The organism is Microbulbifer sp. ABF4_148 (assembly GCF_056158985.1).
Genome location: NZ_JBSWUI010000001.1, coordinates 3,375,001 through 3,432,671, shown reverse-complemented (window position 1 = coordinate 3,432,671; position 57,671 = coordinate 3,375,001). Strand labels below are relative to the sequence as shown.

The 57,671-nt window shown below is 56.6% G+C and carries 52 protein-coding genes and 1 tRNA gene (1 of these 53 running past the window's edge); 31 read left to right on the top strand and 22 right to left on the bottom strand.

What is annotated here, in order from left to right:
- Window positions 1–32: the 5' portion of an NADPH-dependent 2,4-dienoyl-CoA reductase gene (locus ACXAD0_RS15220; protein ID WP_475089431.1), read on the bottom strand. It extends 2,008 nt beyond the left edge of the window; the window shows 32 of its 2,040 coding nt (coding positions 1–32); the start codon lies at window positions 30–32; its stop codon lies beyond the left edge, outside the window.
- Window positions 33–173: 141 nt separating this feature from the next.
- Window positions 174–1,073 carry a LysR family transcriptional regulator gene (locus ACXAD0_RS15215; RefSeq protein ID WP_475089430.1) on the bottom strand — a complete coding sequence of 300 codons (900 nt, stop codon included), beginning with the start codon at window positions 1,071–1,073 and terminating at the stop codon, window positions 174–176.
- Between the two features lie 105 nt (window positions 1,074–1,178).
- On the opposite strand from ACXAD0_RS15215, the gene ACXAD0_RS15210 reads away from it, so the two are divergent.
- The 5 genes from ACXAD0_RS15210 to ACXAD0_RS15190 all read left to right on the top strand — a co-directional run bounded on the left by ACXAD0_RS15210 (window position 1,179) and on the right by ACXAD0_RS15190 (window position 5,943).
- Entirely contained in the window at window positions 1,179–1,856 is a 678-nt protein-coding gene (locus ACXAD0_RS15210) for a histidine phosphatase family protein (RefSeq protein WP_475089428.1), read from the top strand.
- Window positions 1,857–2,029: 173 nt separating this feature from the next.
- Window positions 2,030–3,244, top strand: a complete 1,215-nt coding sequence (locus tag ACXAD0_RS15205) for an acyl-CoA dehydrogenase family protein (RefSeq protein WP_475089426.1) — start codon at window positions 2,030–2,032, stop codon at window positions 3,242–3,244.
- 59 nt (window positions 3,245–3,303) lie between these two features.
- Window positions 3,304–4,359 (top strand): phosphotransferase, encoded by a 1,056-nt coding sequence (locus ACXAD0_RS15200; RefSeq protein ID WP_475089424.1) that lies wholly within the window; start codon window positions 3,304–3,306, stop codon window positions 4,357–4,359.
- Window positions 4,360–4,361: 2 nt separating this feature from the next.
- The gene (locus ACXAD0_RS15195) at window positions 4,362–5,126 is read left to right on the top strand and encodes an SDR family oxidoreductase (protein ID WP_475089422.1); all 765 of its coding nucleotides are present in this window, start codon (window positions 4,362–4,364) and stop codon (window positions 5,124–5,126) included.
- 31 nt (window positions 5,127–5,157) lie between these two features.
- A complete protein-coding gene (locus tag ACXAD0_RS15190) occupies window positions 5,158–5,943 on the top strand; it encodes an SDR family NAD(P)-dependent oxidoreductase (RefSeq protein WP_475089420.1) in 786 nt (261 codons plus the stop codon).
- A 20-nt stretch (window positions 5,944–5,963) separates the two neighbouring features.
- On the opposite strand, the gene ACXAD0_RS15185 is transcribed toward ACXAD0_RS15190, so the two are convergent.
- From ACXAD0_RS15185 to dinB, 4 genes are all read right to left on the bottom strand, one after another.
- On the bottom strand, window positions 5,964–6,407 hold the full coding sequence (locus ACXAD0_RS15185; RefSeq protein ID WP_475089418.1) for a hypothetical protein: 444 nt from the start codon (window positions 6,405–6,407) through the stop codon (window positions 5,964–5,966).
- A complete protein-coding gene (locus tag ACXAD0_RS15180; RefSeq protein WP_475089416.1) occupies window positions 6,404–6,952 on the bottom strand; it encodes an RNA polymerase sigma factor in 549 nt (182 codons plus the stop codon). Before ACXAD0_RS15180 ends, ACXAD0_RS15185 begins: the two co-directional genes overlap by 4 nt.
- Before the next feature lie 69 nt (window positions 6,953–7,021).
- Complete coding sequence (locus ACXAD0_RS15175) at window positions 7,022–7,252, bottom strand: DUF6116 family protein (protein ID WP_475089415.1); 231 nt, start codon at window positions 7,250–7,252, stop codon at window positions 7,022–7,024.
- A gap of 195 nt (window positions 7,253–7,447) precedes the next feature.
- On the bottom strand, window positions 7,448–8,530 hold the full coding sequence (gene dinB, locus ACXAD0_RS15170) for a DNA polymerase IV (protein ID WP_475089413.1): 1,083 nt from the start codon (window positions 8,528–8,530) through the stop codon (window positions 7,448–7,450).
- Between the two features lie 82 nt (window positions 8,531–8,612).
- On the opposite strand from dinB, the gene ACXAD0_RS15165 reads away from it, so the two are divergent.
- On the top strand, window positions 8,613–9,137 hold the full coding sequence (locus ACXAD0_RS15165) for a peroxidase-related enzyme (RefSeq protein ID WP_475089411.1): 525 nt from the start codon (window positions 8,613–8,615) through the stop codon (window positions 9,135–9,137).
- Window positions 9,138–9,218: 81 nt separating this feature from the next.
- Here ACXAD0_RS15165 and ACXAD0_RS15160 read toward each other — a convergent pair whose 3' ends face one another.
- The 8 genes from ACXAD0_RS15160 to ACXAD0_RS15125 form a co-directional block, all read right to left on the bottom strand.
- Window positions 9,219–9,386, bottom strand: a complete 168-nt coding sequence (locus ACXAD0_RS15160; protein ID WP_475089409.1) for a DUF1328 domain-containing protein — start codon at window positions 9,384–9,386, stop codon at window positions 9,219–9,221.
- Between the two features lie 164 nt (window positions 9,387–9,550).
- Entirely contained in the window at window positions 9,551–9,874 is a 324-nt protein-coding gene (gene fdxA / locus ACXAD0_RS15155; RefSeq protein WP_475089408.1) for a ferredoxin FdxA, read from the bottom strand.
- Window positions 9,875–10,004: 130 nt separating this feature from the next.
- A complete protein-coding gene (mutS, locus tag ACXAD0_RS15150) occupies window positions 10,005–12,647 on the bottom strand; it encodes a DNA mismatch repair protein MutS (RefSeq protein ID WP_475090398.1) in 2,643 nt (880 codons plus the stop codon).
- Window positions 12,648–12,915: 268 nt separating this feature from the next.
- Complete coding sequence (locus ACXAD0_RS15145; protein WP_475089407.1) at window positions 12,916–13,578, bottom strand: TetR/AcrR family transcriptional regulator; 663 nt, start codon at window positions 13,576–13,578, stop codon at window positions 12,916–12,918.
- A gap of 160 nt (window positions 13,579–13,738) precedes the next feature.
- On the bottom strand, window positions 13,739–16,048 hold the full coding sequence (locus ACXAD0_RS15140; protein ID WP_475089406.1) for a TonB-dependent receptor: 2,310 nt from the start codon (window positions 16,046–16,048) through the stop codon (window positions 13,739–13,741).
- Between the two features lie 32 nt (window positions 16,049–16,080).
- Entirely contained in the window at window positions 16,081–17,775 is a 1,695-nt protein-coding gene (locus ACXAD0_RS15135) for a class I adenylate-forming enzyme family protein (protein WP_475089404.1), read from the bottom strand.
- Window positions 17,776–17,786: 11 nt separating this feature from the next.
- On the bottom strand, window positions 17,787–18,521 hold the full coding sequence (locus ACXAD0_RS15130) for an enoyl-CoA hydratase/isomerase family protein (protein WP_475089403.1): 735 nt from the start codon (window positions 18,519–18,521) through the stop codon (window positions 17,787–17,789).
- Between the two features lie 134 nt (window positions 18,522–18,655).
- A complete protein-coding gene (locus ACXAD0_RS15125) occupies window positions 18,656–20,089 on the bottom strand; it encodes a sodium:solute symporter family protein (protein ID WP_475089402.1) in 1,434 nt (477 codons plus the stop codon).
- A gap of 246 nt (window positions 20,090–20,335) precedes the next feature.
- On the opposite strand from ACXAD0_RS15125, the gene ACXAD0_RS15120 reads away from it, so the two are divergent.
- Window positions 20,336–21,100: a L,D-transpeptidase family protein gene (locus ACXAD0_RS15120; protein WP_475089400.1), complete on the top strand. Its 765-nt coding sequence runs from the start codon at window positions 20,336–20,338 to the stop codon at window positions 21,098–21,100.
- On the opposite strand, the gene ACXAD0_RS15115 is transcribed toward ACXAD0_RS15120, so the two are convergent.
- Window positions 21,097–22,005 carry a LysR family transcriptional regulator gene (locus tag ACXAD0_RS15115; protein ID WP_475089398.1) on the bottom strand — a complete coding sequence of 303 codons (909 nt, stop codon included), beginning with the start codon at window positions 22,003–22,005 and terminating at the stop codon, window positions 21,097–21,099. The genes ACXAD0_RS15120 and ACXAD0_RS15115 overlap by 4 nt on opposite strands.
- Window positions 22,006–22,394: 389 nt before the next feature.
- On the opposite strand from ACXAD0_RS15115, the gene ACXAD0_RS15110 reads away from it, so the two are divergent.
- The 5 genes from ACXAD0_RS15110 to ACXAD0_RS15090 all read left to right on the top strand — a co-directional run bounded on the left by ACXAD0_RS15110 (window position 22,395) and on the right by ACXAD0_RS15090 (window position 30,362).
- A complete protein-coding gene (locus ACXAD0_RS15110; RefSeq protein WP_475089397.1) occupies window positions 22,395–24,713 on the top strand; it encodes a TonB-dependent receptor in 2,319 nt (772 codons plus the stop codon).
- A gap of 191 nt (window positions 24,714–24,904) precedes the next feature.
- Window positions 24,905–26,878 carry a glycoside hydrolase family 3 N-terminal domain-containing protein gene (locus ACXAD0_RS15105; protein ID WP_475089395.1) on the top strand — a complete coding sequence of 658 codons (1,974 nt, stop codon included), beginning with the start codon at window positions 24,905–24,907 and terminating at the stop codon, window positions 26,876–26,878.
- Window positions 26,879–27,017: 139 nt separating this feature from the next.
- The gene (locus ACXAD0_RS15100) at window positions 27,018–28,454 is read left to right on the top strand and encodes an amidase (protein WP_475089393.1); all 1,437 of its coding nucleotides are present in this window, start codon (window positions 27,018–27,020) and stop codon (window positions 28,452–28,454) included.
- A 24-nt stretch (window positions 28,455–28,478) separates the two neighbouring features.
- Window positions 28,479–29,315 (top strand): putative hydro-lyase, encoded by an 837-nt coding sequence (locus ACXAD0_RS15095; RefSeq protein ID WP_475089391.1) that lies wholly within the window; start codon window positions 28,479–28,481, stop codon window positions 29,313–29,315.
- 90 nt (window positions 29,316–29,405) lie between these two features.
- Window positions 29,406–30,362 (top strand): glutamate cyclase domain-containing protein, encoded by a 957-nt coding sequence (locus ACXAD0_RS15090; RefSeq protein ID WP_475089389.1) that lies wholly within the window; start codon window positions 29,406–29,408, stop codon window positions 30,360–30,362.
- 82 nt (window positions 30,363–30,444) lie between these two features.
- Here the strand turns inward: ACXAD0_RS15090 and ACXAD0_RS15085 are convergent, their stop codons facing one another.
- From ACXAD0_RS15085 to ACXAD0_RS15070, 4 genes are read right to left on the bottom strand one after another with little or no spacing between them, the layout of a single operon-like run.
- A complete protein-coding gene (locus ACXAD0_RS15085) occupies window positions 30,445–31,398 on the bottom strand; it encodes an N-acetylmuramoyl-L-alanine amidase (RefSeq protein WP_475089388.1) in 954 nt (317 codons plus the stop codon).
- A gap of 5 nt (window positions 31,399–31,403) precedes the next feature.
- Window positions 31,404–31,961, bottom strand: coding sequence for an NlpC/P60 family protein (locus ACXAD0_RS15080; protein ID WP_475089386.1), 558 nt, complete (start codon window positions 31,959–31,961; stop codon window positions 31,404–31,406).
- Window positions 31,958–34,150: a M1 family metallopeptidase gene (locus ACXAD0_RS15075; RefSeq protein ID WP_475089384.1), complete on the bottom strand. Its 2,193-nt coding sequence runs from the start codon at window positions 34,148–34,150 to the stop codon at window positions 31,958–31,960. The genes ACXAD0_RS15080 and ACXAD0_RS15075 overlap by 4 nt, the downstream gene beginning before the upstream one ends.
- Window positions 34,147–35,331: an MFS transporter gene (locus ACXAD0_RS15070; RefSeq protein ID WP_475089383.1), complete on the bottom strand. Its 1,185-nt coding sequence runs from the start codon at window positions 35,329–35,331 to the stop codon at window positions 34,147–34,149. The genes ACXAD0_RS15075 and ACXAD0_RS15070 overlap by 4 nt, the downstream gene beginning before the upstream one ends.
- Before the next feature lie 349 nt (window positions 35,332–35,680).
- On the opposite strand from ACXAD0_RS15070, the gene ACXAD0_RS15065 reads away from it, so the two are divergent.
- From ACXAD0_RS15065 to ACXAD0_RS15040, 6 genes are all read left to right on the top strand, one after another.
- The gene (locus tag ACXAD0_RS15065) at window positions 35,681–35,863 is read left to right on the top strand and encodes a hypothetical protein (protein WP_475089381.1); all 183 of its coding nucleotides are present in this window, start codon (window positions 35,681–35,683) and stop codon (window positions 35,861–35,863) included.
- Between the two features lie 187 nt (window positions 35,864–36,050).
- Entirely contained in the window at window positions 36,051–36,674 is a 624-nt protein-coding gene (locus ACXAD0_RS15060) for a M15 family metallopeptidase (RefSeq protein WP_475090396.1), read from the top strand.
- Between the two features lie 23 nt (window positions 36,675–36,697).
- Window positions 36,698–37,876 (top strand): exo-beta-N-acetylmuramidase NamZ family protein, encoded by a 1,179-nt coding sequence (locus ACXAD0_RS15055; protein ID WP_475089379.1) that lies wholly within the window; start codon window positions 36,698–36,700, stop codon window positions 37,874–37,876.
- Window positions 37,877–37,881: 5 nt separating this feature from the next.
- Window positions 37,882–39,069: an acyltransferase family protein gene (locus ACXAD0_RS15050; RefSeq protein WP_475089378.1), complete on the top strand. Its 1,188-nt coding sequence runs from the start codon at window positions 37,882–37,884 to the stop codon at window positions 39,067–39,069.
- 10 nt (window positions 39,070–39,079) lie between these two features.
- The gene (locus ACXAD0_RS15045; RefSeq protein WP_475089377.1) at window positions 39,080–39,718 is read left to right on the top strand and encodes a C39 family peptidase; all 639 of its coding nucleotides are present in this window, start codon (window positions 39,080–39,082) and stop codon (window positions 39,716–39,718) included.
- Between the two features lie 474 nt (window positions 39,719–40,192).
- Window positions 40,193–41,788, top strand: a complete 1,596-nt coding sequence (locus ACXAD0_RS15040; RefSeq protein WP_475089376.1) for an isocitrate lyase — start codon at window positions 40,193–40,195, stop codon at window positions 41,786–41,788.
- 255 nt (window positions 41,789–42,043) lie between these two features.
- Here the strand turns inward: ACXAD0_RS15040 and murQ are convergent, their stop codons facing one another.
- From murQ to ACXAD0_RS15025, 3 genes are read right to left on the bottom strand one after another with little or no spacing between them, the layout of a single operon-like run.
- Window positions 42,044–43,003, bottom strand: coding sequence for an N-acetylmuramic acid 6-phosphate etherase (gene murQ / locus ACXAD0_RS15035; protein WP_475089375.1), 960 nt, complete (start codon window positions 43,001–43,003; stop codon window positions 42,044–42,046).
- A gap of 52 nt (window positions 43,004–43,055) precedes the next feature.
- Complete coding sequence (locus tag ACXAD0_RS15030) at window positions 43,056–43,964, bottom strand: glucosamine kinase nucleotide-binding domain-containing protein (RefSeq protein ID WP_475089374.1); 909 nt, start codon at window positions 43,962–43,964, stop codon at window positions 43,056–43,058.
- A complete protein-coding gene (locus tag ACXAD0_RS15025; RefSeq protein ID WP_475089373.1) occupies window positions 43,961–45,535 on the bottom strand; it encodes a sodium:solute symporter in 1,575 nt (524 codons plus the stop codon). The genes ACXAD0_RS15030 and ACXAD0_RS15025 overlap by 4 nt, the downstream gene beginning before the upstream one ends.
- A 578-nt stretch (window positions 45,536–46,113) precedes the next feature.
- On the opposite strand from ACXAD0_RS15025, the gene ACXAD0_RS15020 reads away from it, so the two are divergent.
- From ACXAD0_RS15020 to ACXAD0_RS14960, 13 genes are all read left to right on the top strand, one after another.
- Window positions 46,114–46,620 carry a CinA family protein gene (locus ACXAD0_RS15020; protein WP_475089371.1) on the top strand — a complete coding sequence of 169 codons (507 nt, stop codon included), beginning with the start codon at window positions 46,114–46,116 and terminating at the stop codon, window positions 46,618–46,620.
- Between the two features lie 126 nt (window positions 46,621–46,746).
- Window positions 46,747–47,778: a recombinase RecA gene (gene recA / locus ACXAD0_RS15015; protein WP_475089370.1), complete on the top strand. Its 1,032-nt coding sequence runs from the start codon at window positions 46,747–46,749 to the stop codon at window positions 47,776–47,778.
- Window positions 47,779–47,806: 28 nt separating this feature from the next.
- Window positions 47,807–48,286, top strand: a complete 480-nt coding sequence (locus tag ACXAD0_RS15010) for a regulatory protein RecX (protein ID WP_475089368.1) — start codon at window positions 47,807–47,809, stop codon at window positions 48,284–48,286.
- A 40-nt stretch (window positions 48,287–48,326) separates the two neighbouring features.
- Entirely contained in the window at window positions 48,327–49,805 is a 1,479-nt protein-coding gene (glpK, locus tag ACXAD0_RS15005; protein WP_475089367.1) for a glycerol kinase GlpK, read from the top strand.
- A gap of 69 nt (window positions 49,806–49,874) precedes the next feature.
- Complete coding sequence (locus tag ACXAD0_RS15000) at window positions 49,875–50,891, top strand: class I fructose-bisphosphate aldolase (protein ID WP_475089366.1); 1,017 nt, start codon at window positions 49,875–49,877, stop codon at window positions 50,889–50,891.
- A 72-nt stretch (window positions 50,892–50,963) separates the two neighbouring features.
- Entirely contained in the window at window positions 50,964–51,821 is an 858-nt protein-coding gene (locus ACXAD0_RS14995; RefSeq protein WP_475089365.1) for a lysophospholipase, read from the top strand.
- Between the two features lie 91 nt (window positions 51,822–51,912).
- A complete protein-coding gene (locus ACXAD0_RS14990; RefSeq protein ID WP_475089364.1) occupies window positions 51,913–52,101 on the top strand; it encodes a Trm112 family protein in 189 nt (62 codons plus the stop codon).
- 2 nt (window positions 52,102–52,103) lie between these two features.
- Complete coding sequence (locus ACXAD0_RS14985) at window positions 52,104–52,463, top strand: histidine triad nucleotide-binding protein (RefSeq protein ID WP_475089363.1); 360 nt, start codon at window positions 52,104–52,106, stop codon at window positions 52,461–52,463.
- A 36-nt stretch (window positions 52,464–52,499) separates the two neighbouring features.
- Window positions 52,500–55,112: an alanine--tRNA ligase gene (alaS, locus tag ACXAD0_RS14980; RefSeq protein WP_475089362.1), complete on the top strand. Its 2,613-nt coding sequence runs from the start codon at window positions 52,500–52,502 to the stop codon at window positions 55,110–55,112.
- Between the two features lie 129 nt (window positions 55,113–55,241).
- Window positions 55,242–56,477 carry an aspartate kinase gene (locus tag ACXAD0_RS14975; protein ID WP_475089361.1) on the top strand — a complete coding sequence of 412 codons (1,236 nt, stop codon included), beginning with the start codon at window positions 55,242–55,244 and terminating at the stop codon, window positions 56,475–56,477.
- A 211-nt stretch (window positions 56,478–56,688) separates the two neighbouring features.
- Window positions 56,689–56,883: a carbon storage regulator CsrA gene (gene csrA, locus ACXAD0_RS14970; RefSeq protein ID WP_475089360.1), complete on the top strand. Its 195-nt coding sequence runs from the start codon at window positions 56,689–56,691 to the stop codon at window positions 56,881–56,883.
- 15 nt (window positions 56,884–56,898) lie between these two features.
- Window positions 56,899–57,054 (top strand): hypothetical protein, encoded by a 156-nt coding sequence (locus tag ACXAD0_RS14965; RefSeq protein ID WP_475089359.1) that lies wholly within the window; start codon window positions 56,899–56,901, stop codon window positions 57,052–57,054.
- 129 nt (window positions 57,055–57,183) lie between these two features.
- Window positions 57,184–57,273: transfer RNA gene (locus ACXAD0_RS14960), tRNA-Ser, on the top strand.
- Window positions 57,274–57,671: the final 398 nt, after the last annotated feature.

Genomic DNA, 57,671 nt, shown 5'->3' with positions numbered 1-57,671 from the left:
GGCGCCAGTAAGTGCGGGAACGTGTGGGACATCGATAGCCTCTCAGCGGTGATGCCCCGCAGCGTTATCCTGACAGGGCAAGGTACTGGAGGCAGCATAGCAGTCGCAGAGTGGGGCTCCCCGCGACAGGGCGGGGCATGATGGCCCCCGAATGGAACTCTGCGTCTTTTTAGTTATTTCCCGAACAGATCTGAAACCTGTGTGCGTAGCCAGACGTTGGCCGCTTCGTCATGCAGATTGCGGTGCCAGAATAAATACCAGTCAATTTGCGGAATATCGAATGGCGCTTTGAACAGCTTGCCGGGATATTGCCGCGCGATAACTTCCGGGACGGTGAGTGCCAGATTGGTCTGTTGCACGACCGCGGGAGCGGCGTGGAAATGGCGTACGCGAAGCTGGATATTGCGCTGCACACCAGCCCTGGCCAGGGCCATGTCGACGATCCCGGCTCCGCTGCGGCGGGTAGATACGTGCACGTGCCCTAAAGACAAATAGTGTTCCAGACTCAGGCTCTTTTGCTTCGCAAGCGGGTGCTCGGGACGCACCATCACCACGTGGGGGTCTTTATTGAGTCGTTGCTGGTGGAGCAGCGGCACTTCAGCCATGGGGACGTCGATCCCCAGATCCAGGGTGTTGGCGGCGAGTTCCCGCGTCAAGTCGTCTCTGGGGACGTAGTAAGACTCGATACCGATGCCGGGTGCGATCCGGCCCATGCGCTCCATCAGGCGCGGGAGCAAGACACCTTCGGCCATGTCGTTCATCGAGATCCGAAATGTCCGGTTCGCCGTAGCAGGATCAAAGGCGTTGCGCTTACTGACGCTATTACCCAATAGCGCCAGGGCCTGCTGTACCTGCGGCATGATGTTTTCTGTGACCGAGGTGGGTGTCATGCCCTCCGGGGAGCGCGTGAATAGGTGATCATCCAGTTGCTGGCGCAGGCGGGCGAGTGCATTGCTCACGGCCGGTTGGGTAATGTGCAGCTGCTCGGCGGCCCGGGTGAGATTGCGGTGGCTGTAGACCGCGTCCAGAACCAGAAACAGGTTCAGGTCCATTTTTCTGAAGTTGATGGCCACAATAAGTATCACTGATATGAATGAATGCGTATCAAGATAATAAACTTCAATGATTAGGGTGCCAAGGCTATTCTACGCGGGCTCGAAGTTATAGGAGGTTGCCAAGTGGCTGAGTTGATCACTGTTCGTCATGCCCAGGCGTCATTCGGCGCAGACGACTACGACCAGCTCTCTCCCTTGGGTTGGCGTCAAGCACGCTGGCTTGGGGAGCACTGGCGACAGCAGGGAATTCGTTTTGAGCGGATCATGTGTGGGGACATGCGGCGCCACAAGGAAACCGTGAAAGCCATCTGTGAGGGGCTTGCGCTAACTTCTCTAACTGTTGAGGAGTATCCGCAGCTAAACGAATTCGACTTTGAGGCAGTACTGACAGGGTATCTCGAGCTTTACCCGCAAGAGGCGCCCCGGCCCGACGCCGGACGTGCTGATTTCTTCCGGTTGTTGAAGCGTGCCATGGGGGCATGGGCGCGGGAAGAGTTTTATGCGGAGGAGAGTTGGAGCGCATTCGGACAACGGATTGCCGAAGCGCTTGCCCTGTTAGGCGATGCACCGAGGGGCAGCCGGACGCTGGTAGTCAGCTCCGGCGGCGCCATCGCCATGATGGTGGGGCAGGTGATGTCAGCGCCTGTCGACACTGTGATTGGGCTCAATCTGCAGATCAGCAACACCGCAGTAACACGCTTTTTCGCGAGTAGTCGCGACGCAGGCATCGGTCTGCACAGTTTCAATCACGTGCCGCACCTGGACAGGGAAGAGCGGCGCGACTTCATCACATATAGCTAGGGGTTCCCCCCCCTGGGTAGTCCAGAACACTTTCGCCATCGCAGGGAATTGCGGACGAAGCGCGAGTAACCAGGTGGCGGTGCCTTACTTGGGACCTCCTCTGTACACAATAAATACCGGTATCAGAACAATAAACCGGTAACCTTTAATAGCGATGCACTCGAGGATACACCGTGGATTTTGAACACTCCGATAAGGTCAAGCGACTGCTTGAGCAATTGCGTACTTTCATGCAGGCGCATGTCTATCCGGCTGAGAAAGATATGGCCCAGCAAGTCAAACAGGACCCCTGGGGCGAGCCGGACGTGTTGCGTGATCTCAAGGCGCGGGCAAAAGCGGACGGGCTTTGGAACCTGTTTTTGCCTGATTCCGAGCTCGGTGCCGGTCTGACCAACCTCGAATATGCACCTCTGGCGGAGGAAATGGGGCGAGTGCTTTTTGCCCCTGAAGTGTTCAATTGCAACGCGCCTGATACCGGCAACATGGAGGTTCTGGCCCGCTACGGGTCCGAGCAGCAACAGGCCAACTGGTTGAAGCCCCTCCTTTCTGGCGAGATTCGTTCGGCTTTTGCCATGACCGAGCCGGGTGTCGCTTCCTCCGATGCCACAAACATAGAAACGTCCATTACCCGGGATGGGGACGACTATGTGGTAAACGGCCACAAATTTTATATCAGCGGGCTGATGAATCGCCGCTGCAAAATCATCATCGTGATGGGGAAAACCGACCCGGACAACACCGATCGCTATCGCCAGCAATCCATGGTGCTGGTACCCGTTGATGCCGACGGAGTAAAGATTGTGCGTCCGATGGAGGTTTTTGGGTTCGAAGATGCGCCGGAGGGACATGCTGAGGTTATTTTTGACAATGTTCGCGTGCCGGCGGAAAACCTGATTCTTGGGGAAGGTAGAGGGTTTGAAATTGCCCAGGGAAGATTGGGGCCTGGTCGAATCCATCACTGCATGCGCCTGGTCGGTCAGGCTCAGCGTGCGTTGGAAATGATGGCGGCGAGGGCCGAGGAGCGTGTAGTATTTGGGAGACCCATGAGCAAACACGGGTCTGTGCGTGAAGACATCGCTCGCTCCGCCTGTGAAGTGGAGCAAGCCCGCCTGCTGACCCTGAAGGCGGCGCAACAAATGGACCGTTACGGAAACAAAGTGGCCAAGGATTTGATCGCGATGATCAAGATTGTTGCACCACAAATGGCCTGTAATGTGATTGACCGGGCAATACAGATTCATGGGGCTGCCGGTGTAGGGCAAGATTTACCGCTGGCCCATGCCTACACCTACGCCAGAGCGATCCGGCTTGCCGATGGTCCAGACCAGGTGCACATGATGCAGTTAGGCAGAAATCTGGCGGCGCAATACGGGGCGGCCGGACAGTAAGCAGATCACAGGTGGTGGCTCGGGCGCTCGCAGTCAACCGCTGTGCTGAGATAGACAAAATGACAGAGACTAACCTTGCCGCCGAGCAATCGGTAGATCATCTCCCGTTGGAGACGCTGGAAGCGTATTTAAAGTCAGAGCTGGTGGGCTTCCGTGGACCGCTGCAAGCTGAAAAATTTGCCGGTGGCGAGTCAAACCCGACCTTTAAATTACAGGCGGGATCGGGCGTTTACGTTTTGCGGCGTCAGCCGCCGGGTAAATTATTGAAGTCAGCACACGCTGTTGATAGGGAATACCGCGTGATGGCCGCGCTGGCACAAAGTGAAGTACCCGTGCCAAGAGTCCTGCACCTTTGCGAGGATCCCGCGGTCATCGGATCTATGTTCTACATCATGGAATACTGCGAAGGGCGCGTATTCTGGGATGCAGCATTGCCAGAGTTTGAAAAGTCGGATCGGCACGGTGTCTACAGCGAGATGAATCGTATTCTCGCTGCCCTGCATTCTGTGGATATCAATGCGGTCGGTCTCTCTGACTATGGCAGGCCCGGTAATTATTTTGAGCGGCAGTTTGAGCGCTGGAGCGGGCAATATCGGGCGTCAGAGATTCAGCCAATAGATTCGATGAATACGCTCGTAGACTGGCTGGGCGAGCATCTTCCGGAGGATGATGGTCGCGCTTCTCTGGTACATGGGGATTTTCGGCTCGATAACCTGATGTTTGCTCCTGACGAGTCCCGTGTGATTGCCGTATTGGATTGGGAATTATCCACACTTGGACACCCATTTGCCGACCTCGCGTACCAGTGCATGCAGTTGCGACTGCCGGCAACCGGTGGCCGGGTGTCCGGGCTGATGGGGATGAATCGGGAAGATCTCGGTATTCCGTCTGAAGAGGCGTATGTTGCGGAGTATTGCGCGCGCATGGGTCTTCAGCGGATCGATAACTGGGCATTTTATCTGGCATTCAGCTTTTTCCGATTGGCCGCCATTCTTCAGGGGGTGGCAAAGCGGGCGCAGCAGGGAAATGCATCCAGCCGAAATGCCGTTCGCCTTGCGGGCCTGGTCGATCCAGTGGCCCGTTTTGCATTAGATGTAATTGAAAAAGAATACTGAACATGACGACAAAACTGTTTGATCTTAGCGGAAGGGTGGCTCTGGTAACCGGCGCGAGTCGGGGGATTGGTGCGGCAGTTGCACGCTTGCTGGCTGAGCAGGGTGCGCATGTCCTGGTTTCCAGTCGACGCGAAGAAACCTGTGTGGAAGTTGCCAAGGAAATCGTTGAAGCCGGTGGCAGTGCGCAAGCCTTGCCTTGCCATATCGGTGACATCGAAGATATTCATCGGACCTTTGGTGTCATTCGTAGTAAGTACGGACGCCTGGATATTCTGGTGAATAATGCAGCGACGAATCCTTACTTCGGACATATTCTCGATACCGACCTTGGTGCTTTCCAAAAAACCGTTGACGTCAATATCCGCGGTTACTTCTTTATGTCGGTTGAGGCTGGCAAACTCATGCGGGAGCAAGGGGGTGGCTGCATCGTGAATACCGCGTCGATCAATGCTCTCCAGCCGGGGATTGCACAGGGTATTTACTCCATTACAAAAGCCGCGGTCGTTAACATGACCAAGGCCTTTGCCAAAGAGTGCGCTCAATACAATATTCGGGTAAACGCATTATTGCCGGGTCTCACAAAGACGAAGTTTGCCGGCGCTCTATTTGAGCACGATGAAATTTACAAAGCGGCGATATCCCAGATTCCGATGCAGCGTCATGCGGAGCCTGAGGAAATGGCCGGTACGGTGCTTTATCTGGTTTCCGATGCTTCCAGTTATACCACTGGAGAATGTATTGTCGTCGACGGTGGTCTGACCAACTGAAGCCTTGTCTGAATTTTTAAGGAAACATCCCATGCCGCATGATCCATTACTCGATTTTTCAGACCAGGTTGCGCTGGTAACCGGCGCTGCGAGTGGGCTTGGCGCTGAGTTAGCGAAGGCACTCGGTGCGCGCGGGGCGCATTTGGTCCTTGGCGATATTAATGCGGAGGCATTGGCAGCGCTGGCAGATGAGTTGGGGCAGTCGGGTATCCAGGTGGTGGCGCGTCCTACTGATGTTTCCCGTGAAGAGGATTGCGCTCGATTGGTGGCCTGCGCTCAGGAAACGTTTGGGCGTCTCGATATGGCGGTGAATAACGCCGGCGTGGCCGCACCACTGCAGTTCCTTGATCAGACGTCTGAAGAGGAAATGGACCGCCAGTACCGCATCAATCAAAAGGGCGTAATGTTCGGGCTGAAATATCAGTTGCCCCTGATGCGACAGCAGGGGGCGGGTGCGATCTTGAATGTCTCTTCCCTCGCCGGCATTGGTGGTGCTCCCAAAATTGCCGCTTATTCTGCAGCGAAGCATGCGGTAGTGGGATTGACGAAGACAGCGGCAATCGAAAATGCGGGGAAAGGTGTGCGTGTTAATGCGATCTGCCCCTTTTTCACGCTAACACCGATGGTGACCGATATCGATACGCCTGACGGGGTGACGCCGGAAATGTTCCAGTCTGCGCTTGCGGAGCGATGCCCCATGAGACGCCTGGCTCTTCCGGAAGAAGTGGTGGCCGCTATGTTATTGCTGCTCTCGCCGAAAATGACCTACGTTACCGGGCAGGCCCTCGCGGTGGACGGGGGTGTCACCGCATTTTGACAGGCCAAATCACCGCACGCTTAGCGTGCGGTAGCCAGGGCTCTGCAGTGGCGTCTGGCTTTATCTCTCAGATCTTTAGGGGGATCGTCCAGCGCCGAAGCACCGAGTTGAAACTCTCGCCAAAAACGACACAAGCTGTGGTATTCCCCCGAAGCTGCCTGATCGCGTAAGTCAGACCACTCATCCCGCACCTCGGGCTTGCTGGGCGCTGGAGGCTCCCAGTAAATCACTTCGCCCTCAGGATTCTCCTTGTCTGCGGTTAGCGCGCCAAGGTATTGGGCCGGATGTGCCAGCAAAATGAGAATCGCTGTTGTTGCCAGGCCGCTGGCCGCCCCGGATAGTATTCGCCGGTTTCCGCGCGGCGCCTTGTACTTGCGCGCACTCTGCACAATCTGCTGATCTAATTCCTCCGGAGAGGAATAGTCGGTAACGGCATCGTGATATTGATGGTGCCAGGATTTCATTCGCTAACCTCTGCGATACGCCATGCCTGCCTTTCGGGGCCATGTAACCAGTGCTGCAGTCGTGCTTGTGCTTGCTGTAAATGTGCTCGACAGGTTCTCAGCGAGATTTTCTCAATATCCGCGATCGCGGCGAGCGACAGCTGGCACTCGGTATGTAGCAGCAGGATGTTCTTTTCAATGCGCGGCAGCCCGGCGATCGCATTAAGTAGCGCGTTGTCCGGAATATTTGCGTCAGGGCTTCCTGTGTCACTCGCTACTTGCTGATCTTCATTGAGCGGTTTGCCATTGGCAAGCAGGGCGCTGGCCGCAGAGAAAAGCCAGTTGCGGAAACAGCGATTGCCTAAATCCAGAGCGCCTTCCAAGACCTCTTGCCAGAGCCCGTGAATGACGGCAGTCGCACGCCGAGGATTGACCTGCGTCGTATAGCGGTACAGGGTGTCGTTAAAGCGTGCGTATAGCAGCCGGAACACGCGCGGGTTTCGCGTGGAGTAATACAATTCCAGCAACGCTTCATCGTCGAGTTTTTCCAGCTTCTTCGCGGACAATTTGGTGCGCCTCCATGCGCAAAGCCTCTCAGGTCCAGGTTGGTCCTGATGGCTGTCGATCCCGTTCCCTCAAGAATGCGACTTTTCGTTGGTTGTGATTGCTTCTGTTTGCTTCTTTCTTCTCGCCAGAAAGATCGTCAGCAATCCCAGCAGGAGCTCATCGATGAATGGCACCGGGTCGGGAATAAACAGGTTCACCAGAAAGATCGTACAGACCCACTTGAAAAGCTGCGGGTGCTTGAGGGTGCTGGCGTAACTGAGGAACCAGCTGACCAAGGTGCTTGATCGCACTCTCTTCACACTGATTTCCTCTTCAGGGCCTTTTTCAGGCGAGCCTGGCGCACTCGAAAAGGCAATCCGGAGAGCACATCCTGTGCCCTATCAGGTGACAGACGAAGTATAGTTCGCGGCTCTGATGTGGCTCGTTCCAGGGGTTAAGCCCTGCGCCAGATTTGGTGACCGGGAGGTAGGGGGGCGGAATCGAAGAAGGTGGGGTCAGGCGACGGTGATGCCGCGCATACGAAGAGGCAACGGGAGCTGCTCGGGACCTGCGTCGGCGCGCGTGTCCTTCAGGCGCAGGCCAACGCCCAGTAGGCGAATCGGCTCTGCTCTTCGCTCCCAGACCTGTTGCAGCAAGAGTTTGAACTCTGAAATACGCCCCGCCTGACTGACACGCTCCTGGGTCATGGTCGAGAAGTCGGTGTACTTGACCTTCACCGATGCACCACTCACATCATAACGGTCATCTAGCCGGTCGACCCGTTCGAGCAGGCGCATGTACAGCGTGGTGAGCTGAGATTCCCACTCTTCAAAGTCTGACAGATCACTGGAAAACGTATTCTCCACGCTGATACTTTTCCGTGAGCTACTGCTGTCGACAGAGCGTTCGTCGACACCGCGGCAGAGGTCGTACAGTCGCGCGCCAAACTTGCCAAATAACTGGCTTAACTCCACTTTGCTGAAGCGGCGCAAGTCGGCGCACGTTCGAATACCCTGACGGTGCATTTTTTCCGCGGTTACGCGTCCGACGCCATGAATCTTGGCCACCGGCAGGCGAATGACGAAGTCGTCAACTTCGTCTGGAGTAATAACGGTGAGCCCATCGGGTTTTTGCCAGTCACTGGCAATTTTTGCGAGAAACTTATTCGGTGCGACACCGGCAGAAATCGTAATGCCCAGATTCTCGCGGACTTGCCGTCGAATATCCTGGGCGATCAGGGTTGCGCTGCCCTTGAACTGGCTGCAGCTCGAGACGTCGAGATAGGCCTCATCCAGCGACAATGGTTCTATATGATCGCTAAACTGGAGGAATATTTCGCGAATTTGCTGGCTGACTTCCCGATATTTGGCCATATTCCCGGGTACTACAATGAGGTCCGGGCATAGCTGCTTGGCGCGCGATGTTGGCATGGCAGAGCGTACGCCGAACTGGCGCGCTTCGTAGTTACACGTGGAGATGACTCCGCGTCGATCACTGGCACCGCCCACAGCAACAGGTCGACCACGTAGATTGGGGTCGTCCCGCATTTCAACTGAGGCGTAAAAGCAGTCGCAGTCGCAGTGGATGATTTTGCGCATGCTGGAAGTATATCCAGTGTTTGGCGCGAGAGGCAATGTTATCTGCCGGTGGTCGAAGCCGGACAAATGGAGAACCGCAAGGATGAGCCGAATCCCCCTGGTAGACGAACCTGTCGAAACGCACGGAGAACAGATCTTTGCAGAAATAGAAGATCAGCTCGGTACTGTGCCAAACATGTTGCGTGTTTACGCCCACAATCCGCCATTGCTGGCGGCCATCTGGGGGATGTTCAGGACCTTGATGGTTGAGGGCAAGCTGTCGCGCAAGCTAAGGGAAGCCATTGCGCTGGTGGTCTCGGCAGGCAATCGCAGTGACTATGGCATAGCCCGGTACTGCGAAACCATGGAGGAGCATGGCGGAGACCCGGAGCTCATACTCAAGTTACGACTCGATCCCGACCATGCGGCATTGAATCCCAAGGAGCATGCGCTGCTGGAACTGGCGCACCACGGTAATATCGCCCCGCATGACCACGGTGAGCGATTGCTCGACGCGGCCAGGCAAGCGGGCGCAACCGACGAGGAAATCCTGGAAGCCCTGGGGCTGATGCAGTTGTTTACCGGTCTCAACCGGGTCACCGACGTGCTTGCGATCCCGAATGATTAGGGTGATGGATCGGCGAGCGCCCTGGTCCGTCATCGGACGCAGTTGGCAGCGCCGGATGTGACGCTGCCATCGTACGAAAGGTCATTGCGGCGGTTTTTTACGTCCAAAAATAAGCGCAATCACGAATAGCACCAGGAACACAAAGAACAGTATTTTTGCGACATCGCCAAAGGCCGTCGCGACACCGCCGAAGCCGAAAAAGCCTGCAACCAGTGCTACGAGAAAGAAGATAATTGCCCACTTGAGCATGTCGTTCTCTCCTCTGGGAAATGGAGGTGGCGACAGTTATAGAGTGGCAGGATAGTGATACAAAGTTCTTTTCCGCGGACCTTCTGGAGTCTGATGGCATAAAAAAAGGGCCGAGTTGAGTCGGCCCTTTTTTGTCCGGCCGGTTTCCGGCCAGGCAGTGGAACTTAGCGCTCGAGCAGTTCCAGTTTGCCCTTTTTGCCATCCCACTCTGCAGCGTCGGGCAGCGGGTCCTTCTGCTCCGTGATATTTGGCCAAACTTCCGCCAGTTCGGCGTTCAGCTCGACGAACTCCAGTTGATCCTCCGGTACTTCGTCTTCCGAGAAGATCGCATTGGCGGGACATTCCGGCTCGCACAGAGCACAGTCAATACACTCGTCGGGATGGATCACGAGGAAATTGGGGCCCTCGTAGAAGCAGTCGACAGGACATACCTCAACGCAGTCTGTGTACTTGCACTTGATGCAATTTTCCCCGATTACGAATGTCATGCTTTTCCCTCGATGATCTCTTTCACTGTTGTGGAGCCCGGTTTATTTGAGGTCGGCGCGCCGCAAGTTGCGGATTTTAGCAACATATGGCGCGAAATAAACCGAATTTTATCGTTGTAAGGCGTTTTGGTTATAACAAATTGCGCAGCAGGTATAACTGCTCCAGTGCTTGTCTCGGTGTTAAATCATCCGGATCCAGATCGCCCAGGGCCTCGACTGCTGGATGCGTGGGGGCACCAAACAGTTCTACCTGCATCGGGTTTTCAACAGGGGCGGCGGCTTCCCGCGGGGCAGGGGCCGGCACCGTCGAAGTGTCCTGGTCCAGGCTATCCGTGGCTTCAGGGGTTCGCTTATCCCCGGCTTCGAGCGCGGCGAGCCGGGCACTGGCTTCGGCCAGTACTTCTGCCGGGATGCCGGCCAGTTTGGCGACCTGCAGGCCATAGCTGCGGGAGGCCGGACCCTCCTGAATGCGATGCAGGAACACGATGTCGTCGCCATGTTCCGTGGCATCCAGGTGGATATTGGCGGCTTCCGGACATTGCTGGGGCAGGTCGGTCAGCTCGAAATAGTGGGTCGCAAACAGGGTGAATGCCCGCACATCGCTGGCCAAAAAGTGAGCACAGGCCCAGGCCAGGGACAAACCGTCATACGTGCTGGTGCCGCGTCCGATTTCATCCATCAATACCAGGCTGTTTTCGCTGGCGTTGCGCAGGATATTGGCGGTCTCGGTCATCTCCACCATAAACGTCGAGCGACCACCGGCCAGGTCATCTGCGCTGCCAATACGGGTAAAGATACGGTCCAACAGGCCGATACGGGCAGAATCGGCCGGAACATAACTGCCGCAATGTGCCAACAGGGCAATCAGGGCCGTCTGGCGCATATAGGTCGATTTACCGCCCATGTTGGGGCCGGTGATGACCAGCATACGGCGGCTGTCATGCAGGTTGATATCGTTGGCAACAAAAGGTTCGTCCAGTACCTGTTCGACAACCGGGTGACGGCCACCCTGAATGTCGAGCCCCGGCTTGCTGCCCAGCTCTGGCCGACACAGTCGCAGGTTGTCGGCGCGCTCGGCCAGGCAGGCCAGCACGTCGAGTTCGGAGATACCGGCGGCCGCCGCCTGCAACGCCGCCAGGGATTCGTTGAGCTTGTTGATCAGCTCCTCGTACAAGGCCTTTTCTCGGGCCAGTGCGCGGCTCTTGGCCGAGAGTGCCTTGTCTTCGAACTCTTTCAGTTCCGGGGTGATAAAGCGCTCGGCATTCTTGAGGGTCTGGCGACGAATATAATCCGCCGGTGCCTTGTCGGACTGGCCACGGCTGATTTCAATAAAGTAACCGTGAACCCGGTTGTAGCCCACCTTGAGGGTTGGGATACCGGTGCGCTCTTTCTCGCGCTGCTCCAGGTCCACCAGGTATTGTCCGGCGTTCTCGCTGATGCCCCGCAGTTCATCCAGCTCGCTGTCGAAGCCCTCCGCGATCACCCCGCCATCCCGGATCACGACCGGCGGGTTTTCCACAACGGCCCGTTCCAGCAGTGCCACGGTCTCCGGCCATTCGCCGGTTTGCTGGCACAAGGCCTTGAGTAGATTGGCATCACAGGCTGCCAGCTGCGCCTGCACTTCCGGGAACTGCGCGAGGGACATCCCCAGCCGGGACAGGTCCCGTGGGCGCGCCGAGCGCAACGCCAGCCGACCCAGAATACGCTCCATATCGCCGATGGGCTTCAACGCCTCTCGCAGCGGCTCGAAGCGGTAATCTTCGATCAGCGCGGCGATCGCATCCTGACGTTCCAGCAGGGTGGTCAGCTGGCGCAGCGGATTATTCAACCAGCGGCGCAGCAAGCGGCTGCCCATGGCGGTTTTACATGTGTCGAGTACGGACAACAGGGTGTTGTCGTCACCGCCGTTCAAATTCAGGTCGATTTCCAGATTGCGACGACTGGCACCATCGAGGGCCACGGTTTCGTCGCTGCTTTCCGCCTGCAGGCCGCGAATATGGGGCAGATCTGTCCGCTGGGTGTCGCGGGCATACTGCAGCAGGCAGCCGGCGGCGACCAGCGCGGCATGCATATGAGCGCAGCCGAACGCCTCCAGGTCGTGGGTACCGAACTGGCGATTCAGCAGGCGCAGTGCGGTCTCAAGTTCAAATTCCCAGGGTGCCCGACGACGCACGCCTGCGCGACGCTCTATTTCCTGGGGCACGCTCAGGTCTTCCGACAGGAGCAGTTCCGCGGGATTGTAGCGTTGGACCTGTTCCGCCAGCGTCTCCAGCGAGTCGACTTCCTGGACGACAAAGCGGCCGGTCGCCAGGTCGAGCAGGGCCAGTCCGAACAGGTCTCCCAGTGGGGCCGCCGCAGCCAGCAAATTGTCCTGACGTTCGTTTAGCAGCGCTTCATCGGTGACAGTGCCGGGGGTCACAATGCGCACTACCTGGCGTTCTACTGGTCCCTTGCTGGTGGCCGGGTCGCCAATTTGCTCGCAGATGGCCACCGACACACCCGCCTTGATGAGCCGTGCCAGATAGCCCTCGGCGGCGTGGTAAGGGATGCCGGCCATCGGAATCGGCTCACCACCTGACTTGCCCCGTGCGGTCAGGGTGACATCGAGCAGCTCTGACGCCCGCTTGGCATCGTCGTAAAACAGCTCGTAGAAATCGCCCATACGGTAGAACACCAGCTCCTGAGGGTGCTGGGCCTTGATGCGCAGGTACTGCTGCATCATCGGGGTGTGTTCGGATTTGGCGGCCTTGGGCTTAGTGGCGGTCTTGGGCATTGCTTGGGTGTAGTTCTTGGTAAATCGATATTGTTCTATGGCGGCACCCATCCTGGGGCTGCCGTTATCTTTGCTTAAAAAGTGTTCGCTCGGAGTCAGTCTCGAGTGAATCGGCCGTTCGGGGGCTGAACAGTTGCGCAGGGGGGCAGAATACCAAAGCGGAGCCCGCACGACTATCTGACCAGAAGGTCGAGAGCGGTGTTCCGGGCTACTCTTTTGACGGGTATTCAGGTTTGTTGAGAGACGCGTGTTGGCAGGGATGACCGTTTCAGCTATTCCGGTAGTCCGGGAGAGGATTGTTCACAGCATTTACCATGAGATAGCGCTGAAGGTCATTGACGAAATAGTGCGTGAACTGGCTTTGCTCACCTTGTTGCTTTGTCCGCAGTTCAAAACCAAAGTGATTGAGATTGTATAAAAGCTCGGCATATTGCAGCAGTTCTTTATCCGGCCAGGTGCAGCCATAATGGCGCAGCAGGCGCGCGAGGAAGGCGTAAAGCTTGCTGAGTGTACCGGCCACCGCAACTTTGAGCTCGCTATTTTCCCCGACGGCTCGATTTAGAGCCACGTCCTCGGGCTTGCCCCACTCGAGATCGATGAGCAGTGTTTTGTTGAGCTCGTTGAAAAACTCCTCCAGCGGCAGTTGGAGCATATTTGCAGTGAACAGGCGCTCTAAGGTCGCTACCGTTTCCTCCATTCGTTCCGCATAAAGCGCGTATAGAATGGAGTTCCGGTTGGGAAAATACTGGTAAATCGAGCCAGTGCGCACACCGGATACGTCGGCGATGTTGCGCGTGGTCATCGCATCTTCACCTTGTTCCCGGAGGATCTGGCGCGCGCCGCTGAGTATACGTTTAACGGTTTCTTGGGCGCGGGCCTGAGTAGGCATTTTCCTGGGGCTTAGAGCTGCCCGGGTCTTTGCGGCATTCATGGTTTACTAGAAATCTGGTCTCACCATCAGATCATACTGACTCTCTGTGCCGCTTGGCTAGCGCTCATCGGGCAGTAGGGTTTGACGAGTGGGTCTGAGGCAAAAAAAAGCGGCCCCATAAGGGGCCGCAAAGGTACGTGGTAAGGCGCGAGGAGCCTATTTACCAACTGTAATTTGCAGAGAGACTCCAGGTGCGTGGTGCACCGTAGATTTCGTAGACGCCGTAGAGGCCATCGCCGCGCGATTCTGCACGGTATTCCTCGTCCAGCAGGTTCTCGATGTTCGCAGAGAGGCCCCAACCGCCTTCTGCATCACCAAGGCCCAAGCGCAGGTTCAGCAGGCTGTAGCCAGGCTCTTGGAATACGGCTTCTTCAATCTCCGGGGTGGTGATCAGGTCCAGATCGCGCTCGGAGCGATAGCTGTATTCCAGCTGTACGTGACCCAGCAAATTCGCGCCGATCTCGTGTTCGTAGCGACCACTCAGGTTTGAGCTGTACTTGGAGTAGTTTGGAATGTTGGCACCTTCCAGGTTGCCCACAATTTCCAGAGAAGAGCGGTTTACGTAATCACTATCTGCGATTTCCGCATCGGTGTAACCGAAAGCCGCGTTAAGAGTGAGGTTTTCGGTTGGCAGCCAGGTGAAATCCACCTCGGCACCGTGGGTTTCCACATCACCAATGTTGACCAGACGTTTCGGGCTAACAACGCCTTCGCCGAGATCTTCACGGGCACCCATCTGTACGTCTTCACGGTCGTAGATGAACAGGGCCGCGTTGGCACGCAGTCGGCCATCCAGCCAGTCGCTCTTGATACCTGCCTCGTAGGCGAGAATGGTTTCTTCGTCGTAGGCCGCGAGCTGAGATGGATCGGTAGCGAAACCACCGAAGAATCCACCTACCTTAAAGCCGTTAGATACGCTACCGAACAGCAGAACGTTGTCGTTGGCTGCGAAGTTCACGCCCAGTTTACCGCTGACATTGCTGAAGTCGGCGGCATCATCCACGGTGATGGCCAGCAGTTGGCTGTCATCTGGCAGCATGAATTGCTGAATACCAGAGAAAGAGCGAGTCTCGTTGCTGTAGCGCAGTTCGCCAGTGGTGCTCCAGCGGTCATTCAGCGCGTATTCGGCGTGGCCGTAGATCGCGTAAGACTCGGCTTTCTGGTCGTAATACTGGTTGCTGTAAGAGGCACCACCAAATGCTGCCGGCAGGATGCCTTCACCACCGCGCAGTACACTCGCTTCGCTCAGTTCATCTTCGCTGTAGTTCGCACCCGCAATCCAGGTCAGATCGCCGCCGTTGTCGTAAGCCAGGCGGAATTCCTGCGACCACCAGTCAATTTCAGTGCCGTAGGCAATGTTCTGAAATTCGATCGGAATTGCGTCTGCGTTGACGTTACGTGCATAGTCCAGACTATCGTGAGCGGTCACACTGGTCAGGGTGTAGGCTTCAGACAGCTGGAAGTTCACTACGGCACTGGCGCCCATCCAATTTGAATCCATAGCCGGCAAAACCTGGCTACCGTTTGCCGCAGCATAGATATTGCCGTCCTGGCCCAATTCAGAAGTGGTCTGCCCGGACAGGGTGACGCAGTCGGCACTGGTGCCGTTACCCGCGAGAATTGAAGCACACAGTCCGCTAAATGGTGTGAAAGGACCGAGGTTGCCAGCATAAATGCCAACCGCACGTTGCAGTGCCAGTTCGGATTGGTCCGCACCGCCATGGATCTTGAAAGTAGCGTCGATGGTGTCGGTAGGTTCCCAGGCAAGAATTGCGCGAGTTGCCCAACGGTCTTCTTCACCGTGCTTTTTACCGGTTACGGTGTCGGTCCAGTATTTGTCATCGCTCTGTTCGATACGGCCGGAAACACGCACCGCCATGGTGTCGCTCACTGGTAGGCTGGCACCGAATTCGCCATTGGTCTGACCATATTCGCCGAAGGACAGTGAGGTAAAGCCATTTGCTTCTTCGCCCACGACAGGCTTGGCAGAAATTACCTGTACGGCGCCACCAATAGTGTTGCGTCCGTACAGGCCACCCTGTGGTCCTTTCAGTACTTCTACACGCTCCATATCGAACATGGAGAACTCAACGGCGGCAATAGAGGTTTGATATACCTCATCCACATAAAAAGAGGTAGTGGGCGAGTCGTTTACCCGGAAGTTCTGCAGGCCGATGCCGCGAACGATTACCACGGGCAAACCGCCACCGCCGATGTTCAGCATGCTGACATTGGGGATTACAGACGCGAGATCGGTGCCGTCTTCAATGCCTTGTTCACGCATTTGCTCGCCACCGAGAGCGGTAATGGCAAGACCCAGGTCCTGCGTGCTCTGTGCACGTTTCTGTGCAGTAACGGTAACTTCTTCAATAGCATACGACTGTTCCGCTGGCTGGGACTGCGCGTGAACCACTTGCGCAATGCTCAGGGAAAGAATGCCAGCAGCAGACAATTTGGTTTTTATATTCATGTCTTTCGGTCTCTTCTGGTTTTAGTTCGCAATTAGATTGCGGCCTGGGGTTGCCCGAGTTCATCCAGCCAGGAGTCCTGCTCGGAGTCCCAACTGTTTGCTCTCAGATTCTTGGTTTTTGCCACCAGCTTGTGCTTGGCGACTTTTTCCGACGGTGTATACGGAAATTCGGTAACGTAAGAGATAAAGCGCGGGACCTTGAACGGTGCCAGGCGCTCCTTGCAGTAATCCAGGATGGCGGTCGGATCAATGGGGTTGTCTGCGTCACGCGGGAGCAGATAGACCTTAACCTCTTCACCGCGATAGTCGTCTGCGACAGGTACCGCTGCCGCCTGCACGATGCCGGGGTGGGAGGAAAATACCTGTTCGACTTCCAGTGCAGAGATGTTCTCACTGGAGCGGCGAATCATGTCTTTCTTGCGGCCGACGATACGGTAGTAACCGTATTGATCACGAATGAACAAATCGCCGGTCTTAAACCAACCGTCATGGAAGGATTCCGCATTGGCTTCTGGTTTGTTGTAGTAACCTTTAAGAATGCTGTCGCCGCGGATCCACAGTTCGCCCACTTCCTCAACGTCTGCTTCAGTACCGTTTTCATCCAGAGCCACCTTGGCTTCGCGGAACGGGGTAGGTACACCACAGGTGCCGAGAATGTTCGGATCTTTTACCAATTCTTCTGGCACCATCAGGCCCGGGCCAATTTCGGTCATGCCGAAACCTTCGTAAACATCGAGGCCAAAGCGCTTCGACAGGTTGCGCTGTGCGTCGGCACCCATTCCCAGCGCAAACAGTTTTTTCAGTGGGGTGTCGCGGTCGGAGTCCTGCGCGGGCTGACTAATCAGCGGGCGCGGGAAAAACGCCAGTTCAACGTTGTTGTTGCGGATGCGCTCAAGGAAGCGGCTGGAGGAAAGCTTGCTCGGTGCGTTGACGGTGGCACCCACAGACAGGCCCATAATCAGCTGCCACTGGGGATCCATGTAGAAGAATGGATGGTCAGACAAAATGGACTTGATGTCGCCGAGGAACTCACCACACATGCAGCCGAGCAAAATCCAGTAACGTTGCGCCTGCATACAGCCTTTCGGGAAACCCGTGGTGCCCGAGGTGTACTGGATGTTCATCAGGTCATCGCCGTCTACCTTCCAGTCCGGGATAAAGTCGGCACTGCCGCCACTTTGCACCGCACTGAAGTCTAGATAATCGCGATCGGTGGGACACTCCATTACCAGAATATTCTGGTTGGTGATGTGTGCGGGGCGCTCATGCATTGCTTCTACTGTACCGAGCAATCCACTTTCGGTAATGATGAATTCAGCATCGCCATCGTTGCACAGGTAATCCATCTCTGCGCCAGTGTAGCGGGTGTTCACTGGCAGCATTACTGCACCGAGAACACCAAGCGCCAGCCAGGTCAGCGGGTATTCAATACGGTTGCTCAGCAGTACCGCAACGTGGCTGTCTTTCTTGATGCCGATTTGCTGCAGGCCGTCGGCGATCTGGTAAACCTGTTGATATACCTCAACAAAAGTCAGAGAGCGACCCTGGTCAAAGTAGTTGAGCGCAGTCGCATCCCCGTAGCAGGTCATCGCTTTCTGGAGCAGGTCCGCGAAGTTTTCCGGGAAAGAGTTGTTCTTTTCGATTTCTTTTTTACGCTGCAGATAAACCTGGTAAGCACCGTTCTGTGCTTCTGGGGAACTGTCAGTGGTTGCAGAAGGTTCGTACATGATTCGTCCCCTTATTTATTTTTCTTCAAATCAGAAATTGCGGTTGCGCCGCTGGCGAGGTGCAGCTGCCTTTGTACTTTGTACTGCGCCATTGTGTGGCGAAGGCTGTCCGCGCGCGTTGTTTCGGCACTGCGCTGCAGGCAATCCAGCTCGGTGCGAATTGCGATCAGTGGGTGCGCGGCGATGGTGGCTGCCACCTCTAAGGCGCGCGCTTCCAGCGCTTCAGGGGAAACAACTTCATTAACCAGGTTTAACGCCTGCGCTTTCTCTGCCCCGAACTTTTCACCGGTGAGAGAAATCCAAGCTGCATGGATATAGGGCAGTTGCGTGGCCATGTGCGTGCCGCCGGACATACCGCCCATGCCGTAAGCAATTTCAGGAGCGCCCATTACCAGGTTGTCGGCGGCGATGCGGATGTCGGTCAGGTTCAGCAAGTAAGCCAAGCCCTGGCCGAAGCAATAGCCTTTAACCGCGCCGATCATCGGCTTGGAACGAGGATGCATCAGGGTCATTTCGTCCCAGCGCGGCTTGTCGCGACCTTTAATGGGGGTGTCGGATTCTTTCAGATCGTCGCCGGCACAAAAGTTTTCGCCGGTACCGGTCAGAACACCAACCTTTACGGAATCGTCATTGAGAAACTGCAGGTAGGCCCGGTGGAGCTCTTCATGCATTTTCATGGTCAACAGATTCAGGCGGCCGTTTTCGAACGTGAAGCGCCCAATGCCTTCGTGGGCTTCGTAATGCACGGTTGTCATTATGTACCTCTTACGCGATCACTTGTCCGCATTTGGCGGCGAGCGACTTTGTTATTTAGAAACGGTTATTTAGAAACGCTTATCTAGAAATTCTTAGCTACGTACTTATCGTTAAATCAATTTGATTAGATCAGCTGCGGAGTCGGCTGCCTGCCGGCAATACGCAGGTTAACGAGACTAACAGTCCACATAGTGACTGCGCTGACGGTAACGGCCAGCAGGATCGGTTCAAAGCCGATATCGAAGATGCCGCGACTTCGCAGGGTGTAAAACAGGATTTCTGAGCCGAAGCCGGCCAGAGCGGAGGCGATGGCTGCGGAGCGGCTCGCCTTTTCCCAAAACAGCGCCGCCATGACCGGAACAAACAATCCGGATACAAAGATGGCGAGAGAAAGCATCATCACGTCGAAGATTGGTGCTTGCTCCAGGGCAAAAACACAGCCAGCAATACCGACTACTACGATGGTTAGTCGGCTTACCTTAAGTAGCGTTTTGTCGCTGAATTTATAGGAAAGGTGCTTGACCAGATCGTTACTCACCGTGGTCCCCGAGATTAACAGGACAGTGTCGGCGGTCGACATCATGATCGCCATGACGGCCGCCAGGCAGAGGCCCTTGGCAATGGGCGGTAGATGGTTCATTAATAGCGTTGGCAGGGCCTGGTCACTGGCGCTGAGCGTAGGGTAGAGGTTGAAGGCAACGACCCCCAGTGTAATGACCAGCACGCTCCAGATTCCGTATACCACTGCGGTGCATAGCATGGCAGGTTTCAGGTCGCTCGTATTTCGGGCCCCTGCGGCGCGTTGCCAAACGCCTGGATCGATAAGGACGAAGGCGAGGTATGTAGGGATAAAGGCGAGCAGGTAAGTCCAGTCAAGGGTGCCCCAGAAATCAGCTTGCGGGGGGGTTATCACTTGCTGGACAGTCATGCCCGCGGGCAGGTCCATGGTCAGGCAGAAGGGTAACAAAATCCCTATACCCGCGACCATGATGATGACCTGAATCAGATCCGTATAGGCGACGGCCAACAAGCCTCCGAATAGTGTGTACAGCACAATGACAACCGCTGCAGTGATGACGACTTGTTGGTAGGACAGTTGGAGATCGCCCAGTAAGGTAGTGGCCATCAGGCCGAAGGCAATGAGCTGTGCTCCAAACGCAGAGATTACCGCGGTAAGAAGTACCACCGCCGCGATTTTTCGCATGGTTGCACCAAAGCGCAGCTCCAGGCACTCCGGGATACTGTCGATCTTTGCTTCGCGTAACTTCGGAGCCAGCCAGGCGAAGATCAGGTAGCCAAGCATGTAGGCGACAGAAGAAAGCAATATGACAAAGCCTGCTTCATAGGCTTTGCCAGCTTTGCCAAATGTCGCTGAGGCGCCGATGGCCGAAGCGATTAATGTACCCGAGAGGAGTGGCAGGTTGAGCCGTCGACCTGCGACCGCGAAGTCCACGGAGCTGCGGACCTTGCGGCTGGCAATAATACCGATCGCGACCATGGCGATGAAATAGGTCACGATGATCATCAAGTCAATGCTACTGACAGGGGATACTGACATCTGCCACTCCAATGTGAACAACTGTTCGTTTTATCTTTCGGGCATCCTAGCATGGAGGTTGCTCAATGCAAACAATTGTCCGTATATAACAAGTTGCCCGAATCGGCGATAAGTTGTAATGCTGTTAGGCGGTTTTCGGTTGACTTGCTGGTCGACAGATTGAGTCTTGGTGGTGTATTTGGGCGAACTGAAGTTCGGGTCGCTGATCAGGCGAATCGGTGAATCTTTAGCGAATTGGGATGCGGCATGTATCAGTACTGGTGGTGGGTAGTTTCTGTCGGGTTGCTGATCTCTTTGCTGCCAGTAGGGTTGCAGGCGCAAATACCGGAGCAGAGTTCCCAGTTGTTGCTGAGCGTTACCGAGGACTGGTCCGCAACGACTGGCGAGCTTTGGGTTTTTCACAGGAGCGAGGATGGCTGGAGTTCTCAGTTGGGCCCGTTTCCTGTCAATGTTGGTAGGGAGGGGTTGGCCTGGGGTTTGGGGTTACACCGTGTGCAACCCGGCCCCAGAAAGCGGGAGGGTGATGGGAAGGCCCCTGCCGGGATCTTCACGCTTGGCCCGGCGTTCGGTTATCCAGACGTGGTCAAAACCGGACTTGAATACCTGCCGATGCGGGATTCGCATTACTGTATCGACGTGCCGGACTCCCCGCTCTATAACCGCACGGTGGATGCTCTTGAGGTGGGTGAAGAGGCGGTTAAGGGCTCGTCTGAAGCCATGCGACGGGATACGCATTTTGGCGACCAGCAGTACAAGAAAGGAATTTTCGTCGCCCACAACCCTGAAAATATTTCTTATGCAGGCAGTTGTATATTCATACATCTCTGGGACAGGCCGGGCGGTCAGACAGCCGGCTGTACGGCGATGGATGAGCGTCGTTTGGACGCTCTTCTACTATGGCTGGAGGATTCGGCTAACCCTGTATATGTCTCTCTCCCGCGCATAGAGTACGACCGGCTGCGGGATGCCTGGGGGCTGCCGGTTGTGGATGTGGGGAGCTTACGCGATTAGGTCCGGCTGCGGGCGGCGAGTGCAGTGGAAATAAAGTCGATCAGGGTCTGGCCTGCTGGCCCAAGCGTGCGCCTGCGCGACCAGATGAGGTCGGTGCAGTACGGGTAGGGTGTTAGTTGAAAATCTGTGGGCAGCACCCGCACACTGCCACTCTCCAGATAGGGGCGCGCGATATGCATAGGGGCAAAACCCCAGCCCAGTCCGGCAGACAGCATGCTCATAAAGAGGCTGTAGTTCTCCAGATACCAGATGCGGTCGCTCAGGTCATTTTCCGGCAGGGCATCCTGTTCGCTCGAATGAATACGCAGATGCAGGTGGTCGTGCAGGTCATCACTGCTGACGGCTTCCAGGCGGGAAAGCGGGTGCTGGCTCCCGCAGACGAGTACGAAGCTGGTTTGTCCCGTGCCGCGGAAATCAAAATCTTCCGGATAATCTCCCTGGCTTAACACAATGCCGATATCGGCCGAACCGTCGCGTACTCGGGTTGAAGCGCTATTGGCAGACGCGTGCAGCAGTTTCAAACTCACCGTGGGAAAGCGTTCATAAAACGGCTGCAGGGATTCACTCAGGCAGTGCATATCAATGGCCGACTCGTCGATGGCGACGGTGATGGATTCTTCCACACCTTCGTTCAAACTTTTGCTTTTGGCCTCGAATCGTGAATAAGACTTTAGCAGTGACCGCACATCCTGTAGCAGGGAGCGACCCTCTGCGGTGAGTTTGGGCTCGCGACCGGATCGGTCAAACAAGGATAATCCGGTATCAATTTCCAGGTTGCTGATGAGTCCCGAGATCGTCGATTGGGCCTTGCCCAGGGATCGTGCGGCGGCGGAGAAGGAGCCTGTACGGGCGGCGGCTTCGAAAGCTTCCAGCTGTTCCGGGGCAATGAAAAAACGTGATTCCATGGGCGCCTCTCACTTGTTGTTATCTTGCGGGCTGACATCGGGCTTTTTGCCAGATCTTCCCGGTCATACCGATAGGTCGTATCTCGAATTCAGTCTTTCAATCTACACCGACCGATGCGGTAAGTGAAGGTTTTGCGAGAATATACCGGATTTTGGGGGCTGTTTTTGCAAAGCTGGGGCTGTGTGGGTTTCCGCCATCGAGAGGGTCTGGCTCTGATCACTGCCAATCCATAGCTCTACCCGATGGATCATATTTTCGTTTTCCGGGCGGAGGGGGGGATGCTTAAGGTCAGGGTGAAAGAAGTGCAATCCCAGAAGACTCTAAAAAAGCAAAGGACCAGGGTATGTTGCCGTTCCAGAAAAAACCACTTTCCTATTTGATCCCAGCCATGGCTTTGACGCTGTCACCATTGGTGTTTGCACAGGCTGAGACTGAAGTTGAAGACAAGGCAGACAATGACGAGGGTGCAATCGAGCAGGTTGTCGTGACGGCAACCCGTCGCGCTGAATCTACGCAGGACATTCCATTCAATATCTCCGCCATTGGCGAAGAGGAAATGCGAAAGCGCAATATCACAGATCTGAAATCCCTGATTAAGGATTCTGTTGATATCAATGCGCCCGACAACTCTGCCCGCTTTGCGGATTCGGTGACAGTGCGAGGCTTGAATGTATCCCCGGTTAACCAGAACAATCTGGAACGTTTCGTGCGTTCTACGCTGGCTTACTACCTGGATGAGACCCCACTGCCGCATATTGGCTACCGTATTAAGGATGTTGCCCGGGTAGAGAAGCTGATGGGCCCGCAGGGCACCCTCTATGGTTCCGGCAGCCTTGGCGGTACCGTGCGCTTTATTACCAACAAGCCTGATTTTGAAGAGCAGTCAGTGTCGGTTAATACCGGTGTTTACCAAACTCGCGGTGGCGACCTGAGCAGCGACACTGATGTCGTGATCAACATGCCGCTGACCGACACGCTGGCGGTACGCGGCTCTGTTGCCTATTTGGACGAAGGCGGTTTCACCGATCGTCGCATCAGCCCGTCCGATCGCGAGTGGACCAATCCGGATGGCTCAAATACTCAGCTGATCAAGAATGATGACTATCAGGAGGTAACCACGGGCAAGGTGGCCCTGTCCTGGCGTCCGATTGACGAGCTAACCATTACCTTTACCCACGCGCAGCAAGATCAATTTGCGCACGGTTCCCGTGGAAGCCAGGAAGTAGATGGCAGTTTCCCGCCCGAATACCAGTACGGTATGGACGTGGTTGTCGCGCGCTATGATGAGTTTGCCCAGCGTGACTTTATGCTGGACTCTCTGGACCTGGCCTGGGATCTGGGCGCATTCCTGATGTCTTCCAGCACGTCGGTGTTTGAGGATTCCCGTGTTGGCCAGTCCAACTATGCCGATGGTTTTCTTTACTACGGTGACTGGGGCTTTGGTGGCCTGACCTATGACAGTGTTTCCGATGTCAGCCCCTATATGCTGTTCGACAACACATATTCTGGTGTGAGCCACGAGACGCGACTGGTTTCTCAAAGTGACAGCCAGTTGAGCTGGATTGCGGGGATTTACTACACCCAGCAAGAAGCCAGTCTCAAGTTCTCCGAGATCTATCCTTCGCTGGATACCTATTTGGCCGGCTGGCGTGATCGCGCTGATATCGGTGGTGCCGCGGACGAAGGCTACTTTGAAGATATCAACACTGATTATGAAGAGCTCGCACTGTTCGGTGAGTTGACTTACGCAGTCACCGATGCATGGGATGTAACCTTTGGTGCGCGAGTCTTTAATTATTCTGATGTGGCTAACCCCACAATCGTGGACTATGCATTTGGCCTGGTTGATTCCCGCGGTGCGATCGAGACCGAGGATTCTGGAGAGTCAATTTTCAAGCTGAATACTTCCTATAAGGTCAACGATGATGTACTGGTGTACGCAACCGCATCCCAGGGCTTCCGCCGCGGTGGTGTGAACGGCTTTAAGGATGTCGATGGAAATGTAGTCGCCGAAGATGCGCAGGTGTTTGAGCCGGACACGATCAATAACTATGAGCTCGGTCTGAAAGGCAGCTTCCTGGATAATAGCCTCTATGTGGAGAGCTTTATCTATCAGATGGACTGGAACAACACCCAGACCTACTTCTCCCAGTCCATTAATGGCTTCCCCCTGAACGGCACCACTAATGGCTCCGATGCCCGTTCCCTGGGTTGGGAGTTCATGTCCAAGTATGCATTTAACGATAACTGGTCCATGAGCTTTGCCACCACCACTGTTGAGGCGGAGTGGACCGAGACCACCAATCAGTGTCTGTACACCGATGGTTCCGGTTGTCGAGCTGAGCCTTGGGGTGAAGGCGGCAAGCTGGGTGGTTCACCCAAGTGGCGTCACAACCTGGGTGTGAACTACGTTACCGACCTGCCGAATGGTATGTCCCTGTCTGCGGGGCTGCGCGGTTCTCACGTTGGTGAAAAGCAGTTTGACCGTGCCGACGATCCCGATGCCCAGGTTTACGAGTATCCGAAATACACGCTGTATTCCGGTGACGTGGCTCTTAGTGCGGACCAGTGGAGTGCGAGCCTGTGGGCGACCAACCTGACCAATGAGCGCGCTGAAGTATCGTACGAGCGTGTGCGCTACATCGGTTCCCGCGGTATTCACACGACACCGCGTACCATTGGCCTGACGGCTTCTTACAGCTTCTAAATCAGATTGTGGAAGGTGGCAAGTCATTGCCACCTTCGCTCTCCTTGGGTTGATTTAAAGCCTTTTGTGGCCGGTTCGTCCGGCCCTTTTTTATGGTGAATGGCCGGATTGTTGGTTCTTGTACTTGAGCCTGAATCTCGGCAGAATAAAATATTCTCTATGTCAATAAATCAGTAATGGAATATTTGTCGATGCGTGAGACTGTTAAACGATTCTCCCGTCGCGCCTCAATTGGCGTGATTGCTAGCTTGCTGACGGTTTCTGGATGTAGTGAGGAGCGGGTCGACAGCGCAACGTCTGACTTGAATTTGCGTACAAAAATCGCACAAAAGTTGATGCTCGATTTCCGTTACTACTGTCCATCCCAGGCGTTGGGGCAGGCACATTGCGCGGAGCCGGTCACTGAGCTGCCGGATGACCTGCGGGGCCTGATCGCGAGCACAGGTATTGGTGGCGTTATTTTGTTCGCAGAAAACCTGGAAGACAGTGCCCAGGTGACCCGGCTCAATCGTGCGTTGCAGGAAGCGGCGCTGTCTGCCGGTGCATCGCCATTGCTCATTGGTATCGATCAGGAAGGTGGTCGGGTAAATCGCTTGCCGCGCGCAGAGAGTGCAGCCTTTCCTGGCAATATGGCGATCGGCGCGACCTATAAGCAGCACGGGGATGCCTTTGCCCGAGAGACCGCAGCGGCCATGGCAGAGCAACTGCTGGCGCTGGGCTTCAATGTCAATTTTGCCCCGACAGTCGATGTGAACAGCAATCCGGATAACCCGGTCATTAATGTTCGCTCTTATTCCGAGGATGCTCAGGTGGTGGCAGAGCTTGGCGCGGCCAGTACACGCGCTTTCCAGCAGGCTGGCATCGCCGCAACGCTCAAGCATTTCCCCGGTCACGGCGATACCTCCGTCGATAGCCACACCGGTTTGCCGCGGGTGGACCGCTCGACTGAGCAAGCGGAAGCTATGGACCTTCTGCCATTTCGCCATGTGATTGCAGATGCGGCTCCCGCCCTGGTCATGACAGCGCACATTCAATACCCATCGCTTGATGATAGTGTGCTGGTATCCAAGTCCGGAGAGCGCACGATCGTGCCCGCTACCTTGTCGCGCCCGATCCTGACCGATCTGCTGCGCGATGACCTGGGTTTCAAAGGGGTTATCGTGACCGATTCCCTCGGTATGGCTGGCATTAGTGATTACTTCACGATTGAAGATGCGGTTGTGCGTACTTTTCAGGCGGGCGCCGATATTGCGCTAATGCCAATCAAAGTGCGGAGTCCGCAAGATCTCCACAAAGTAGATGCGCTGATTGATCATGTCGCGCAGGCGGTAAGTGAAGGTTTGCTCTTGGAAGAAGAGCTGGATCAATCCGTACAACGTATCGCGGCGCTGAAGCAGCAATATGTCGACACCGACTGGATTGCCCAGACCGAAGAGGACGCCGTGCACTCCGCGCGCGACGTACTGGCGAACCCGTCACATCAAGCGTTGGCCGAGCGCCTGGCCGAGGCATCGGTGAGTGCCATCTACCCCGTGTCTTCAGAGCACTTGCCGGTTGTGGATAGTGACGTCTCAACCGTTCAGGTGCTTGCTCCCACCATCGAAGTCGGTGAGGCCTTCCGGCTATCCCTCGAGCAAGTGAGCAGCCTGAATGTTGCTGTGGTGGGCATGGATGCGGTGGATACCGCGCTGCAGGCACCCCTGGCGGATCTCGTTCTGGTAGCGAGCATCGTGCCCGGAGAGAGTGCCGTCGAGCTCGGCGGTATGGAGGATCTTGCAAAAATTCGCAGCAAGCGTCGTAGTGTTGTGGAGCTCTATGAGCAGTACCACCGGATCCTGGCGTCTGCCAGGGCTCAGGGCCGCAAGACCGTTTTTGTCAGTATGCGCTCACCTTATGAGGCGTCACAGTTTGCCGGTAAAGCGGATCTCTTTCTGGCGACCTATGGCTACAAGGCGTATATCGGCGCTGACGATAGCCTGCGAGGGGTGATTTATCAGGCGGTGGCCAAGGCCCTGACCAGCGGTGAGGCGCCCAGTGGGGAGCTGCCGGTCTCAGTGGCACCGGGTTTGGATCGGTCGGAGGCCGCTCTGCATAGGGCTTCCGAGGTTGCATCGGGCTATGAGGTTGTCCAGCCGAGCGATTTAGTCGCTGTCGGTGATACCTGATGTCAGTGTTGCTCGAGCAGTTTGCGAACGAATTGGAGGCTTCCACTATCGGTCTGGCCTTTGGGTCGTCACTTAGTCGTCTGGCAACAATTCGACACACTGTAGCCATCCAACTTTGAGCAGTTTTAGTAGGAGCTCCATGTCGCTGGATTTGTGCTACCTCGATGCCTTTACCGCAACGGAGCGATTTCGTCAGGGCACCCTGTCTCCAGTAGACGTGCTGCAGGCGCAAATCGCGCGGTATGAGTCGATCAATTCGCAGGTGAATGCGTTCACGGCCACGTTTTTTGAGGCGGCCCTCAAAAGTGCGCGTACCGCCGAGGTCGCCTATGCCGAGGGGCGTGCGCGACCACTCGAAGGCGTGATGACGGCCATCAAGGACGAAACCTATATTCAGGGGCAAGTCACCACTAACGGCTCGCGATTGCTGAAGGAAAATATTGCAACCTTTACCGATCCCGTACCCGAGCGCCTGCTGGCATCCGGCGCAATTGTACTGGGACGCACGGCGACACCAGAATTTTCCGTAGCTGCGTACACCTGGTCCGAATTATGGGGGGTTACCCGCAATCCCTGGAATCCGGAGATCACACCCGGAGGATCTTCCGGTGGGTCGGCTGCGGCCTTGTCTGCGGGCATGTGTACTATTGCCAACGGCACAGATATTGGTGGTTCCGTACGTATACCTGCCTCCATGTGTGGCGTGGTCGGACTCAAGGCATCCTACGGACGTATCCCCGAGATTCCCCCCTACAATGCAGACCCCTATGCACATCACGGCATGTTGAGCCGCAGCGTGCGCGATATGGTGCTGCTGTATAACTTGCTATCCGGGCCACACCCCATCGATCTGGCGAGCCAGCTCCCCAAAGAATCCGCTTCTTTCGTGTCTGCAGATCTGCGCGGCGTACGGGTAGGGCTGTCTCTCGACCTAGGCTTCTATGCGCTGGATCCCGACGTGCGTCGAAATACGCTGGCATTCGCCGAGCGTTTGAGTGCATTGGGGGCGGAAATAAACCTGGTCACGCTGGACTGGGATGAGCGCTGCATTAAGACGGCGCAGGTTCACCAGGGCGCGCAAATGGGCACTATGCTTCGTGACAAGTATTCAGACCCGGAGACGCTCGCAGAGTTGAGCTCCTATGTGCGTCACTATTTTTCACTGAGCGAACAAGCCACACCAGAGGAAGTTCGAACAGCCAACTCTTACGCGCAGCATATGTGGGAATCCTTGCGCGATGTGTTCCAGGATTGTGATTTATTGTTGTGTCCAACGGTTTGCTCGACGCGAGTCCCGGCCGATTTCGACTACGGACGCGACGCACTGCAAATTGACGGAAGGCTGGTCGATCCGGTGAAGGGATGGTTTATGACGTATCCGTTCAACACGCTGAGCCGTTGCCCCGTGCTGTCGGTGCCAAGTGGCTTTGCCGACAATGGTGTACCGACCGGCGTTCAGTTGGTCGGGCAGCCCTACGCCGACGCGTCCTTATTGCAAATGGCGCTGGCAATGGAAGAAGCGTGGGGCCCGTTTATCCAGAAGAGCAACTTGCCCGCCGAAGTTGAAGTCGCCTGAGCCTCTTGACCTGAAGAAAGCCAAATGAAGACGACAAGCGCCACGATAGTTCGCACTGAAATTCGAGCCGGGCGATTTGCCGGGCCAACGTCGGGCTTGGCCCCTGGGTTTGTTCAGGCCAATATCGCGATCGTGCCCGAGCGGTTTGCCGCAGACTTTGCGCAGTTTTGTGCACGCAATAATCGCGCCTGTGCTTTGCTGCATCAGTCTGCGCCAGGAGAGTTCCTGTTGCCGGCGCTGGGCGAGAATATCGATATCAGGAGTGATGTGCCCCGCTATCTGGTGCATGAAAAGGGTGTGCCGAGCGAGGAAGTGACTGATATCCGCGATCTCTGGCGCGACGATCTGGTGACTTTTGCATTGGGTTGCTCTTTCTCGTTTGAAGAACCACTGGTTTCCGCCGGTCTTGAAGTCCGCAATATCAGCGAAGGGTGCAATGTACCCATGTACCGCACCAACCGGGAATGCCAGCCTTCCGGTCCTTTCAGAGCCAAACTGGTCGTGAGCATGCGTCCATTTTCGCCGGACAGGGTGGGTGATGCCTGCGCGATTTCCGGACGTTATCCGTTGGTGCATGGTGCTCCCATACAGATTGGCGCGGCAGAGCAATTGGGGATTGGTGCCATCGGTCGCCCGGATTTCGGTGACGCCGTATCGGTACACGAGAGTGAGTACCCGACATTCTGGGCCTGCGGGGTTACCGCCATTGAAGCCCTGCGCAATGCCGAACTGGACTTCTGTATCACCCATGCACCTGGCCACATGTTGATTACGGACCGCCTTAACCAATCACTGGATTCTGTCACTGATGTGAAACAGCTGAATTGGGGTTCTGCGTATCACACCACAGAAACGGTTTAGTGTCGGGCCGTCGGCTAAACCCCCTGAACATAATTTCTTGAGTGCTGATCCAGTGCTTTTCCTCTCAGCGCATCGTATCGGAACAATCGAATGAGCCTGGCCATAAACAGGGAAAGTCCACCGCGGGAAATTATTCATCTGGCCGCACAGCTGGAAGCGCTGCTGGTCGCCTGTAATCTCCGCGGGATGGCAGGAGTGCGCAGTTGCTGGCAAGAAGGCTACTTGCTCCGTGCGGTGCAGGTTTTACTGCGCCATCAGCAGCGCGTTTCGATCGTGAGCGGCTTTCCGGTAGGTCAGACTTATGAAACCGATGGCCCGGCGGGAGCGCTCGCCCTCGCGAGAGGATTGCGGCGGTTGGGCGCGGAAGTGCGTTTGCTGGGATTGACGGATTACATTGCGGCCTTGCAGCAGTGCGCGCCGGATCTTGCACCGGACACCTTTGAGCCATTTGATCCTGTAGGGACCGGGCTCTTCGCGCGCCAAAGCCGTGCGCACCTGGAATGTTTTAATCCGTCGTTATTGGTGTTTGTGGAAGTTCCCGGGCGCGGTCAGGATGATACCTACAAGAATATGCGCTTCGCGGATATATCCGCGCGCACGCTACCGTGGGAGGAAATGCTGTACCTGAGTCGATGCCCCAGTCTGGCCTTTGCCGACGGTGGCAATGAGCTGGGTATGGGGTTGGTGCGTGCCCAGCTACAAGGTATTCCGGTTGCGGGCGCTGTCGCAGCCACGGATGAGTTGGTGATTTCGGATGTCTCTAACTGGGGTGTCTACGGCGCGCTCGGGCTTGCTTCAGCTATGACCGGCGTCACCACGTTGCGCGATTTTGACCTGGAATACTGCCTGGAAAGGTTGAATGCGGCGGGTATCGTCGACGGGGTCACTGGCGAGCGAACACCGACGGAAGATGGGTTGCCCTCCCGCAGTAGTATGTCAATGTTGCAAGCGATTGTGAGCCTCGTGGAGCCCTTCTTGCCATCGCGGACAATCGCCAAGCCAGATCTCAAAGGGACGCGAGCCGCAACTCGTACAGGCACTTATTGACAGGGCGGCAGTTGCGTCAGATTCTCGCCAGCATAAAAAAGCCCGCAATAGGACGCGGGCTTTTTATTGGAAGTGCGCTTGTTCAGAGTGGTGCACCGGATGCGAGCACCGGAGGGCTGACATCCTGATAATTGCTCAGTTTGTGCGGGAAATATTTCTCCAGCAAGGCCAGCAAGATGGCTCTGGATTGGTTGTCGACTTCTCCATCCACTTGCCAGGGGCGGAAGTGATACTGGAACGCCTTGGTATACAGGGAAATCTCGTCGTCTGATGCGGTTTCGGCATCTATCCCGTAACCGTAGTCATCGAGCCAGCGCGCGAAGCTCCGGCGGATCGCTTCCCGGTCGCTGCTCTGGTTGCCGTCCAGATAGTCGAGATGCCGGGTTACAGTGTCGTTGTCATACCAGGCACCAATACCGGCTTCTGCCAGTTGTTTCCAGGGAAAGCGGGGACCAGGATCAATTTTGTAGTGCGGGATAATGTCCCCATGGCCGACCACACGGGTAGGGGTGATATCGGGATAGCGTGCCAGGATATCTTTCGACAGGGCAATAACCAGATCGATCTGCGCCGGGTCGAATTCCGGGAAGAAACAGACCGGTTCTATGTCTTTGTCCGTGTTGGTTTCCACCGGTGGACGACAGTAACTTTTGTTGACGATCTCAATGCCGATGGACTGGTCATTGATTTCGCGACGATTCTCCCAGGCGCTGGGTCCTGCATGCCAGGCCCGACGCATTTCATCCACGAGCTGGTACACACGCAGGTCATCGTGGGGATAGCTGGGGTCATCACTTTCCGGAACCAGGTAGTGAGAGCTGACCGGCGCGGAACTGGGCTGGGTGAGCACACGTAAAGAGGTATCGAAGTCGATCGTGGTAAAGTGCATCACCAGGAAACGCACGCGCTCGCTGGCGTTTTGAGATTCCACCTGTTCGATCTTGTAGCCATTCGGCTTGTGGTTCATTCCGGAGGTGCTTGCGCAACCAGCCACAATGGCCGTCATCATCAGTACGGGCAGTAAGCGAAATTTCATCAGGTTTACTCGGAGTGACATAGGGATTCCTTCAAGCGAATGCCGGAGTCAAAGTCTTCAGCCGGGATCGATTCGATCTTCACCAGGCCGAGGTTGGAGGTCATGCGATGGATGTAGTTGCCGTCGCCCGTCGCAATGCCAACATGGGTGAGTACCCCATCCGCCCAGTTGCCGTAGGTATTTTTCAGAAACACCAGGTCGCCGGCCTGAAGATCTTCGATACGGACGATTTTCTTACCAAATTCATCAGCCGCCAGTGAGTCCACATGTTCCGGTAGGAGTTTGTCGTCGGGACCCAGCAAATGTTTGTCCCAGGGATTTTGGGTCTCAAGCGTGGCGAAATGGGCACCGCAAGCGGCTACCAGTACCTCGCGGGTCCAGTTCATGCATTGTTCCGCCTTGCCGACGCGATATTCCTGATTTTCCCAGGGGAGCGCCGTCGCAATGAGCTTCTCTGCCATATTTTTGCCGGCGGCAGCGTCCGGCTTTGCGCAGGCCGCAATGGGCAATAGCGCAGTGAGCATCAGGATGCGGGTCAATGAGCGTTTTTTCTGAGCTTTCATGAGTTACTTACTGACTTGGTGGAAGTGATGTTGACGCAGTTGTTATTTCTTTGAATGTCTGGCGACAGCCACAAGGGATCCAGACAGATGCCAGTGACGGTGCTTTCTATTGAAACCGGAAAAGAAATCGTCAGGATGTTTGCGTCCGCACGCATCCAGGTCTGGGCTGGCAGGGTCAATGCGCGTCGCTGTCCGTTTTGGAAATACAGCTCAATGGGGACGGGCAGGATGCCGTTACCCTGATTGGCAATACTGAGCGTGTACCAGTTTGTTGCGGACTCCCTATTAGTCTCGAGTGGAATGCTTGCAGCGCGTACCGATGGCAATGGGCGCGTATAGGCGTCAGCCAGCTCGGGCTGGGCATCGACCCTGAAGGTGCGGATGCCACCGGCGGTATACGCCAGGGCCGGGGGAGCGGAATAGTTGTTCTCGCGTATTTGCTGGGTATCCACTGGTACCAGTTCGAGGGGGTGATCGTTCAGCGACAGGTTGATGATGCTCAGATCGATAGTCGCGTTGGTATAAAACCAGCTGCGCCAGAACCAGCTTAAGTCGGTGCCCGCAGTAGTCTCGATTGCGCGGAAAAAATCCCCGGGCGTTGGCCGCTTGCCCTGCCAGGACTCGGCAAATGCGCGCAACGCGGGGTCGAATGTTTCCGGGCCCAGTACCAGGTGCCGCAGGGTGTTCAGGACGCTCGCGGTTTTATTGTAGGCGTTATCGATTTTGCGATGCAGGCTGTCGGCACTGGTCATGATGGGCTGGTGCTGAGTACCCGCCGTGTATTTCGCAATTGACCTGGGCTCGCCGTAAATGACATCGAAATTGGCTTCCCAGCTGTGTTCCGCCCGATATTCGATAAAGCTGATCAGGCCTTCGTCCAGCCAGGCCCATTCCCGTTCATCGGTATTGATCACCATCGGCAGATAATTGTGCCCGACCTCGTGGATGACACTACCGATAAAGTCGTATTTGGTAAGGGCATCCCACGCGGGGAGCGTTTCGGTACTTTGCGCACGTTCCGGGCGCGTCGCAATCGTGGCTAGGCCGGGATATTCCATACCAATACCGGCCGCATTGACAATGCTGATATCGGTGTAGGGCAGTGGGAGCAGGGCGCTGTCAAAAACCTGCAGAGTATGCGCTATCGCATCAAGACCGAAGGGTTGCCACAGCAGCGCACCTTCCGCCGGGAAAAACTGGTGCAGCCGCCGCCCCAGCGCGTCTTTACGCATTTGCCACTGGAAGGCGGGTGAGGCACTAAACGCAAAGTCACGTAGCTGTTTCCCTGAAAACTCCCAGGTACGTGTGCTGTTGCTGACACCCTGCGCACGCTGAGCCTGTGCTTGCTGCGCGTCGACAATCCACCTTGATTGTGTGGACTCGCTGCGCCAGGCCTCCAGTTGCTCCCGATCCAGAACCTTCTCGGCATTTCGCAATTGCCCGCTGGCGGCAACGGTAAAGTTTGCCGGTGCCGTAATCGTGACCTGATAGTTGCCAAATTCGGTGGAGAACTCACCCTGCTGTAAAAAGGGTTTCAGTTGCCAGCCGGCGTAATCGGTATAGGCCGTAGCGCGCGGGAACCACTGCGCAGCCACAAAGATCGGGCTGTTATCGGAGAGCTGCTCAAAGCCGCTGCGCGCGCCGGTGGCGACTTTGTTGGTGAGCGGCAGCGACCACTGTAGTTCCAGTTGTTGTGATTTGCCTGTGGCCAACGGGGTTGGCAACTCGACCTGCAGCAATGTGTTTCTCTGCTGCGTGACAATCGGTTTACCTTGTGCGGTCACCGAGTGCAGTTGAAATCCCCTGGCGTTGGCGCGGGCAGCGATTTTATCGCGCGTGTTACCCGGGGTTGCCTGCAAGCGCAGGCTCGCGGCGGAATCTGGCTGCAGGGCGTCATGGTCCAGCGCGAAGTACAAATAATGCAGCGTGTCCGGCGAGTGATTGTGGTAGCGCACTCGAGCAGTAGCGCGAATGGCGTTGCGCCGAGGGTCGAGATCCACACGAATGTCGTAGTCCACTTGTTGTTGCCAGTAGCTGGCCGCAGGCCTGCCATTGGCGGCGCGGTAGTGGCCCAGGTCCAGGTCTGTCTGGCTGAGCCGCGCGAAGGGGTCCGCTTCGGCAATGACGGTCGTGGTCAGGCCGCCGGTTAAACAGGCGGTGAAGATCCAGCCGAGGCGCTGCAAGCTCACGCAGGCTCTCCGGCGGGTTGCGCGTTGGCAGCAGAGGCGTCGCTGCCGCGTTCAGTCGTAATCGCCAGCGCGAGGGCGACTGCCATACAGCCGATACCAAGCCACAGCACTCCGGAGAAATCGGTTTCGGTAATCAGTGCGGCTGCGAGCGGCGGGCCCAGAATTTCGCCCACCTTAAACGCGCTGGCGCACAGCACAATAAAGCGGCCGGTGTCGTCGACCCGGTTGAACTGGTCCATTAGCAACGGAATGGCGAAGCTCCAGAAGAACTGGAAGATGATTGAAGTCGCGGCATACAGCAAATAGGCGTCGACGCTGGTACTGCCAATGAGGCAGGCCATAGTGGCGACTTGTGTCATTAAGGCCGTCACGAGGGCAGGAATACGCCCGATCTTGCCACTCACCCAGGGCGTGGCAAGCGACCCCAGCCCGCTGATGGCGAAGCCGATACCGAGAATATCCCCAACCGCTGCGCTTTCCAGTCCCAGTCCAACACCGATACGCTCGAAATATGCCCACACGGCGGAGACACCACAGTAGTAAACCACGGTCGTCGCAAACACCAGGATGGAACGTGTATTGAACAGTCCTGCCAGGCTGCGGGAATCGTTTGACGAGCTCGCTTTATCTGAGCCAGGGAAAGCCAGCGCGACCAGAATCAGGGCGACCACGAGCCAGCCGTTCAGGTAGTGGAAGAAACCGGCGATTCCCAGGTCTTCCATAATGCGCGGAACTATGAAGAAACCGATGGTGCCGAAGGCCACCTGGGCGGAAACCATCAGTCCGAAGGCCATTGGCGGTCTGCGATGGTCGCCCAGGCCGGCCAGTGCGATGGCGTAGGCAGAACCACAGCCCATGCCTGCGATGATACGCACAAGCATTAAGGCCACGAAATCGCTGGCCGCGAGGCTCGCCAGGTTGCCCAACAGGAACAGGGCGAGGCCTGCCAGCGTGACCGTGCGCCAGTGTACTTTACGTACCCAGAACAGGGCGGACGCCGAACTCAGGAAGATGCCTACCACATCGGCAGCGGCCAGCCAGCCGATTTGCTGTTGGCTGAAATTGCCCTGGTCACTGAGACCGCCCACCCAGAGGGGCAGAAGGGTCAGGATGGACGCGCCCATCATGGCGACAAAAAGCAGGCTGAGCAGATTGAACCAGCGGTCAGGGGAAGTCTTCATACGGCTCTTTATTAGCGTTGTGTGCTGTGCAGGCGGGGCGGGGCCCCAGCCAATGGCGATGAACCCCAGTCTAACGGGGTCACCGGTAGCAGCGAGATAAAGTCAATCGGCCCGGGCGATAGGTTTTGCCTCGCCCTGCCGGGTAACTTTGCCACAGAATACGGTACTGACCGTGGCGTTAAAATACTCAATTAGGGTCGATAGAGATTGTAGGAATAATTGATTCAAAAGTCGTGGTTTTTATGGAATTTTTTATGTAGCCTCGGGTGAATCCTGGCTTGAGGCGCAGCTGACAGTACTGGTACCTGGGCATTTTGTGCGCGGATATTGACCAGAATGGGGAGAGGCGATGGAACCGGTTGAATTGATATGGTGGGGCCTGTTCGGCGGAATTGGCGCCGTGCTGTTTTTGCAGATCACTGGCCTGGAGACGCTGTTCACACGCTCAAACGGCGCTCAAGTCAGGGATCTTGAGGCCCGATTGGCAGATCTTGAAAACAAGGTTCAAGAGCTGGAATCCGCTGCCCGCTGATCGGCTGCAGAGCCGAGGCGAGTCGTTTAACAATGGATAGGGAGCCGGACATTGCGCGCTCAAGGGGAACAACGTGGACAAGTTTTTGAGTAGCGTCTTTCGCGCTGCCGCGTTCGTGGCGATAGGCCTGGTAAGCAGTGCCTGTTCAAACACATTGGAGACTCCGGTTCGACCGGCTGCACTGGAGGTGGCATCCCCGGGTGACCAGGAGGCGCCACAGTTTGTCAGTGTCACGGGGCCAAACATTCGTGTGGCCATGCGTTATGTCACCGCTGACAACCTGGTGGGAGAGCCGCTGGATGGTTATGAAGCCAATCGTTGTCTGCTGGCTCCCGCTGCAGCAATGGCTCTGGGTGAGGTCGCGCAAGCTCTGGGCGAACAGGGGCTGGGTATCGAACTGTTCGACTGTTACCGGCCACAACGTGCGGTGAATCATTTTGTACGCTGGGCCGCCGCTGCAGAAGACTTCAGCACCAAAGCGGCTTTTTATCCCCGTGAAGACAAGGCCCTGATGTTCGAGCGTGGTTACATTGCCGAGCGCTCGGGCCACAGCCGCGGATCCACCGTGGATCTTGGCTTGTATGAGCTTGCGAGCGGGAAGCTGGTAGATATGGGGACCGGCTTCGATTTTATGGATGAGCGATCGGCAACCGAGTACCCGCTGGCGAGCATCGAGGCTCGCGAAAACCGCTTCAAGTTGCGTGCGGCGATGGCCGCACATGGATTCAAAAATTATGCTCAGGAGTGGTGGCATTACACCTACAAGCCGGAAGCTTGGCCCGATACGTATTTTGATGTCCCGGTACGCTAATGAAACAGAGGGAGAAGATAAAGGTGATACAAAGCATCCGGCCACTTCTGGTGGTCCTGATCGTGCAGTGCGCCAGCGGCGCTGCGGTCGCAGCGAGTAGTGCAATCAGAACGGCAGCGGAACAGCCCGAACTGTATCTTCCGCTTTTGGAAAGCCAGCAGGTGGGCCTCGTCGTTAACCAGACCTCCCGGGTCGGTGATGACCACATCATTGATTTTCTGCGAGACCGGGATGTCGTCATCGAGCGGATTTTTGCGCTGGAGCATGGGGTCCGTGGCGACGTGGAAAACGGGGGTAAAGTATTGGATGGTGTCGACGGCCCCACTGGCCTGCCGATTGTGTCGCTATACGGTGGCAAATATTCGCCAACGGCAGAAAGTCTCAAAGAACTGGATTGGTTGCTGTTTGATATCCAGGATGTCGGGGTCCGTTTTTATACGTATATCAGCTCCCTGCATTACCTGATGCAAGCCTGTGCCGATCATCGTGTGCCGTTGATGGTGTTTGACCGGCCCAACCCGAATGGCGACTACATGGATGGCCCGATTCTGGAGCCGGAGTTTCAGAGCTTTGTCGGTATGCATCCGATTCCGCTGGTGCATGGCATGACCGTGGGTGAGCTGGCGCAAATGATCAATGGAGAGGGTTGGTTGGAAAACGCTGCCCAATGTGAACTGACCGTTATTCCGGTCGAGGGGTACACGCACCAGAGTACCTATTCGCTACCGGTGCGTCCTTCCCCGAATCTTCCCAATGACCTGTCGATCCGGCTGTATCCGTCGTTGGGATTGTTTGAGGGGACCACTGTCAGCGTTGGTCGGGGTACAGAAGCGCCATTCCAGGTTCTGGGGCATCCCGCAGACATCGTTGGTGAGTACACCTTTACGCCGCGCCCGGTACCCGGTGCCAGCGAAAACCCCAAGCACAACGGGATTTTGTTGCGTGGAGACGATTTGCGGGGCGGCGATTCGCGTGGCCGCTTTAGCTTGCAGCCTCTGCTTGCCTGGGGCCAAAGGACGGGAGAGGAGCCAGAAGCGTTTTTCTCCCGTGCGGCATTCTTCGATAAATTGGCGGGCACGGACAAATTGCGCAAGGCGGTAATGGCAGGGCACACCGAAGCGCAAATTCGCGCGTCGTGGCAACCAGGACTCGAAGCGTTTTCCAGGCAGCGTCAACCTTACCTTCTTTATCCGGAACACTGATCATCGTGAAAACCCATCTGGATCAAATTCTTACCCAGGTGCCCGAGGGGCGCCTGATGTCCGTCGATTTGCTGCGCGGACTGGCGATCGCGGCCATGGTGCTGGTGAATAACCCGGGCAGCTGGTCTTATGTGTATGCACCGATGGCACATGCCGAATGGCATGGATGGACCCCCACCGACGTGATCTTTCCGCTGTTTCTTTTTGTCGTGGGGGTTTCGCTGGTGTTGTCTAGCGGGCGCAGTGGTGCGTTTCCACCCGTTGGTCTCGCACAGTGGACACGCGCCGCCAAGTTATTTGGTCTGGGCATTTTTCTTGCGGTATTTTTCTACAATTTTCGCGACGCATCCTACAGTTGGATTGAAGACCGGCTCGAGGGTATTCGCTGGATGGGGGTGTTGCAGCGCATCGCGATTGTATACCTGGCCTGTTGCTACCTGGTGCGCTGGTTATCGGTCAAATGGCTGGTCGTCGCGGCGATACTGTGCTGCCTGGTACCCTGGCTGCTGATGCTATTGGTACCCTATCAGGCTCCGGATGGCCAGGTATTTCACGGTCTGCTCGAGCACGGTAATCATTTCTCTGCCTGGCTGGACCAGTTACTGCTGGGACGGGAACACCTCTATTACCGGAGTGCGCAACCGTTCGCGTTTGACCCGGAAGGATTGCTTACGACGGTCTCTTCGGTCTCGACATGCCTGCTGGGGGTGCTTGCCGGTCTGGCGTGGAAGCATAGCGGTACGGAGGCGGCTGGCCAGTGGCATCTTACCCGTTTGTGGGCTGCAGCGGGCGTAGTGCTGTTGCTGGCGGGGCAGTTGATACATCCGTGGGTACCTATTAACAAAGCGCTCTGGTCTCCCAGCTTTGTCTTGGTAACGGCCGGGGTTTCTCTGCTGCTACTGGCGCTTCTCTATATCCTTGCCGATATCCGCCAGCACAGGCGTGGCCTGGCACCATTGCTGGTGTTTGGGGTGAATGCGATTGCGCTGTTTATGCTGGCCGGAGTGGTCGGTCGGCTATTGATTATGATTCCGGTCGGCGACTCAACCCTCAAGGGTTGGTTGTTTACCACGGTATATCAGCCGTTGTTTGGGGGCTATGGTGGTTCGCTGGCGTTTGCCCTGAGTAGCCTGGCCTGCTTCTATTGGGTCATGTGGCAAATGTACCAGCGTCGGGTGATCTGGAAAGTGTGAGGTGATGGTGTTGGCGATTCTCTGGGGCCATTTGGGCGATTCACTCGGTCGCTTCGTTGTGGCACTTTTGTTGGTTTTTGGGGTGCAGACGGCTTCACTTGCAAGCGCTCCTGCACAAAGCGAGCGTTCGGTTCCCTACTGGAATCAGAATGACAATCAAAATGAGCCGCTTCGCACCTGTTCGATCACGTCGCTGGCGATGGTGACAGACTATTTTGGTATCACCGACCCCAAAGAACTCGGCCTGCGCACGCCCGATTATATTTACCAGCGATTTGATGGTGTCCTGCAGACGGTACCGGCGCTAAAAGAGGGATTTAACACGCTGGCACAAGAGGCCGGCAGTTCGCTGCGTAATGTGGGCACGGAGCAGGGCACGCTCGTGGAATTGCGGGAGTTGGCCGGGCGGGGCATTCCCACCATTATCCATGGGTGGTTTACCAAGTCGGGGCATATTGTGGTTGTGACTGGATATGATGGGGACTTCTACACTGTGCACGATCCATTTGGTCGCTGGAATCTGCAGAAATGGGGGGCGTACGATTCAGACGTCTCCGGTGAGTCCGTGCGTTATCCGAAAGCCGCCTTTGAGCATGCCGTGAATGACAATGGCACGGGGGATGATTTGTGGATGCATATCTTTGAATGAAGCGTCCACCGGTGCTTTCTGACCGGTCGGTTTTCGGATGGCAAAAAAGCGGGGCATTGCCCCGTTTTTTTGTGTGTGTGCGCTGGCGCTTGGAAACTGCGCGTTCAATGCGCGTCGTCAGGAATCGTTAATTGCGGTCGTACTGCTGTTACTGGCAGGGCAGAAATTCGGCGTTTTTGGCCGTTAATGTCCGAATTATCCCAAAATCTTAATATTTGTCTGGTGAATAGTGGGAATACACACTATGACAATTGAAGCCACTATTGAGTGCCTTAGCCAGGCTGCGTCCCCCGATTCAGGGCTGGCGCGGTAGTTCTCCAAATTCGTCTATTCTTTTTATGAATAGCGGAGATAAGCGCTATTTACTTCAATTATGCGATGCCCCTCATTAAGATGCATCCCAATAACGGCTGACGGCCATCGGGGCGCGGTGGCTGTTGTTCTAACCGCAAGCATTTTTAGAGAGGGATTATCATGTCACAGTACAAGAATGATATTGCTGAGCTGACCAATCTGATCGAGAGCAATGGCAGTAGCTGGAACGCCATCAACCCAGAGTACGCTGCTCGGATGAAGGCTCAGAACCGCTTCAAGACCGGCCTGGATATCGCCAAGTACACCGCTGCGATCATGCGCAAAGACATGGCTGACTACGACGCCGACACCGCCCAGTACACCCAATCTCTGGGCTGCTGGCACGGTTTCATCGGTCAGCAAAAGCTGATCTCTATCAAGAAGCACTTCAACAGCACCGACAAGCGTTACCTGTACCTGTCTGGTTGGATGATTGCTGCTCTGCGCTCTGAGTTTGGCCCGCTGCCCGACCAGTCCATGCATGAGAAGACTTCTGTACCTGGCCTGATTGAAGAGCTGTACACCTTCCTGCGCCAGGCTGATGCCCGTGAGCTGGGTGGTCTGTTCCGCGCCCTCGATGCTGCCCGTGAAGCTGGCGACGAAGTGAAAGCCAAGGACATCCAGAACCAGATCGATAACCATCAGACTCACGTTGTGCCGATCATTGCCGATATCGATGCTGGTTTCGGTAACGCGGAAGCCACTTACCTGCTGGCCAAGAAGATGATCGAAGCCGGTGCTTGTGCGATCCAGATCGAAAACCAGGTATCCGACGAGAAGCAGTGTGGCCACCAGGACGGCAAAGTAACAGTGCCTCACGAGGACTTCCTCGCCAAGATCCGCGCTGTTCGCTACGCGTTCCTCGAGCTGGGCGTTGACGATGGTGTAATCGTAGCCCGTACCGACTCCCTGGGTGCTGGCCTGACCAAGCAGATCGCCGTGACAAACGAGCCGGGCGACCTGGGTGATCAGTACAACAGCTTCCTGGACTGTGAAGAAGTTGACGTTGCTGACATGAATAACGGTGACGTGGTGATTAACCGTGGTGGCAAGCTGCTGCGTCCCAAGCGTCTGCCGAGCAACCTGTTCCAGTTCCGCCAAGGTACCGGTGAAGACCGCGTTGTACTGGACTGCATTACCTCTTTGCAGAATGGCGCCGACCTGCTGTGGATCGAAACCGAGAAGCCTCACGTGGGCCAGATCGCAGCCATGGTAAACCGTGTGCGTGAAGTCGTACCGAACGCCAAGCTGGTTTACAACAACAGCCCGTCCTTCAACTGGACCCTGAACTTCCGCCAGCAGGTATTTGATGCCTGGACTGAAGAAGGTAAGGACGTATCCGCTTACGACCGCGCCAACCTGATGAGCGCCGAGTACGACGACACTGAGCTGGCTGCGGCTGCCGACGAGAAGATCCGTACCTTCCAGGCAGACGCTTCACGTGAAGCGGGTATCTTCCACCACCTGATCACTCTGCCGACTTACCACACCGCGGCCCTGTCGACTGACAACCTGGCCAAGGAGTACTTCGGTGACCAAGGCATGCTGGGCTATGTTGCTGGCGTACAGCGCAAGGAAATTCGTCAGAGTATTGCCTGCGTTAAGCACCAGAACATGGCCGGTTCCGACATGGGTGACGATCACAAAGAATACTTTGCTGGTGAAGCTGCGCTGCTGGCGGCAGGTGAAGACAACACCATGAACCAGTTCGGTTAATCGCGACTGCGATAAACGCGTAAGTTACTGTTTTCCTTTACGGCGGGTCTGTTGACCCGCCTTTTTTTTGCCTGTGAAAACGTGGTGATGGCCGCGGTATTCAACTGCTACGAGGCGGATGCTGTTCAGTGGTGCAGCGGCCGGATGTCGTCCGCTCTTACATTGCATGGCAATGTTTCGACACGGGCATTGATAACGCAGACAATAAAAAACGGGGCTCTGCCCCGTTTCTTCACTCTGCCAGACTGACAGCGATCAAGCAGGCTCGGTCTCTGCCTCTTCGCGCGCTGGCATTTCGGGTTCGAGCTGCTGCAGGGCGAGACGCAGAAAGCCATTCGATTGTTCGAGGGCGCGCTCCGCGGTATCCCGCTCGAGCCCGCTCAGGATCATCATGATGGCCAGTTTGGCATTATGTCCGCAGCGCTCGAGCACTGCATCGGCCTCTGCAAATTCCACTCCGGTTGCTTCCATGACGATACGGCGGGTTCGGCTGACCAACTTCTCATTGGTAGCCTTAACGTCGACCATCAGGTTGTGATAACTCTTGCCGATGCGAATCATGCTGGCGGTGGTCAGCATATTGAGCACCAGCTTTTGCGCAGTACCGGCTTTCATGCGGGTTGAGCCGGTGAGCACTTCGGGCCCCACCTCCGGCAGGATTGCGATGTCGGCTTCGCCGGCTATCGCTGCCTGACGGTTACAGGACACGGCCACGGTTTTGCAGCCCAGTTGTCGCGCATAACGCAGCCCGCCGATAACATAGGGGGTGCGGCCACTGGCGGCGATGCCAACAACCAGGTCGCGGTCATTCAGCTGAATATCGCGCAAATCCTGTGCGCCGAGTTCGGGGCTGTCCTCGGCGCCTTCCTGGGCGCGGTAAACAGCCTGGTCTCCGCCGGCAATCAGCGCAACTACCATATCTTCGGTAACGCCATAGGTTGGGGGGCATTCGACTGCATCGAGGATTCCCAGCCGACCACTGGTGCCCGCTCCCATGTAAATCAATCTGCCACCCTCGCGAAAGGCCTGCACAATGCAGTCGACCGCCTCGGCAATGGCTGCCAGTTCATTCTGTACCGCTGCAGGAACAGCGCGGTCGGCACCATTGATTTTTTCCAGGATTTCGTCGGTGCTTAACAGGTCAATATCCCAGGTATCGGGGTTGCGTGCCTCGCTGGTTAAGCTCGACAGTTCCTGAATGAGTGTCTGTTCCATGGTCGGGTGTTGAATCCTTTTCACGCTTTAAGAGCAGCTGTTGTTGGGTGCTTCACTGCAGTTCACAAAATGGTATGGCGGCTTCGTTGCGGGCCAGCATGCAGGCACCGTCGAGTGAAGTACCGAGAGGAGGGATCTGTCGATCCTGATGGTCGGTTGACAGGTAAGGGCCAAGTTTTTCAGCCAGGCCCCCGAGAATGGCCAGCGGTAGGTCGGCACCATTGGTGGCCGCGGTAATCAATTGGTCCACCTGCCGTGCGGTCTCGAGAATGATTCTTCTGGCAGTGTCGCATCGGCTTTCATGGGCAAAAATGATCGGGGCGAGGGCGGCGTATTCACATGCGCCGGCCTGCTGGAGCCAGGGCAGAATTTCCGAGCGACGGGTGCCGACTTCTCGCATGACCAGCTGGCTCAAGGGGCTCGAGGCGCGCCCCTGCAGATCGAGTTCCCACAGTAATGCGCGCACCGCACTTTTGCCGATGGCCGCGCCGCTGCCTTCGTCGCCAACTGCGAGTCCCCAACCGCCCACCTGATGGATAGAGCCGTCGCGGTCCAGGCGCATGGCCACCGAGCCGGTGCCAATCGCCACGGTGACGATCGGCATGCCCGCACCGGCGCCAAGCAGTGACGTTTGCGCATCCGACGTGACGATCACCCGCGCGAACCCTAATTGCTCCAGGCGCGCTTTAAGTTGCGAGGAGGCCGTCGGGTTACCGGCTCCGGCAACGCCGCAGGCCAGGGTGATTTGCTGTGGCTTGATCGGTTGGCGGGTAAGCAACTGTTTACAGACTGCCACCAGATTATTAATGGCGGCCGGACGATCATGTGTCAGCGAGCTGCCTGCTACGCGCACCTCACTCAATACCTGGTTAAAGGCATCGTCCTCAAGTCGCTCGCGCCGGCCGAGCCTCGCAAGCGTCTTGGTCGCTCCGCCATCAATGCCCAGATAAAACGTTGTCATGCCGCGACTTCCTTCGCTGTGGACTCGACATTCTGTGATGCAGGTTTGCCCAGCGCACATACAGCGAAGGAAACCAGCGTGCCAAGGCAGAGTTTCCAGGTGAAGGCAATCAGGATCGGCTCCGCACTGCCGGTCAACCGGCTGATCATCCACGGTTCCATGAGGAGGGTGACCAGGAACCCGGCAATAAGTGCCAGGATCGTGCTGATCGCGTTCCCGCGTCGGGTGAACATTGCGGTGAAGAACACCCCGAGCAAGCCGGAGTAGGCGTAGACCATGACCGAAAGTGCAAACGTGAGGAGCGGCAGGTTACTGAATTGCTGCCAGAAGAAGCAGAGCACAGCCATGCCGGCCAGCGTTGCAGCAACGATCGCCATGCCGCAGCGTCCCGCGATCACAAAGTGTCCCGGGGATTTTTCGATACCTTTGACGGAAAGCCACTTTCTGTAAAGGTCTTCGGTGAGCACGCTGGCCATGGAATTCAGGCTGGAATTCAGGGTGGAAAGGGCCGCGGCAATCACGCCGATGGTGACCAGGCCGCGGAGGCCGGCAGGCATTTCGTGCAGGACATAGTGCATAAAGACGGTGACATCGCCCCCTTCCGGTTGCGAGACCGCCATGCCGCCCATCAGTTCTGGGCTCTGGTAGAAGACGTACAGCAGCAAGCCGATACCCATAAACACGGCCATGACTGGCGCCACCATAATGACCGAGTACAGCACTGCACGGGAACCGTCGCGGGGCGTCTTGCAGGTCAGCAGGCGTTGGGTGACATCCTGATCCATGCCAAACGCGGCAATATTCAGCAGCAAGAATCCTGTGAAGGTGGTCCATAGGGTGAATGGTTTGCTGAGGTCCCAGCTGGTATCAATCAGCGTTAGCTTGGAGGCTTCACCAGAGGCGGGGGAGGCCAGGGCCTGTTGGATCTGGCCCAGGTCTGCAGGGATTTGCCAGAGCAAAACCCCGCCAACCGCGAACGCGGCAGAGACATACACCATGCACTGCAAAACGTCGCTCTGGATGACGGAGCGAACGCCACCGATCAGGGTTTGCAGCAGCCCGGCTAGGGTTAACAGCACCACGGCAGTGATCACGTTGTTGGCTGCGATGTCGTTAAACAGGATCATCGACACCGCAATCGCAGCCATATACAGACGTGCACCGCTGGCAAAAACCCGTCCGAGCAGATACATGGAGCCGGCAGACAGATTGGCGGATTCCCCGAAGCGGGTCTGCAGCAATTCATAGACCGTGGTCACTTTGTTGGCATAAAAGCGCGGCACCAGGTAGTGGGCAACAAAGACGGCGGCCATCACTGCGCCGAGATTGGTAAAGAGGTAGGTGAGGTCACCCCGATAACCCATGTCCGGACCGCCAAGGAAGGTGGCTGCCGACTGGGTGGTAGCCAGCGTCGAGATGGCCACCATCCACATGGGCATGCTGTTATGGGCGAGGAAGTAATCCCTCGAATCCTGCGATCTTGCCTGACTAAAGTACCAGCCGGACCCCGCCAGCATCGCCAGGTAGGCGGCAAAGATTCCCCAGTCCAGTCCGGTAAACTGCAGCTCCATTAAATTACGCTCGCGTTGTCAGCGGGAATTCGCCCGCCTGGTCATTCTTGGTTCGTCGCTAAGGGGTGTATTGGTAACTTTCGCCCCCTGTGCGCGCAAGCAGAGTGCCATCGGCACCGCCGATAGTCCCGCTGCACGTCGGTCTTATTTTCCGGCGTTCCACGCACCCCTTGGAATTATTTATTCGAGCAGAGGGTTGATCTGCTGAATAATGAATAATATATTCGATATGTCCGGTCTGCATCAAATAATGATTTCTCTTGGATCATTGGTCTGCTGGACAACTCTCGGTGAGGGTTGGGGCGCAAGACGTTCCGGGATTCTCCACCGGGTTTCACCTTGAACCTTCCAATTCTGGAATTCCCCTTCCGAACGAATTGGCTTCTTGGGGGGCTTTGCCCCCCGTTTTTTTCCCGATTGAATTGTCTTGCGAACTTGGCCTTCCATCGTCGCGGGCGGCAGATGTGTCGCTGCGCCGTCGGCTATTGCGGTCGCTTACCGGCGCAAACGCGATGTTGCTGAAATGGAGAAGCCGGTATGCTGGCTTCTTTATTGATAGAAGACGAGAGACTGTGGCCATGGTGGACCTGACAAATCTGGCAGCGCAGCTGGGGGAGGCGCTGGACGTGAGGGGCTGGACCGTCACTGCAGCGGAGTCCTGCACCGGGGGCGCCATTGCCGCGGCGATCACCTCAGTTGCCGGTGCTTCGGCCTGGTTCGAGGGGAGTGTGGTGAGCTATGCCAATCGTATAAAACGTGACCTGCTGTCGGTGACCGAGGGCGACCTTGATCAATTTGGTGCGGTCAGCGAGCAGGTCGCTCGTCAGATGGCGAGTGGGGCGCTGATGTTGATGGACGCCAATATCGCCGTTGCGGTAAGCGGGGTTGCCGGACCCGACGGCGGCTCTGAAGAAAAGCCGGTCGGCACTGTGTGGATCGCTATCGCCCATGCGGAGGGCCAGGAGCCCATGGAGATCGATGCCCGTTGCTGGCACTTTGTGGGGGGAAGATCAGAGGTGCAGCATCAAACGGTGGTCGAGGCATTGCGTGGTGTTCTTCGGGTGGTGGAGTCCCATGAGGTTTGAGTGGTTTTTGTGCGAAATGTACGTTTTGGCAGCAATGATCGCCAAATCAGATTACTGGTTGCTTATACAGTAATCCTTCGTTAAGCTTGCCCCCAACAATCAATGCTTAAGTACACGGGTAAGGTCATGGACTCCAACAAAGACAAGGCACTTCAGGCGGCGCTTTCACAGATCGAGCGCCAGTTCGGCAAGGGCACTGTGATGCGCATGGGCGATAAAGAGCGCGAGCGTATTCCGGCGATTTCCACCGGCTCCCTGGGTCTCGATGTTGCGCTGGGTATCGGTGGCCTGCCGCGCGGCCGAATCGTTGAAATCTATGGCCCTGAATCTTCTGGTAAGACCACCCTGACCCTGCAGGTTATTGCAGAAGCTCAGCGTAATGGCGGTACCTGTGCATTTGTGGATGCGGAGCATGCGCTGGATCCGATTTATGCCGAAAAGCTTGGCGTTAACGTTGATGAGCTGATCGTTTCCCAGCCGGATACCGGTGAGCAGGCTCTGGAAGTCACCGACATGCTGGTGCGTTCCGGTGCGGTGGATGTTCTGATTGTTGACTCCGTAGCAGCGTTGACGCCTCGCGCCGAAATTGAAGGCGAAATGGGGGATTCCCATGTTGGTCTGCAGGCTCGCCTGATGTCCCAGGCCCTGCGTAAACTGACCGGTAACATCAAGAACACCAACACCCTGTGTATATTTATCAACCAGATCAGAATGAAGATCGGTGTGATGTTCGGTTCTCCTGAAACCACGACCGGGGGTAACGCGCTGAAATTCTACTCATCTGTGCGTCTCGACATCCGCCGTATTGGCGCCGTCAAGGAAGGGGATGAGATTGTCGGTAACGAGACCCGGGTGAAAGTCGTCAAGAACAAGGTAGCGCCGCCCTTTACCCAGACCGAATTCCAGATCATGTACGGGGCAGGCATCAACCTGCTGGGCGAAATCGTTGATTACGGCGTGAAGCTTGGTCTGGTCGACAAGGCCGGCGCCTGGTACAGCTACAAAGGCGACAAAATTGGCCAGGGTAAGGCCAATGCAGTCAAATTCCTGAAAGAGAATCAGGCGGTTCGTGAAGAGATTGAAGGTTTGCTGCGCGCCCAGCTGCTGGGTGATGTTGTCCCTGCCGCTGAAGAAGCGGAAGAAGCCCCGGAGGGCTAATCTCTGGTCTTTAGCATAGTTTTCCTACGTGTTTTCTGAACCCGATCCTGCTCAGGCGCTGTTTAACGCAGCGCTTGAGTTGCTTTCCCGTCGTGAGCACTCACGTCTCGAGCTTCAGCAGAAGCTCTCGTCCCGTTTCCCCGAAGCCGACTTTGATACGCTGTTCCTGCGTTTGCAGGAGCTCAACTATCAGTGTGACCGGCGTTTCGCTGAGGTATTCGCGCGCTCCAGAGTGCTCAGGGGGCAAGGCCCCGTGCGTATTCGAATGGACCTGCGGCAGCGCGGCATTGCCGATCCTCTGGTAGCCGATGTACTGGCAGCCTTGGAAGCCGACTGGTTTACGCTAGCTGCAGAGCAGTTGCTGCGGAAGTTTCGGGTACCGCTCGACCCGTCTCTTCCTCGCGAAGTGATGCACAAGGAGCGGGCAAGACGCCAGCGCTATCTCGCGTATCGCGGCTTTCCTTCTGATGCCATTCAATACGCCCTGGAGGCGGCAGGTTCCCGTTAAACCTATATACTCGAATGGAGAATAAGAATGAGGAGCGCCCATGATTCTCTCCATCGACCAGGGCACCACCGGCACTACCGCGTTTGTTTTTGATCTGCAGGGTCAGTTACTTGGCCGCAGTTACTCTGAGTTCCCCCAGTATTACCCGCATCCCGGCTGGGTCGAACACGACCCGGAAGAAATCTGGCAGGTTACCCTGAATGTCTGCATTGCCGCACTGCGGCGCGCGGGTGTGGAAGCCGATCATCTATCGGGTATCGGGATTACCAATCAGCGTGAAACCACCATTGTCTGGGACCGGAAAACCGGTGAGCCGGTTCACCGGGCCATCGTCTGGCAGTGTCGACGCTCTGCTCCGCTTTGCGAGGCGCTTGTAGAAGCCGGTCGCGCGGAGTGGTTGCGGGAAAAAACCGGCTTGGTGGCGGACGCTTATTTTTCTGCAACGAAGTTGCAGTGGTTGTTCAATGAACACCCAGCGCTGCTGCCGCGCGCGCAAGCTGGCGAGTTGTGTTTTGGCACCGTCGACAGTTGGCTAATCTGGCGGCTGAGTGGCGGGCGTGCACATGTCACCGACCATACCAATGCCAGTCGCACGCTGCTTTACAGTCTTGAGCGCAAAGACTGGGACGATGAGCTGCTCGACCTGTTTGCTTGCCCACGCGCCATCCTGCCTGAAATACGACCATCTGCCGGGGTGTTGGCCACAACGGATATGGATGTGTTTCTTGGTGCTGAGGTGCCAATCAGCGGTGTTGCCGGAGATCAGCAGGCCGCGCTGTTTGGGCAGGGCTGCACCGAAACCGGCAGCATGAAAAATACCTATGGCACCGGCTGTTTTATGTTGGCGTATGCCGGCAGCGAGCGGCCTGTCGCGCCCGACGGATTACTGACCACCATCGCCTGTGACCCTGAGGGGGCCCCGGTCTACGCCCTGGAAGGAGCGGTTTTTAATGCCGGTTCGGCGGTCCAGTGGCTGCGCGACGAGCTCGGCATTATTACCAGTGCCGCGGAAACAGAAGCACTCGCAGCCAAGGTGCCGGATACGGGAGGCGTCTATCTGGTGCCGGCATTCAGCGGCCTCGGTGCCCCCTATTGGGATGCATCGGCACGCGGCATGTTATGTGGTTTGAGCCGGGGTTCCGGGCGCGCGGAGATTACTCGTGCAACCCTCGAGTCCATCGCCTACCAGAGCAATGATCTCGCCCAGTTGATGGGCAGTGCGCTCGGCGTGGAAATTGATGAGCTGAGGGTGGATGGCGGAGCTTGTGCCAACGATTTCCTGATGCAATTCCAGGCAGATATTTCTGGCGCCAGGGTGGAGCGCCCGCGGCAAATTGAGTCGACCGCGGTGGGTGCCGCGATGCTCGCTGGCATTGGTGTCGGTGCCTGGTCCGCCGGCTGCAGGCCCGAAGGGTTGCAGGAAATCGATCGGGATTTTGTGCCGCAAATGACTCAGGACCAGCGCGCGGCACTCCTGGACGGTTGGCAACGAGCCGTCGCGGCCTGCCGGACTTTCTAGTATTCGGGTCCTATTCTTTTCTCTTCATACCAGCGGATGGATGCCTTCGGGCGCAAAGGGAGATGGTTTATGAGTGTCATTACGGAAATGCAGGACACCATCGCAGATATGGTCGATGGGCGCCGGGGGATTCTCGCTGCGGACGAAAGCAGTGGCACCATTGCCAAGCGTTTCGATTCGATTGGCGTGGCGTCGACCGAGGAGCATCGGCGCTTTTACCGGGAGCTTTTGCTTTCTGCAGAAGGGTTGGGAGATTACGTCAGTGGTGTGATCCTGTTCGAGGAGACGTTGGGGCAGTCGGCGGCATCAGGTATGCCATTGCCGGAGCTTGCGTCCAGCGCAGGTATCGTGCCGGGCATCAAGGTGGATAAGGGCAAGGGGCCCCTGGCAGGTGCGCCCGGTGACATGATTACGTTCGGACTCGATGGTCTCGAAGAGCGGCTTGCGGGATACAAGCAGCAGGGCGCTCGGTTCGCCAAGTGGCGCGAGGTTTACCCGATTACGGAGGAAAACCCGACGGCCCTTGGCATCTCCGCCAATGCGGAGGCGCTCGCGCGATATGCCGCGGCCTGCCAGGGCTGCGGAGTTGTTCCGATCGTCGAGCCAGAAGTCCTGATGGATGGAGCGCACACGATCGAGCGTAGCGCGGAGGTGAACGAGGCCGTGTGGCACGCCGTGTTCCATGCATTGTATCGTCACGGCGTCATTCTGGAGCTCATGCTGCTGAAGCCCAGTATGGTGACGCCGGGTGCGGATTGTGCCAAGGCGCCGCCAGAGCAGGTGGCCGAGTACACGGTGCGGAGTCTCCGTCGCATGGTGCCCGCCGCTGTCCCCTCGATTAATTTCCTCTCGGGAGGTCAGGGGCCTGAGGAGGCCACGGCAAACCTGAATGCCATCAATCAGTTGTGGCACTCGCCCTGGCAGTTGAGCTTTTCCTACGGTCGTGCGCTACAGGCGCCGGCACTGGAGGCATGGGGAGGCGAGGAGAGTGCCAAACCGGCGGCCCAGCAGGCTCTGCTCAAGCGGTCCCGACTTAACCATCTGGCCATGCTGGGAGAATATGAAGAAGGACTGGAGCGCCAGTAAGTCGCGGTATACCCTTGTAGTCGATCGAGAATAACGACAACACCATAACAATAACGTAGAGAGGTGGGGGCGATGCAGTTTCTGGCACAAGGCGACGGCCTGCATTTTCGGCGCTGGTGGGTGGAAGGTGCCCACGGCGTCGTGGTGATCTCACATGGGCTGGGAGAGCACAGTGGCCGCTATCGAAGCCTGGCCCAGCGTCTGAATCAGGCGGGCTACAGCGTTTACGCGCCCGATCATTTCGGTCACGGCCAGTCTGCCGGCAAGCGAGGTCATATCGATGACTTTGCCCGCTACAGCGGCCACCTCGGCGAATTTATAGGCATGGTCCGGCGCGATAACCCCGATAAGCCCCTGCATCTCCTCGGGCATAGCATGGGAGGGGTGATCGCCTGCGGCTGTGTCATCCGCTACGGCGGGGTAGATAGTCTGATCCTGTCTGCACCGGCTTTCCTTGGGGCGTCCGAGCCAGTGGGCCTGGAGCGTGCGGTGCTGCTGATGCTTGCCAGACTGGTTCCTCCGCTGACAGCTTCCAGTCGGGTAGATCCTTCGGCCCTGAGCCATGACCCGGCAGTGATCGAGGCCTATCGCCAGGATGACCTGGTGCATGACCGTGTATCCTTGCGCTGGTTCAGTTCTTTCCTGCGAGAGCGGGGCTTTCTGTCGGAGCGCCTCGACGAGATCCGAATTCCCTGTCTGTTGCTCTCCCCTGATGCGGACCCTTTGGTGGATAGTGCCGAAGGGCTGGCCTGGTTCCGTCGTTTCTCCAATGCGGAGCGGGTTGAGCGAACCTTTGCCGGCGCCTTCCACGAAGTATTTAATGAGCCGGAGGCCGGGCCTGAGGCATTGGAAGCGCTTCTGCAGCATCTGCAGACGCACCGTGAGAGCCGTGCCGCCCCAGTCGATATTGACGCTACGGTCTATTCCTGACTTTCTATTACCCCAGAAGCCGTGAAAAGCCCTGCTAACCGTTGTACTATACGCGGTCTTTTTTGGGCCTGCGGCGATTTGGTGGGGTGGAATGATGGACAAGAAATTACTGAGTCTGCTGGTTTGTCCGGTAAGTAAGGCGCCTTTGGAGTACCGAGAGGACACTCAGGAGCTGGTGTGCAAAGCCAGCGGGCTGGCATATCCGGTCCGGGATGGCATCCCGGTGATGCTGGAATCCGAAGCGCGGCAGCTGACAGCCGAGGAAAAGCTGGAGAAGTAAGCATGTCTTCGCCCAGCGTATTCTCCCAGATCATAGCGGGTGAGATTCCTGCTGACCTGTTATACGAAGACGAGCGGTGCATCGTCATCAAGGACCGCTCCCCCCAGGCTCCCACCCATCTGCTGATTATCCCGCGCAAGCCGCTGGTGAATCTTATAGAGGCAAAGGCCGATGATGCGCCCTTGCTGGGACACTTGATGTGGGTGGCCTCGGAGATGGGACGCCGCCTGGAGCTCGACGGATACCGTTTGATCGTTAACAACGGTCGCGGCGCCGGGCAGACAGTCTTTCACCTGCATATCCATTTGCTGGCCCAGCGGCCGATGCGGGAAGAGGATCTGGCTGGACTGGCCAGACACTGATCAACCTATTGACTTAAACAACTGGAATTACCCTGGATGAAAAGCGCAGAGATTCGCGACGCCTTTCTGAAGTTCTTCGAAGAGCAGGGGCACGCGATTGTCCCGTCCAGCTCTCTGATCCCCGGAAATGACCCGACCCTCATGTTTACTGCGGCCGGCATGGTGCAGTTTAAAGACTCGTTTTTGGGCTTGGAGAAGCGTCCTTATACTCGCGCGACCTCTTCCCAGCGCTGCGTTCGCGCTGGAGGCAAGCAAAACGACCTCGAGAATGTTGGCTATACCGCGCGCCACCACACGTTCTTCGAGATGCTGGGCAACTTCAGCTTTGGCGACTATTTCAAGCGTGATGCCATTCAGTTCGCATGGAAGTTTCTGACCGAGGTGCTCGGTCTGCCGGAAGAACGGCTGTGGGTAACGGTGCACATCAGCGATGATGAGGCGGCTGATATCTGGCTGAAAGACATGGGCGTGAGCGCTGAGCGATTCTCCCGTCTGGATGAAGATAATTTCTGGCAGATGGGCGATACCGGTCCCTGTGGCCCCAGTTCCGAAATTTTCTATGACCACGGCGCAGATGTGCCCGGTGGTCCGCCCGGTTCCGAGAACGATGACCTCGATCGTTACGTCGAGATCTGGAATCTGGTGTTTATGCAGTACGAGCGCACCGCCGATGGCGAGTTGCATGCGCTGCCGAAGCCCTCGGTGGATACCGGTATGGGGCTGGAGCGTATTGCCGCGGTTATGCAGGGCGTGCACTCCAACTACGAGATCGATTTGTTCCAGGCCCTGCTCAAGGCGGCAGCGGAAATTGTTGGTTGCAACAACCTGGAAGAAAAGTCCCTGCGTGTCATCGCGGACCACATCCGCTCTTGCTCGTTCATGGTTGCAGACGGCGTACTTCCGTCCAATGAAGGGCGGGGTTATGTGTTGCGGCGTATCATTCGCCGGGCGGTCCGCCACGGTCATAAGCTGGGTCAGGAAGGTTTGTTCTTCTACAAGCTGGTTGCGACACTTGCCGAGCAAATGGGGGACGCGTACCCCGAGCTCCGCGAAAAGCAGTCACAGATTGAGGATGCGCTGCGTAAAGAAGAGCAGCAGTTTGCCAAGACTCTCGACAAAGGCATGGTGATTTTAGAGGACGCACTGAAGTCGCTCGACAGTAGCGTCATCCCCGGGGAAGTGGTCTTTACACTGTACGACACCTACGGTTTCCCGGTCGATCTGACCCAGGATATTGCCCGCGAACGCGACCTGACTCTGGATATGGAAGGCTACGAGCAGGCGATGCAAGCCCAGCGTGAGCGGGCCCGCGATGCTGGCAAGTTCAAGGTCGATTACACCGAAGCGCTGTCCCTCGAGGGCGAAACAGAATTCCTCGGATATGACAGCACCGATGCGGCGGGTGTCATTGTCGCCCTCGTGCGTGATGGCGAGCAGGTTGAGCGTCTTGAAGAAGGGGAAGACGGCGTTGTCGTTCTGGACCGGACGCCTTTCTACGCCGAGTCTGGCGGCCAGGTGGGTGACAGCGGCTATCTACAGGCCGGCAGCGGCCGTTTTGAAGTGTCCGACTGTACCAAGCAGGGCGCACATCATTTACATGTGGGTAAAGTGCTGCAGGGCGGCCTGTCTGTTGGTGACAGTGTCGAGGCTGAAGTTTCCGGTGAAGTACGTCAGTCCACGGCACTGAATCATTCGGCGACCCACCTTTTGCATGCGGCCCTGCGCAAGGTGCTCGGCGAGCATGTCACGCAGAAAGGTTCTCTGGTGGATTCCGAGCGTCTGCGTTTCGACTTTTCCAACCCGGAAGCGGTCAGCCCCAAGCAGCTACAAGCGATTGAGTCTCTGGTAAATGCGCAGATCCGTGCGAACACGGCAGTGGAAACGCAAGAGACCGATATTGAGACGGCCAAAGCCAAAGGCGCGATGGCGTTATTCGGCGAGAAGTACGGCGATACCGTGCGTGTCCTGTCTATGGGGCAAATCGATGACGGCAGCGCCTTCTCTGTGGAACTGTGTGGTGGTACCCATGTGAAGCGGACTGGTGATATCGGTCTGCTCCGTATTGTCAGTGAGAGTGGAATCGCTTCCGGCCAGCGTCGGATCGAGGCGGTGACCGGTGCGCATGCTCTGGCGCTATTTGATGAGGCACAGCAGCGCCTGGAGCACACCGCCGCCCTGCTGAAGAGCCGCCCGGACCTGATTGCCGACAAGGTGGAGCAGCTGCTCGCCAATAACCGCAAGCTCGAGAAAGAGCTGGCGCAACTGAAAACCAAACTCGCCAGTGGGGCGGGTGGCGACCTGTCAACTCAGGCAGTTGAGGTGGCGGGCCACAAATTACTGGCGGTGTCGATTGACGGGGCGGATCCAAAGTCCCTGCGCGATCTGGCCGACCAAATGAAAAACAAACTAGGCAGTGCCGTTGTCCTGCTGGCCGCGCCGGGTGACGAAAAAGTCGCGCTCGTTGCTGCGGTAACCAAGGATTTGACCCAAAAGGTCAAGGCAGGAGACCTGATGCGCTTTGCCGCCGGCAAACTCGGTGGCAAAGGTGGCGGTCGTCCGGATATGGCTCAGGGAGGCGGTACTGACGTATCCGCGTTGCCTGCCATGTTGGATGACGTCCGCGGTTGGGTCGAAGAGGCACTTGGCTAAGCGCCAACAGGAGCCTGGTATCAGAGACCGGAAGCCGCATGCGTTGCGCTAGGCGATCCGGGTTGTGCGCGCGCTGCGTTTCGCTATGAAGCAGCGCGTTTTAGCCGTAGTAAGGAAACACTGAAACTCATGAGTCTGTATGTTCAGAAATACGGGGGGACCTCGGTAGGCTCGATTGAGCGTATCGAAGCCGTGGCCGATAAGGTCGCCTCGTTCCGTGCCCAGGGGCATGGCATGGTAGTCGTGCTGTCTGCCATGAGTGGCGAAACCAATCGCCTGATTGACCTGGCCAATCAAATCCAGGAAAAGCCCGATCCGCGGGAAATGGATGTGCTGGTCTCCACCGGGGAGCAGGTGACAATTGCCCTGTTGAGTATGGCGCTGAAGAAGCGTGGCTATGATGCCTGCTCTTACACCGGTGGTCAGGTGAAGATTCTCACCGACAACGCCCATACCAAGGCTCGAATCCAGCGAATCGATGTGGAGCGGATGCGTCGCGACCTCGATGCCGGGCGCGTCGTGGTGGTTGCCGGCTTCCAGGGCGTCGATGAAGAAGGGAATATCACCACCTTGGGGCGTGGTGGCTCTGATACCACCGGTGTTGCCCTCGCTGCGGCGCTGGACGCAACGGAGTGCCAGATTTACACCGACGTCGATGGTGTGTACACCACTGACCCGCGTGTGGTCGACAGCGCTCGGCGCCTGGATCGAATCACATTTGAAGAAATGCTGGAAATGGCCAGCCTGGGCTCGAAGGTCCTGCAAATCAGGGCTGTTGAATTTGCCGGTAAATACAAGGTGCCGCTGCGTGTGCTGTCCACTTTTGAGGATGGCGATGGCACATTGATCAGTTTGGATGAGGAAGAGAACGAGATGGAACAGCCTGTAGTTTCCGGGATTGCCTTTAACCGCGATGAAGCAAAGCTGACAGTCCGCGGTGTACCGGATAACCCTGGAATTGCCTGTCGAATTCTGGCGCCAGTAGGTGCGGCCAACATTGAAGTTGACGTGATCGTCCAGAATATCAGTGCGGTGGATGGCACCACGGACTTCACCTTTACCGTGCATCGCAACGATCTGGGTCGTGCCCGCGAGGTGCTTGAGGAAGTGGCGAAGGAGCTGGGCGCGCGGGAAGTGGTGGCCGACGACAAGATCGCCAAAGTGTCCATTGTCGGTGTTGGCATGCGATCTCACGCCAATGTGGCCAGTCGTATGTTTAGCGCTCTGGGTGAAGACAATATCAACATCCAGATGATTACTACCTCGGAGATCAAGATCTCGGTCATCATCGATGAGCGCTACCTGGAGCTTGCCGTGCGTGCGCTGCACAGCGAGTTTGAGTTGTCCGAAAAGCCGGCGGCATAAGCGACCTATAACCGGAACGGAGGCGGAGCGGCAGTTTCCATAGCGATTTTGTCACTTGGCGTGGAGTCCGACGTGTTGAGATTTTGATCGACTGGTCAATACTCAATACAGAGGAGGCCAAAAATCCTCGCAATCCGGTTATGATGTCCATGAGCTCTGTTCGAAGGAATTCGGATTGCTCTATCACAGGATGATCAAGGAGAAGTAGGTAATGCTGATTTTGACCCGCCGGATTGGCGAGACCCTGATGGTTGGTGACAATGTCACAGTCACCGTACTGGGGGTAAAGGGAAATCAGGTGCGCATCGGCGTTAACGCCCCGAAAGAGGTAGCGGTGCACCGCGAAGAAATCTACCAGCGTATCCAGCGCGAGAAGCAAGCTCCAGAGGAGGGCGCGCAGGACTGACGAAGGGAAGAGCGTATGGCCCCATGGAATGTGTGGGGCACACGAAGAAGGCCGGCTTTGCTGGCCTTTTTTGTTGTTGGATCGTTTGTGTCTCGAGCGGAAGAAATTGGCGCCAAAAATCCTTTGCTCAAAAAGCAATCAAAAGAAGGGTTGTGGTCAAAAAGTTATTGATTCCCCATTGATTTTTACCTTCTCGTTGGTATGATGCCGCTCACTTTCGGAGGACAGCGAAATTCACCTTTCAGTCCCCGACAGGTCAGCGAATCTGACCTGGTCTCTGCGAGAGACAACAATTTGTCCGGTGAGATGGCCGAGTGGCTGAAGGCGCGCCCCTGCTAAGGGCGTATGGGTTAACGCTCATCGAGGGTTCGAATCCCTCTCTCACCGCCATATAAAAACACCCTCTTACGAGAGGGTGTTTTTTTTGCGCTAGCCAAACTTGGCCGGTGCGGCAGGTGGCCACTCTCGATGCAGAAAATGCATTGGCGAGTCGCGAAAAAAACGCTTGCCAGGTTCGAAGTCGCCGCTATAATGCGCGCCACTTCAAGAGGGGCTCCCGACGGTCCCCGAGGTTCGAAAAACGACGCCGATTTGGCCCGCTTTCGAAGCCTCGAAAAAGCCTTCAAAAAAGGCTTGCCGGGAGTGAAGCAGTCGCTATAATGCGCGCCGCTTCAAGGGGATCCCAGCGGCCCCCGAGGTTCGAAAAACGACGCCGATTTGGCCCGCTTTCGAAGCCTCGAAAAAGCCTTCAAAAAAGGCTTGCGGGGAGCGAAGCAGTCGCTATAATG

Excerpts from the sequence above, each read along its gene's own strand:
- mutS (WP_475090398.1), bottom strand. The coding sequence starts at position 12,647 with ATGCCCAAGACCGCCACTAAGCCCAAGGCCGCCAAATCCGAACACACC.
- csrA (WP_475089360.1), top strand. The coding sequence starts at position 56,689 with ATGCTGATTTTGACCCGCCGGATTGGCGAGACCCTGATGGTTGGTGAC.
- ACXAD0_RS15120 (WP_475089400.1), top strand. The coding sequence starts at position 20,336 with ATGTATCAGTACTGGTGGTGGGTAGTTTCTGTCGGGTTGCTGATCTCT.
- ACXAD0_RS15105 (WP_475089395.1), top strand. The coding sequence starts at position 24,905 with ATGCGTGAGACTGTTAAACGATTCTCCCGTCGCGCCTCAATTGGCGTG.
- ACXAD0_RS15065 (WP_475089381.1), top strand. The coding sequence starts at position 35,681 with ATGGAACCGGTTGAATTGATATGGTGGGGCCTGTTCGGCGGAATTGGC.
- alaS (WP_475089362.1), top strand. The coding sequence starts at position 52,500 with ATGAAAAGCGCAGAGATTCGCGACGCCTTTCTGAAGTTCTTCGAAGAG.
- ACXAD0_RS15140 (WP_475089406.1), bottom strand. The coding sequence starts at position 16,048 with ATGAATATAAAAACCAAATTGTCTGCTGCTGGCATTCTTTCCCTGAGC.
- ACXAD0_RS14965 (WP_475089359.1), top strand. The coding sequence starts at position 56,899 with ATGGCCCCATGGAATGTGTGGGGCACACGAAGAAGGCCGGCTTTGCTG.
- ACXAD0_RS15095 (WP_475089391.1), top strand. The coding sequence starts at position 28,479 with ATGAAGACGACAAGCGCCACGATAGTTCGCACTGAAATTCGAGCCGGG.
- ACXAD0_RS15160 (WP_475089409.1), bottom strand. The coding sequence starts at position 9,386 with ATGCTCAAGTGGGCAATTATCTTCTTTCTCGTAGCACTGGTTGCAGGC.
- ACXAD0_RS15190 (WP_475089420.1), top strand. The coding sequence starts at position 5,158 with ATGCCGCATGATCCATTACTCGATTTTTCAGACCAGGTTGCGCTGGTA.
- ACXAD0_RS15165 (WP_475089411.1), top strand. The coding sequence starts at position 8,613 with ATGAGCCGAATCCCCCTGGTAGACGAACCTGTCGAAACGCACGGAGAA.
- ACXAD0_RS15025 (WP_475089373.1), bottom strand. The coding sequence starts at position 45,535 with ATGGAGCTGCAGTTTACCGGACTGGACTGGGGAATCTTTGCCGCCTAC.
- ACXAD0_RS14985 (WP_475089363.1), top strand. The coding sequence starts at position 52,104 with ATGTCTTCGCCCAGCGTATTCTCCCAGATCATAGCGGGTGAGATTCCT.
- fdxA (WP_475089408.1), bottom strand. The coding sequence starts at position 9,874 with ATGACATTCGTAATCGGGGAAAATTGCATCAAGTGCAAGTACACAGAC.
- ACXAD0_RS15085 (WP_475089388.1), bottom strand. The coding sequence starts at position 31,398 with ATGAAATTTCGCTTACTGCCCGTACTGATGATGACGGCCATTGTGGCT.
- ACXAD0_RS15195 (WP_475089422.1), top strand. The coding sequence starts at position 4,362 with ATGACGACAAAACTGTTTGATCTTAGCGGAAGGGTGGCTCTGGTAACC.
- murQ (WP_475089375.1), bottom strand. The coding sequence starts at position 43,003 with ATGGAACAGACACTCATTCAGGAACTGTCGAGCTTAACCAGCGAGGCA.
- ACXAD0_RS15020 (WP_475089371.1), top strand. The coding sequence starts at position 46,114 with ATGGTGGACCTGACAAATCTGGCAGCGCAGCTGGGGGAGGCGCTGGAC.
- dinB (WP_475089413.1), bottom strand. The coding sequence starts at position 8,530 with ATGCGCAAAATCATCCACTGCGACTGCGACTGCTTTTACGCCTCAGTT.
- ACXAD0_RS15135 (WP_475089404.1), bottom strand. The coding sequence starts at position 17,775 with ATGTACGAACCTTCTGCAACCACTGACAGTTCCCCAGAAGCACAGAAC.
- ACXAD0_RS14975 (WP_475089361.1), top strand. The coding sequence starts at position 55,242 with ATGAGTCTGTATGTTCAGAAATACGGGGGGACCTCGGTAGGCTCGATT.
- ACXAD0_RS15000 (WP_475089366.1), top strand. The coding sequence starts at position 49,875 with ATGAGTGTCATTACGGAAATGCAGGACACCATCGCAGATATGGTCGAT.
- ACXAD0_RS14990 (WP_475089364.1), top strand. The coding sequence starts at position 51,913 with ATGATGGACAAGAAATTACTGAGTCTGCTGGTTTGTCCGGTAAGTAAG.
- ACXAD0_RS14995 (WP_475089365.1), top strand. The coding sequence starts at position 50,964 with ATGCAGTTTCTGGCACAAGGCGACGGCCTGCATTTTCGGCGCTGGTGG.
- ACXAD0_RS15040 (WP_475089376.1), top strand. The coding sequence starts at position 40,193 with ATGTCACAGTACAAGAATGATATTGCTGAGCTGACCAATCTGATCGAG.
- ACXAD0_RS15080 (WP_475089386.1), bottom strand. The coding sequence starts at position 31,961 with ATGAAAGCTCAGAAAAAACGCTCATTGACCCGCATCCTGATGCTCACT.
- ACXAD0_RS15070 (WP_475089383.1), bottom strand. The coding sequence starts at position 35,331 with ATGAAGACTTCCCCTGACCGCTGGTTCAATCTGCTCAGCCTGCTTTTT.
- recA (WP_475089370.1), top strand. The coding sequence starts at position 46,747 with ATGGACTCCAACAAAGACAAGGCACTTCAGGCGGCGCTTTCACAGATC.
- ACXAD0_RS15090 (WP_475089389.1), top strand. The coding sequence starts at position 29,406 with ATGAGCCTGGCCATAAACAGGGAAAGTCCACCGCGGGAAATTATTCAT.
- ACXAD0_RS15185 (WP_475089418.1), bottom strand. The coding sequence starts at position 6,407 with ATGAAATCCTGGCACCATCAATATCACGATGCCGTTACCGACTATTCC.
- ACXAD0_RS15110 (WP_475089397.1), top strand. The coding sequence starts at position 22,395 with ATGGCTTTGACGCTGTCACCATTGGTGTTTGCACAGGCTGAGACTGAA.
- ACXAD0_RS15030 (WP_475089374.1), bottom strand. The coding sequence starts at position 43,964 with ATGACAACGTTTTATCTGGGCATTGATGGCGGAGCGACCAAGACGCTT.
- ACXAD0_RS15200 (WP_475089424.1), top strand. The coding sequence starts at position 3,304 with ATGACAGAGACTAACCTTGCCGCCGAGCAATCGGTAGATCATCTCCCG.
- glpK (WP_475089367.1), top strand. The coding sequence starts at position 48,327 with ATGATTCTCTCCATCGACCAGGGCACCACCGGCACTACCGCGTTTGTT.
- ACXAD0_RS15115 (WP_475089398.1), bottom strand. The coding sequence starts at position 22,005 with ATGGAATCACGTTTTTTCATTGCCCCGGAACAGCTGGAAGCTTTCGAA.
- ACXAD0_RS15125 (WP_475089402.1), bottom strand. The coding sequence starts at position 20,089 with ATGTCAGTATCCCCTGTCAGTAGCATTGACTTGATGATCATCGTGACC.
- ACXAD0_RS15145 (WP_475089407.1), bottom strand. The coding sequence starts at position 13,578 with ATGAATGCCGCAAAGACCCGGGCAGCTCTAAGCCCCAGGAAAATGCCT.
- ACXAD0_RS15100 (WP_475089393.1), top strand. The coding sequence starts at position 27,018 with ATGTCGCTGGATTTGTGCTACCTCGATGCCTTTACCGCAACGGAGCGA.